General features: G+C 60.7%; 51 protein-coding genes. 29 read left to right on the top strand and 22 right to left on the bottom strand.

Annotated features, from left to right (window positions below):
• Positions 1–90: 90 nt before the first annotated feature.
• Positions 91–1602, top strand: coding sequence for a caspase family protein (locus ACYQ6M_RS29185; RefSeq protein WP_208993449.1), 1512 nt, complete (start codon positions 91–93; stop codon positions 1600–1602).
• Positions 1603–1920: 318 nt separating this feature from the next.
• Complete coding sequence (locus tag ACYQ6M_RS29180; protein WP_023000108.1) at positions 1921–2604, top strand: hypothetical protein; 684 nt, start codon at positions 1921–1923, stop codon at positions 2602–2604.
• Positions 2605–2631: 27 nt separating this feature from the next.
• On the opposite strand, the gene ACYQ6M_RS29175 is transcribed toward ACYQ6M_RS29180, so the two are convergent.
• The 11 genes from ACYQ6M_RS29175 to ACYQ6M_RS29125 form a co-directional block, all read right to left on the bottom strand.
• Positions 2632–2925 carry a hypothetical protein gene (locus ACYQ6M_RS29175; RefSeq protein ID WP_460077359.1) on the bottom strand — a complete coding sequence of 98 codons (294 nt, stop codon included), beginning with the start codon at positions 2923–2925 and terminating at the stop codon, positions 2632–2634.
• Between the two features lie 150 nt (positions 2926–3075).
• The gene (fsa, locus tag ACYQ6M_RS29170; RefSeq protein WP_460077358.1) at positions 3076–3729 is read right to left on the bottom strand and encodes a fructose-6-phosphate aldolase; all 654 of its coding nucleotides are present in this window, start codon (positions 3727–3729) and stop codon (positions 3076–3078) included.
• A gap of 32 nt (positions 3730–3761) precedes the next feature.
• Positions 3762–5378, bottom strand: coding sequence for an FGGY-family carbohydrate kinase (locus ACYQ6M_RS29165; RefSeq protein ID WP_460077356.1), 1617 nt, complete (start codon positions 5376–5378; stop codon positions 3762–3764).
• 3 nt (positions 5379–5381) lie between these two features.
• Positions 5382–6110 carry an SDR family oxidoreductase gene (locus ACYQ6M_RS29160; RefSeq protein WP_023000112.1) on the bottom strand — a complete coding sequence of 243 codons (729 nt, stop codon included), beginning with the start codon at positions 6108–6110 and terminating at the stop codon, positions 5382–5384.
• A gap of 27 nt (positions 6111–6137) precedes the next feature.
• The gene (locus tag ACYQ6M_RS29155; RefSeq protein ID WP_075283601.1) at positions 6138–7385 is read right to left on the bottom strand and encodes a sugar ABC transporter permease; all 1248 of its coding nucleotides are present in this window, start codon (positions 7383–7385) and stop codon (positions 6138–6140) included.
• Between the two features lie 14 nt (positions 7386–7399).
• Positions 7400–8206, bottom strand: coding sequence for an ATP-binding cassette domain-containing protein (locus tag ACYQ6M_RS29150; protein WP_055661540.1), 807 nt, complete (start codon positions 8204–8206; stop codon positions 7400–7402).
• Positions 8207–8301: 95 nt separating this feature from the next.
• Positions 8302–9369 carry an ABC transporter substrate-binding protein gene (locus tag ACYQ6M_RS29145; protein WP_370198791.1) on the bottom strand — a complete coding sequence of 356 codons (1068 nt, stop codon included), beginning with the start codon at positions 9367–9369 and terminating at the stop codon, positions 8302–8304.
• A 384-nt stretch (positions 9370–9753) separates the two neighbouring features.
• The gene (locus ACYQ6M_RS29140; RefSeq protein ID WP_460077353.1) at positions 9754–10851 is read right to left on the bottom strand and encodes a LacI family DNA-binding transcriptional regulator; all 1098 of its coding nucleotides are present in this window, start codon (positions 10849–10851) and stop codon (positions 9754–9756) included.
• Positions 10852–11038: 187 nt separating this feature from the next.
• Positions 11039–11836 carry a substrate-binding domain-containing protein gene (locus ACYQ6M_RS29135; RefSeq protein WP_460077351.1) on the bottom strand — a complete coding sequence of 266 codons (798 nt, stop codon included), beginning with the start codon at positions 11834–11836 and terminating at the stop codon, positions 11039–11041.
• Positions 11837–11990: 154 nt separating this feature from the next.
• Complete coding sequence (locus tag ACYQ6M_RS29130; protein ID WP_460077349.1) at positions 11991–12755, bottom strand: anti-sigma factor family protein; 765 nt, start codon at positions 12753–12755, stop codon at positions 11991–11993.
• Positions 12752–13261, bottom strand: coding sequence for an RNA polymerase sigma factor (locus ACYQ6M_RS29125; RefSeq protein WP_051990203.1), 510 nt, complete (start codon positions 13259–13261; stop codon positions 12752–12754). Before ACYQ6M_RS29125 ends, ACYQ6M_RS29130 begins: the two co-directional genes overlap by 4 nt.
• A 171-nt stretch (positions 13262–13432) precedes the next feature.
• On the opposite strand from ACYQ6M_RS29125, the gene ACYQ6M_RS29120 reads away from it, so the two are divergent.
• From ACYQ6M_RS29120 to ACYQ6M_RS29110, 3 genes are all read left to right on the top strand, one after another.
• Positions 13433–13864: a nuclear transport factor 2 family protein gene (locus ACYQ6M_RS29120; RefSeq protein ID WP_460077347.1), complete on the top strand. Its 432-nt coding sequence runs from the start codon at positions 13433–13435 to the stop codon at positions 13862–13864.
• Between the two features lie 216 nt (positions 13865–14080).
• Positions 14081–14476, top strand: coding sequence for a RidA family protein (locus tag ACYQ6M_RS29115; RefSeq protein WP_460077345.1), 396 nt, complete (start codon positions 14081–14083; stop codon positions 14474–14476).
• 65 nt (positions 14477–14541) lie between these two features.
• Positions 14542–15225 (top strand): helix-turn-helix transcriptional regulator, encoded by a 684-nt coding sequence (locus ACYQ6M_RS29110; RefSeq protein ID WP_055661546.1) that lies wholly within the window; start codon positions 14542–14544, stop codon positions 15223–15225.
• Between the two features lie 55 nt (positions 15226–15280).
• Here the strand turns inward: ACYQ6M_RS29110 and ACYQ6M_RS29105 are convergent, their stop codons facing one another.
• Positions 15281–17656: a YbcC family protein gene (locus tag ACYQ6M_RS29105; protein ID WP_460077343.1), complete on the bottom strand. Its 2376-nt coding sequence runs from the start codon at positions 17654–17656 to the stop codon at positions 15281–15283.
• 15 nt (positions 17657–17671) lie between these two features.
• Positions 17672–19234 carry a proton-conducting transporter transmembrane domain-containing protein gene (locus tag ACYQ6M_RS29100; protein WP_460077341.1) on the bottom strand — a complete coding sequence of 521 codons (1563 nt, stop codon included), beginning with the start codon at positions 19232–19234 and terminating at the stop codon, positions 17672–17674.
• A gap of 99 nt (positions 19235–19333) precedes the next feature.
• Between ACYQ6M_RS29100 and ACYQ6M_RS29095 the strand changes: the two genes are divergently transcribed.
• A complete protein-coding gene (locus ACYQ6M_RS29095) occupies positions 19334–20224 on the top strand; it encodes a LysR family transcriptional regulator (protein WP_206911216.1) in 891 nt (296 codons plus the stop codon).
• Between the two features lie 50 nt (positions 20225–20274).
• On the opposite strand, the gene ACYQ6M_RS29090 is transcribed toward ACYQ6M_RS29095, so the two are convergent.
• The 3 genes from ACYQ6M_RS29090 to ACYQ6M_RS29080 are packed head-to-tail and all read right to left on the bottom strand — an operon-like array spanning position 20275 to position 26172.
• The gene (locus tag ACYQ6M_RS29090; protein WP_460077339.1) at positions 20275–21780 is read right to left on the bottom strand and encodes an efflux transporter outer membrane subunit; all 1506 of its coding nucleotides are present in this window, start codon (positions 21778–21780) and stop codon (positions 20275–20277) included.
• A gap of 10 nt (positions 21781–21790) precedes the next feature.
• Positions 21791–24928, bottom strand: coding sequence for an efflux RND transporter permease subunit (locus ACYQ6M_RS29085; protein WP_075283609.1), 3138 nt, complete (start codon positions 24926–24928; stop codon positions 21791–21793).
• Entirely contained in the window at positions 24928–26172 is a 1245-nt protein-coding gene (locus tag ACYQ6M_RS29080; RefSeq protein ID WP_460077337.1) for an efflux RND transporter periplasmic adaptor subunit, read from the bottom strand. The genes ACYQ6M_RS29085 and ACYQ6M_RS29080 overlap by 1 nt, the downstream gene beginning before the upstream one ends.
• Before the next feature lie 157 nt (positions 26173–26329).
• Between ACYQ6M_RS29080 and ACYQ6M_RS29075 the strand changes: the two genes are divergently transcribed.
• Positions 26330–26986: a TetR/AcrR family transcriptional regulator gene (locus ACYQ6M_RS29075; protein ID WP_055661552.1), complete on the top strand. Its 657-nt coding sequence runs from the start codon at positions 26330–26332 to the stop codon at positions 26984–26986.
• Between the two features lie 18 nt (positions 26987–27004).
• Here the strand turns inward: ACYQ6M_RS29075 and ACYQ6M_RS29070 are convergent, their stop codons facing one another.
• Positions 27005–28147, bottom strand: a complete 1143-nt coding sequence (locus ACYQ6M_RS29070; RefSeq protein ID WP_460077335.1) for a patatin-like phospholipase family protein — start codon at positions 28145–28147, stop codon at positions 27005–27007.
• 390 nt (positions 28148–28537) lie between these two features.
• Between ACYQ6M_RS29070 and ACYQ6M_RS29065 the strand changes: the two genes are divergently transcribed.
• From ACYQ6M_RS29065 to ACYQ6M_RS29050, 4 genes are all read left to right on the top strand, one after another.
• Positions 28538–29902: an MBL fold metallo-hydrolase gene (locus ACYQ6M_RS29065; RefSeq protein ID WP_286202417.1), complete on the top strand. Its 1365-nt coding sequence runs from the start codon at positions 28538–28540 to the stop codon at positions 29900–29902.
• A gap of 161 nt (positions 29903–30063) precedes the next feature.
• Positions 30064–31011: an ABC transporter substrate-binding protein gene (locus tag ACYQ6M_RS29060; protein WP_460077333.1), complete on the top strand. Its 948-nt coding sequence runs from the start codon at positions 30064–30066 to the stop codon at positions 31009–31011.
• Complete coding sequence (locus tag ACYQ6M_RS29055) at positions 31008–31688, top strand: L,D-transpeptidase (protein ID WP_460077332.1); 681 nt, start codon at positions 31008–31010, stop codon at positions 31686–31688. The genes ACYQ6M_RS29060 and ACYQ6M_RS29055 overlap by 4 nt, the downstream gene beginning before the upstream one ends.
• Positions 31689–31720: 32 nt before the next feature.
• Positions 31721–32047: a hypothetical protein gene (locus ACYQ6M_RS29050; RefSeq protein ID WP_055661556.1), complete on the top strand. Its 327-nt coding sequence runs from the start codon at positions 31721–31723 to the stop codon at positions 32045–32047.
• Between the two features lie 17 nt (positions 32048–32064).
• On the opposite strand, the gene ACYQ6M_RS29045 is transcribed toward ACYQ6M_RS29050, so the two are convergent.
• Complete coding sequence (locus ACYQ6M_RS29045) at positions 32065–32724, bottom strand: GntR family transcriptional regulator (RefSeq protein WP_023000135.1); 660 nt, start codon at positions 32722–32724, stop codon at positions 32065–32067.
• 394 nt (positions 32725–33118) lie between these two features.
• Between ACYQ6M_RS29045 and ACYQ6M_RS29040 the strand changes: the two genes are divergently transcribed.
• The 11 genes from ACYQ6M_RS29040 to ACYQ6M_RS28990 all read left to right on the top strand — a co-directional run bounded on the left by ACYQ6M_RS29040 (position 33119) and on the right by ACYQ6M_RS28990 (position 44360).
• Positions 33119–33919, top strand: coding sequence for a transporter substrate-binding domain-containing protein (locus ACYQ6M_RS29040; protein WP_055661558.1), 801 nt, complete (start codon positions 33119–33121; stop codon positions 33917–33919).
• Positions 33920–34244: 325 nt separating this feature from the next.
• On the top strand, positions 34245–34907 hold the full coding sequence (locus ACYQ6M_RS29035; protein ID WP_055661559.1) for an amino acid ABC transporter permease: 663 nt from the start codon (positions 34245–34247) through the stop codon (positions 34905–34907).
• Between the two features lie 10 nt (positions 34908–34917).
• Complete coding sequence (locus ACYQ6M_RS29030) at positions 34918–35580, top strand: amino acid ABC transporter permease (RefSeq protein WP_460077329.1); 663 nt, start codon at positions 34918–34920, stop codon at positions 35578–35580.
• Positions 35577–36299 carry an amino acid ABC transporter ATP-binding protein gene (locus ACYQ6M_RS29025; RefSeq protein WP_152505441.1) on the top strand — a complete coding sequence of 241 codons (723 nt, stop codon included), beginning with the start codon at positions 35577–35579 and terminating at the stop codon, positions 36297–36299. The genes ACYQ6M_RS29030 and ACYQ6M_RS29025 overlap by 4 nt, the downstream gene beginning before the upstream one ends.
• Before the next feature lie 92 nt (positions 36300–36391).
• Complete coding sequence (locus ACYQ6M_RS29020) at positions 36392–37351, top strand: dihydrodipicolinate synthase family protein (protein WP_031269009.1); 960 nt, start codon at positions 36392–36394, stop codon at positions 37349–37351.
• Positions 37342–38274, top strand: coding sequence for a 4-hydroxyproline epimerase (locus tag ACYQ6M_RS29015; protein ID WP_168688099.1), 933 nt, complete (start codon positions 37342–37344; stop codon positions 38272–38274). The genes ACYQ6M_RS29020 and ACYQ6M_RS29015 overlap by 10 nt, the downstream gene beginning before the upstream one ends.
• A 19-nt stretch (positions 38275–38293) precedes the next feature.
• Positions 38294–39724: an aldehyde dehydrogenase family protein gene (locus ACYQ6M_RS29010; RefSeq protein WP_460077326.1), complete on the top strand. Its 1431-nt coding sequence runs from the start codon at positions 38294–38296 to the stop codon at positions 39722–39724.
• 76 nt (positions 39725–39800) lie between these two features.
• Complete coding sequence (locus ACYQ6M_RS29005) at positions 39801–41051, top strand: NAD(P)/FAD-dependent oxidoreductase (RefSeq protein ID WP_460077325.1); 1251 nt, start codon at positions 39801–39803, stop codon at positions 41049–41051.
• A gap of 22 nt (positions 41052–41073) precedes the next feature.
• Positions 41074–42177: a cis-3-hydroxy-L-proline dehydratase gene (locus tag ACYQ6M_RS29000; RefSeq protein WP_460077324.1), complete on the top strand. Its 1104-nt coding sequence runs from the start codon at positions 41074–41076 to the stop codon at positions 42175–42177.
• Between the two features lie 25 nt (positions 42178–42202).
• The gene (locus ACYQ6M_RS28995; RefSeq protein WP_460077322.1) at positions 42203–43228 is read left to right on the top strand and encodes a trans-3-hydroxy-L-proline dehydratase; all 1026 of its coding nucleotides are present in this window, start codon (positions 42203–42205) and stop codon (positions 43226–43228) included.
• Positions 43229–43499: 271 nt separating this feature from the next.
• The gene (locus ACYQ6M_RS28990; RefSeq protein WP_077291677.1) at positions 43500–44360 is read left to right on the top strand and encodes a pyrroline-5-carboxylate reductase family protein; all 861 of its coding nucleotides are present in this window, start codon (positions 43500–43502) and stop codon (positions 44358–44360) included.
• A 42-nt stretch (positions 44361–44402) separates the two neighbouring features.
• On the opposite strand, the gene ACYQ6M_RS28985 is transcribed toward ACYQ6M_RS28990, so the two are convergent.
• From ACYQ6M_RS28985 to ACYQ6M_RS28970, 4 genes are read right to left on the bottom strand one after another with little or no spacing between them, the layout of a single operon-like run.
• On the bottom strand, positions 44403–45839 hold the full coding sequence (locus ACYQ6M_RS28985) for a mannitol dehydrogenase family protein (protein WP_460077320.1): 1437 nt from the start codon (positions 45837–45839) through the stop codon (positions 44403–44405).
• On the bottom strand, positions 45836–48226 hold the full coding sequence (locus tag ACYQ6M_RS28980) for a glycoside hydrolase family 31 protein (RefSeq protein WP_460077318.1): 2391 nt from the start codon (positions 48224–48226) through the stop codon (positions 45836–45838). Before ACYQ6M_RS28980 ends, ACYQ6M_RS28985 begins: the two co-directional genes overlap by 4 nt.
• An 8-nt stretch (positions 48227–48234) precedes the next feature.
• The gene (locus ACYQ6M_RS28975) at positions 48235–49536 is read right to left on the bottom strand and encodes a TRAP transporter large permease (RefSeq protein WP_023000150.1); all 1302 of its coding nucleotides are present in this window, start codon (positions 49534–49536) and stop codon (positions 48235–48237) included.
• 25 nt (positions 49537–49561) lie between these two features.
• Entirely contained in the window at positions 49562–50086 is a 525-nt protein-coding gene (locus ACYQ6M_RS28970) for a TRAP transporter small permease (RefSeq protein ID WP_088665207.1), read from the bottom strand.
• 247 nt (positions 50087–50333) lie between these two features.
• Between ACYQ6M_RS28970 and ACYQ6M_RS28965 the strand changes: the two genes are divergently transcribed.
• From ACYQ6M_RS28965 to ACYQ6M_RS28935, 7 genes are all read left to right on the top strand, one after another.
• Positions 50334–51314: a TRAP transporter substrate-binding protein gene (locus tag ACYQ6M_RS28965; RefSeq protein WP_031269012.1), complete on the top strand. Its 981-nt coding sequence runs from the start codon at positions 50334–50336 to the stop codon at positions 51312–51314.
• 40 nt (positions 51315–51354) lie between these two features.
• Positions 51355–53175, top strand: a complete 1821-nt coding sequence (locus ACYQ6M_RS28960) for a glycoside hydrolase family 2 protein (RefSeq protein WP_460077315.1) — start codon at positions 51355–51357, stop codon at positions 53173–53175.
• Positions 53172–53912, top strand: a complete 741-nt coding sequence (locus ACYQ6M_RS28955) for an FCD domain-containing protein (protein ID WP_075283622.1) — start codon at positions 53172–53174, stop codon at positions 53910–53912. The genes ACYQ6M_RS28960 and ACYQ6M_RS28955 overlap by 4 nt, the downstream gene beginning before the upstream one ends.
• A gap of 80 nt (positions 53913–53992) precedes the next feature.
• Positions 53993–55174, top strand: coding sequence for a mannonate dehydratase (gene uxuA, locus ACYQ6M_RS28950; RefSeq protein WP_460077313.1), 1182 nt, complete (start codon positions 53993–53995; stop codon positions 55172–55174).
• Between the two features lie 117 nt (positions 55175–55291).
• On the top strand, positions 55292–55690 hold the full coding sequence (locus ACYQ6M_RS28945) for a dihydroneopterin aldolase (protein WP_055661569.1): 399 nt from the start codon (positions 55292–55294) through the stop codon (positions 55688–55690).
• 99 nt (positions 55691–55789) lie between these two features.
• Positions 55790–56674 (top strand): dihydropteroate synthase, encoded by an 885-nt coding sequence (locus ACYQ6M_RS28940; protein WP_023000157.1) that lies wholly within the window; start codon positions 55790–55792, stop codon positions 56672–56674.
• A 75-nt stretch (positions 56675–56749) separates the two neighbouring features.
• Positions 56750–57505, top strand: coding sequence for an SDR family oxidoreductase (locus ACYQ6M_RS28935; protein WP_460077310.1), 756 nt, complete (start codon positions 56750–56752; stop codon positions 57503–57505).
• Positions 57506–57671 lie beyond the last annotated feature (166 nt).

Genomic DNA, 57671 nt, shown 5'->3' with positions numbered 1-57671 from the left:
TTATGAAAGCGGTGTTTCCAGGACTTGTACCAAGCCGGAAACAGGGTTTTCATGTGATTGCGCCAAATGCGAAACCGGGTCGAACTGCTGTTGAAGACTTTTAAAATCAACGGATTGGCTGTCTGGTCTGTTGTGGTGTTTCTGGTGCTGGCAGGCCTGTCAGCTCACGCGGCGACGGACCCGTTCGCGGAACGGCGCATGGCGCTTGTGGTCGGCATTGCGGGCTATGAGAACGCTCCCGATCTGAGCAACACCACCAATGACGGCAAGCTGATTTCAGACACCTTGAACGAGCTGAATTTCGAAGTGTCCGAGCATTTCAACATCGGGCTTGCGGAGTTCCGCGAACTTCTGGACCGTTTCGCCTTCGAGGCAGAAACGGCGGATGTGGCTCTCGTCTATTTTGCCGGACACGGGATCGAAGTCGGCGGACGCAATTTCCTGGTGCCCTCCGACGCCAAGGCCGGCAGCCGGCAGCAGGTTGCCGATACCTCGATTTCTCTCGATGACATTCTGGAAGCGGTCGACAAGGCCCGGCAGCTCAGGATCGTGATCCTGGATTCCTGCCGGAACGACCCGTTTGCCGATGTGGGCGGGCAGGAAACGCTCACCGTAAATCAGGGGGCTTACGGCCGCGGGCTGGCAGCACCTTCTCCCGAACGCGGCACGCTGGTGGCCTACGCCGCCGAAGCAGGAGCCGTTGCACTGGATGGGGCAGGTGAAAACAGTCCGTTTGCATCGGCACTGGCCCAGACCTTGAAGATCAGGGATCTGGAAATAGGCCTTGCCTTCCGGCAGGTGCGCGATTCCGTGCTGAAAGCCACTGCCAACGCGCAGGAGCCGCACACTTACGGCTCACTGTCCGGCAAACCCTACTTCCTTGCGGGCGGCAGCCAGGAGGTCAACGTGCTTGCGGCGGCAGACCGTCTTAACGCCTGGGGGCGCCTTGAAGTCAGCCAGGAAGAGCAGTTGCAGGTGGCAGCAAGGGAGGGCGACAGCAGGGCGCTGAAAGGCCTTGCCTACATGCGCCTCAACCCGAGCGAGGACCGCTACGATCCCTCCCGCGCGGCAGCATTTCTGGAAACTGCATCGGAAGCGGGTGATCCTGAAGCCATGTTCGAGCTTGCCCGCATGTATGAGCGCGGCATTGGCGTCGAACAGGATGTCGAAAAGGCATTGGAACTGTTTCGCAAGTCCGCAGACGAGGGCTTTGCGGATGCCATCAACGATCTCGGGTTCCTTTATTATCAGGGCGGCCTGGGGATCGCGCGTGATCCGAAAAAGGCAATCGAGCTGTTCGGAAAGGCTGCCGATCAGCGGCACCCGGAAGCAATGTTCAATTACGCAGCCCTGATCGATGACGGCGTGGTCGATGGCAAGGAACCGGACGATGCGGCAGAATATCTTTATCGCGCCTTGAGATCCGGCAACGAGGAAGTTTTGAGCCAGCTCTCGGAAAACCCGAAGATGTTCAAGGCCACGACACGGCGCTCCCTTCAACGAAAACTTTCAGAACGCTCTTTCTATACCGGGACCATCGACGGCCAGTTCGGCCCGCAGACCCAGAGAGGTCTACGCAAAGCTTACGGGCTTTCCGAATAGGGGCCAAAGCGTTTTCCGGCTGAGATCGATTTCCGCCTTCCCAAGCCTTTGTTGCGTGTTGCATGACGCAAGGTAATTTTTGACTTGTTCTTTTATTCCAAGGGGTTAAAATTGAAAAAGAACAATCAAAAGAAACGTTTCGGGAAATATCAATCCCTGATTTTAATGTAGACAGTGCAGACGTTTTTCTAAGTCATATTGCAGATTTTTGCTGCTTTTCCGATAGCAGGTGTCGCGCCAATCGTGATTGCTGCCCGGTTCGATCAGTTGTCTCTGGTGATTTGTTCGATGTGTTTGAATAGTTGATTGGAGGAAGTCATGTTTGGAAACAGGTTTTGCGCAGGTGTGGCCGTTGCCGTGCTCGCCGGACAAGTCGTGACGGCTGCCAGTGTGCCTGCTTATGCGGTCGCCGTGCCGGGTGGCCAGTCGCTTGCGCCGGCAGATCCATTGGGTTCGGTTCTGGAGGAGCTTCTGCTTGCCCAGTACAGCTCTTCCATGAGCAGCGAGCCGTCTGGCCCTTCCTATGATGTCGATCGGCAGGAACGCGACCCGAAGCTGAGCGCATCCTATGATCTCGACGAAAGGGTCACCCGCGGTGTCATCTGGATAATCCAGAACGGCAGCAACGAGTGCCGCAATTCCATCCGGCCCGAATACCGCTTCGACTGTTTGAGGAATGTTCTGGGGCGCGCTGCCTCGACAATTGAAAACCGGCCAAACTATCGCGACGCGGCGCGGGAATTGCGGAGCCTTTCCCGCAAGCTCGATGGCATTGTCTCAAAATACCAGGACCGGAGCGCTCCGCGCGCGGCCGTGGGTCAGCGTACCTACCGGGCCGTTTCCACGGCCAATCTCGAGCAGGCTCGCCGTGAAGCATCGGAAGCCATCGACGAGAGCGTCACCAAGCTGCTGCGTTCTGCCGGAAACTCGGAAAAGCGCAAGACGCATTATTCCCAGATCGCAACCGCTGTCGGGTCCACCAAGCGTTTGCTTCGGTCTTAAGTATCATCGACCTGGCTGGCGGTCGCCTCAGTCCGCCGGCTGCTGATCCGGGATCTCCTCCGGAGTGATGACCGGCGTTTCACCGACATCGGGGGCAGGTTCGACAAGCTCGCGGTCTCCGACCGGAGCTGGCGTCAAAACACCGTCGCAGTCCGAGAGGCTGGCAGTTTCTTCAGTCTCGGTGGGAACCCTGTCTTGCGACTTTGCGCCGGGCTCAACCTTGCAGTCGTCGCTCTTGTTGTCTGCAAGAGCGGTGCCGCACACAAGGGTCAGTGCGGTGGCAAGGGCTGCAATCGTCCGGACATTTTCGTGCGGGCGCATACTATCCTCCAATGGATGTCTCTCCATTGGAAACGCCCGAACCGTCATCGGGTTCAATTCAAGCGGATTGACCGGCTCCGCCCATGGGTGGAACCGGCAAGTTGTCTGGACGTACTTCTTAGTCGATCAGTCGATCAGTCGATCAGTCGATCAGGTGATGGTCTGGCCGGTCTTTGCCCAATCCGCAAGGAACTGCTCCAGTCCCTTGTCGGTCAACGGGTGCTTGACCAGCGCCTTGATCGTTGCCGGCGGCACGGTTGCCACATCGGCGCCGATCAACGCGGCTTCCTTGACGTGATTGACCGTTCGGATGGAGGCGGCAAGAATTTCGGTGTCAAAGCCGTAATTGTCGTAGATCTGCCGGATCTCGCGGATCAGCTCCATTCCGTCCATGACCATATCGTCCAGTCGGCCAATGAACGGGGAAATGAAGGTTGCTCCGGCCTTGGCGGCCAGCAGTGCCTGATTGGCGGAAAAGCACAAGGTGACGTTGGTCTTGAACCCTTCGGCAGTCAGTGCACGGCAGGCTCTGAGACCATCCAGCGTCAGCGGCAGCTTGATGCAGATGTTGGGGGCGATCCTTGCAAGGGTCTTGCCTTCCCGCACCATTGCCTCGAACTCGGTCGCCGTGACTTCGGCCGAAACAGGACCTTCGACAATGGAGCAGATCTCGCGGGTCACTTCGGTGATGTCCCGGCCGGACTTCAGGATCAGGGACGGGTTGGTGGTAACACCATCGATAAGGCCGAGTTCTGTGAGGTCGCGGATGTCGCTGACATCCGCCGTGTCGACAAAAAACTTCATGTCTCTCTTTCCGTTTGGAATGGCGGGCAGCGTTATCCGCGGATCTTGCGGGCGGCCTGCTGGAGCAGCTCGAAAGCTTCGTACCGCTTGTTGTGGTAGGATGTGGCCTCAGCGCCGCCGGGTGCATAGGTTTCGCCGGCTGCCGACATGGCGGCCATGGCGGCCGGAATGTCCTTTTGCAGGCCACCAGCGACAGCGCCGAGCATGGCCGAGCCGAGAAGGACCGGTTCCGCGGTTTTGGGAGCGGCGATCACGAGGCCCGTGGCATCCGCCAGAAGCTGGCGCACCAAAGGGCTCTGGCCTGCACCGCCACTGACGACGATGGTGTCCGTCCGGATGCCCTTTGCGGTCTGCGCCTCGACAATCTGTCTGAGGCCGTATCCGAGACCGCAGATGCCCGCGACATAGAGCCTGACGAGAGCGGCGACGGATGTGTCCATATCGAGGCCCGCAATGACGGCCTTGGCTTCCGGATCGGCAAATGGCGCACGGTTGCCGAGAAATTCAGGGACCACATGCAGACCGTCTGCCAGCCTTGATATGTCTGTCCCCTCCGGTGCAAGCCGCTCGGCTTCAGCAGCAAGCCACTGGTTGAGGCCGAGACCTGCTTCCCTTGCCTGCTTGAGGGCGTCAGTGGAGGCCGGGTGGAAACGGACCAGATGGTCGATGGCGGCACCTGCCGCCGACTGGCCCGCCTCGTTCAGCCAGAGGCCTGGAACCATCGCGGAGAAATAAGGTCCCCAGACGCCTGGCACGAAGGCCGGTTCTGTTGTCGAGGTCATGGTGCAGGCAGAGGTGCCGAAGACATAGGCCATCCGGCTTGTCGCCGATCCCGCCTCTGTCTGATCCTGCCAGCCGACCGTGCCGACGCCGCCCGCATGAGCATCGATCAGCCCGGCAGCAACGGGTGTCCCTTCACGAAGACCAAGGTCTGCCGCCGCTTCTGCCGTCAGTCCGTTGCCCAGAGCCGTTCCCGCATCGACAATGGTGGTGCCGATGCGGTCAAAATCATTCGCGCAGAGTTCGGCAAGACCGATGGACTGGAAATAATCGGCGTCCCAGCGGCGTTCATGACCAAGGTAGGTCCATTTGCAGGTAACCGTGCAGATGGACCGTGCAAGGCTGCCGGTTGCCCGCCATGTCAGGAAATCGGTCAGGTCGAAAAAATGCTCGGCTTTGCCGAAGATCTCTGGCCGGTTCTCTTTCAGCCAGAGCAGCTTCGGAGTTTCCATTTCTGGTGAAATCTGGCTGCCGACATAGCGCAGCACGTCGTGGCCACCGGCGTTGATGCGTTCGGCCTGGTCAAGGGCGCGGTGATCCATCCAGACGATTATGTTGCGCTCCGGATGGTCCGTATCGCCTACCGGCAGCGGGCTGCCTTGCGGGCCGATGACCACCAGCGAACAGGTGGCGTCCATGCCGATCCCGGCCACATCGCCCGGATCGATCCCGGCCGTGCCAACCGCTTCGCGTACGGTGGCGGCCACGGCTTGCCAGATGTCGTTGGAAGATTGTTCGTAAAGGTTTGGCCCCCGGTGGAAGAGGGCGATGTCACGTTTTGCCGATGCAACCAGATTGCCGGACTGGTCGAACAGACCAGCCCTGGCACTGCCTGTGCCGACATCAATACCAATCAGAAATTTGCTCATGCCTCAAAGGTCCACACTTTGCGGCAGAATGACAAGGTCCCTGATGGTGACGCCGCGCGGGCGGCTGAGCATGAACAGCACGGCATCAGCGACTTCCCGGGGCTGCATCAGGCTGCCGTTGGCAAGGGCTTCATCCATCTTTGCCTTGGGCCAGTCATCGAGAAGGGCTGTAACCACAGGTCCCGGCGCGACCGCTCCGACGCGCACCCCGTGTTCGGCGACCTGGCGCCGTACCGTGTGAACGAAGGCCTGCACGGCAAATTTCGAGGCGGTATAGATCGGCTCCCAGACGACCGGCACAAGGCCGGCGATGGAACTGGTGACGATGATATCGCCGGTCTTGCGTTCCACCATATGCGGCAACACGGCGCGAATGGAGCGGAACGCGGCATTGATGTTGAGATTGAGCACCTTGTCCCACTGGTCCGGGTCGCCGTCGACGACGCTGCCGCCGACATAGGCTCCTGCATTGGCGTGGAAGATGTCGAGGTGTCCGGTCTTTTCCACGATCCGGTCCAGCATGCCATCGACAGCGGGCCCGTCCATGAGGTCGACCACCAGTGGAATGGCGTCCGGCCCGAGCTCCTGGCAGATCGCGTTCAGTCTGTCTTCGGCTCGGTCGATCAGGACCACCCGGCAGCCGGCTGCAAGCAGGCTCCTGGCGCATTCCAGGCCGATCCCGGACGCGGCACCGGTAATGGCCGCGACCTTGCCTTTGAGTTCATCGGTCATGTTCGAAATCCTTGAATTGAAATCCGGTCAGGCGCGGCCGTGAGAGACGCGGCTCTGGCGGGCGAGACTGTCGACGATGACGGCGATGGCGAGCACGCAGCCGGTGATCATGTAGCGGAGCGAGGACGACATGTTCAAAAGCGTCAGCCCGTTGGAGATTGACTGGATGACGATGATGCCGAGCAGCGCCGACCATGCCGACCCGCGTCCGCCGAACAGGCTGGTTCCACCGATAACGGCGGCTGCGATAGCGTTGAGGTTGACGTCACCGGTGCCCGCCTGCTGACTGGCGGAGGCAAGCCGTGCGGAAGACAGAACACCTCCGAGGGCCGCCAGCAGCGAGCACAGCGCAAAGGACGTGAGGTAGGTGAAGGTGACATTGATGCCGGCTCTGCGCGCAGCCTCCGCGTTGCCGCCGACTGCCTTCACGGACCGCCCCCACTGGGTGCGTGTGAAGACATAGTTCATGACAACGACGAGCAGGGCGAAGAGGCCGAACATCCAGGGCACGCCGCGACCGAGGTTCAGATAGAAGACGGCGGCTTCGAAGGCGATGGTGGTGAACAGGGCCTTGAACACTAGCCCGCCAACAGAGCCAACGGAGAGATTGGCTGCCTGGCGCTGGCGCCGGTTGCGAATTCCCATCACGAGAATGGCGACGCCAGGCAACAGTGCGACTGCGTGAGAGGCCCAGGCCGGCATCATCAGAAGCTGGCCGAAGTTCACCATCCAGGAGCCGTAGGGCAGGTTGATGGAGCCGGTGGAGCCGAGCATGTAGAGCTGCAGGCCGAGAAGCGCCAGCAGACCGGCGAGGGTCGAGACGAAGCTGGGCATGCCAAGCTGAGTGCGCAGCAATGCATAGACCGAGCCGATGACCGCGCCGGTGCTGAGCGCCGCCAGGATCGCCAGTGGCAGGGGAACACCCTGGTTGACCCAGAGTACGCCGATCAGGGCCGAGCCGACACCGCTCATGGAGCCGACGGACAGGTCGATCTCGCCGAGCATCAGCACGCAGACGATGCCGAGCGCGATGACGCCGACTGTCGAGCAGTCGAACAAGAGGTTCACAAGGTTGTTCGGCGTAACGAACAGCGGATTGAGAATGGTGAAGACCGTCCAGATGACGATGAGGCCGACGATGACGGGCAGGGAGCCGAGGTCGCCTGCCTTCACACGATCGATGAAGGCGCTGATGACGTCGGTCAGGCTGCTGGCATGCTTGACGCGCGTATCGCTGCGGTCGAGCAGCCGGGGTTCGGGAGCGGAGCCGTTCATGGTGGTTTCCTTGTTTATGCCGTGGCGCCTGCGGCCGCACGTTTGCTGGCGCGGCGGGTGACGGCATTGTCGGTTGCGCCGGTAATGGCTCCGACCAGTTCCTCGTTGGACGATTGCGGCGAGAACACACCGTTGTTGCGGCCAAGCCGCAGCACCACGATGCGGTCTGCGACCGCGCGCACGTCTTCCATGTTGTGGGAAATCATGATGACGCCGAGGCCCTTGTCGCGGACCCGCTCCACCAGGTTGAGCACTTCCGCCGTCTGGGCAACGCCAAGGGCGGCGGTTGGCTCGTCCAGCATGATGATCTTCGGGTTGAGCAGCAGGGACCGGGCAATGGCGACGGTCTGGCGCTGGCCGCCGGACAGCGAGGCGATCGGTTCGCGCACGCTTGGAATGCGGGCCGCCAGCTCGTTAAGCAGCTCCCAGGAGCGGACTTCCATGGCCACTTCATCCAGATGCCAGGGACTGCGTTCCTGGCCCAGGAAGATGTTGGCAACGACGTCGAGGTTCTCGCACAGGGCTAGATCCTGGAACACGGTTGCGATGCCAAGGTGCAGGGCGTCGCTCGGCCCGTGCATCGTCACCGGCTTGCCTTCGAAGTGAATGGTGCCGGAAGTCGGCGCGTGGACGCCGGAGAGCACCTTGATGAGGGTCGATTTTCCGGCGCCGTTGTCACCGACAAGGGCAACGACTTCACCTGGATGGACGTCCAGCTCGATATCGGTCAATGCCGACACCGCGCCGAAGTTCTTCGAAATGCCCTTGAGGCTCAGGATCGGCTGCCGATCCGTGGCGGATTGGGGAGAAGTGGCGGTCATCTTGTCCGGCTCATGGTTTTCTGGGTCCTCTGGATGGCCGCCCGGCCTTCCGGGTGTCGACCCTTGGGGTCGGGCGGCCTGCTTGGGAGGAGGAGTTATTGGATGCCGAGTTCCTTGCAGCCTTCGGCATAGCGGCCCGTGCACAGTTCCTCAGCCGTCTGGATGCCCATATCGATGATCTCTTCCTTCAGGTTCTCGCGCGTGACCACGGCCGGAACGAACAGCTCGGAAGGTGTTTCGTAGAGCGTTGTCTTGGCTTCTGGCGTTTCCCCGTTCAGGAACTGCACGGCAACCTTGGCAGCCGCCGCGGCAACGATTTCAGAAGGCTTGGAGATCGTGTTGTACTGGTCGCCGGCGATGATCAGCTGCAGGGCCGCGATGGTGGCATCGTTGCCGGTTACAGGCGGAAGCGGGTCGACGCCGGCAGCCTTCAGGGCGGCAATGGCGCCGCCGCCGGTGCCGTCATTGGCCGCTACGATGCCGACGATCTGATCGCCGAAGCGGGTGATCTGGCCGCTGGCCCATTCCTGGGCTTTGGGCGGTGCCCAGTCCGGCGTGTCGAATTCGGCCAGCGTCTCGTACTTGCCGGTGGCGATACCTGCATGAATACCGTCCTTGATCAGGCCGGCAGCGGCATCGGTGGGCGAGCCGTTGATCTGCAACAGGCCGCCTGCCTCCGGTGAGATGCCCTGTTCTTCCAGATGGCGCACCAGGGACTCGGCGATTGCCTTGCCGATGCCTTCATTGTCGAAGGAGACATAGTAGTCGGCGGTCTTGTCCGGGATCGGGCGATCGTAGGCGATCACTTTCACGCCCTGGCTCTGGGCAAGGGCGACGAGCGAGGCGGCCGCGCTGGAATCCACCGGATCAAGCACGATCACCTTGGCGCCCTGTGTCAGAACGGAGTTGAACTGCTGCTGCTGGCGCGCCACGTCTGCATCCGCGTTCTGGTAGATGACGGTGCAATCCGGGCAAAGCTTCTCCATTTCCGCCTTGAAGCCCGGGAAATCATGTTCCTCGTAGCGGGTTGATGCCTGGTCTGGCATCAGGAATGCGACGGTGCCGGATGCAGCCTGGACAGCGGTTCCCTGCAGCAGGGCGGCGGCAACGATGGCCGCGCCGGCAAGTTTCTTGTTCATCGGGTTCATTTCAGTTTCCTCCATCAATAAAACGGTCCGTCGGCCCCGTCCTCGGGTGCGCTCAAGACCGGTTGGTTTCCTGAAAGACCACTGCTAATCTTGGCCGAGCATGATCGAGTCCGCGCAGAAACCCTGACGCCTTAGCCGGTGCAACGGCACGGAGCGTCTTTACGGGTTCCGGCGGATGAGAGGATCTACCTGCCGCTTCGGTTAGTGGGTATTTCAGGACGATCTTGCCGACGCGCGGGGTTGCTCACCGCACTCCGCGCGTTTCTCGTCCGGATCAACGGGACCGATAGCGTTTGAGTGTCCGTTGATCCTGAAGTCCGATTTTCCTCCTCTTCCTCCCATGTGTCCGTGCGGTCTTTGCCGCCTGTCTGCCATCGTGCCCTGTTGTGGCGGATGGCATCAGTGGATCTTCTTTTCCTGCCCTTCCGCCGAGGCGCTGTCCCTCGGTGCCGGGGTGTGTGTTTGCGAATGCATGTCTTCGCCTGCTTCGAGATCGCGCACCGAGGCACGGACGATCAGGCTCGCGTTCAGCACTGTCGGTGTAACGGGTGCCTTGCTGTCACCCTCGATCCGCTGCAGCAGCCGGCGCCAGGCGGTTTCCGCGATTTTGTCGACCGGCTGTCGGATGGCCGTCAGTCCGGTGTTGCGGGCGGACATCCAGGCATAGTCGTCAAACGCGACGACAGACGCGCGGCTCGGGATGTCGATCCGGTGTTCGGCGAGGGCCGACAACACGCTGAGTGTCGTGACGTTGGTAAGCGCGATGATTGCTTCCGGCAGGGGATTGCGTTCCATCCAGTCCAGGAGCGTCCTGGTGCCTGCGGTGATATCGGAACCCAGATTGAGAATGGTCGGCCGTTTGCCGGTTTGCGCCTCGATGATGGCGGCAGCCCCTTCCGTTCTTTCCAGAATCGGAGGGTGATCCAGGTCGGAAACGCCGATTGCAATGTTCTGGTGGCCACGCTCCAGCAGATGCCTTGCGGCAATCTCGCCTGCCTCGCGGTTGTCGATGGTCACCGTATCGGCAATTGCCCCTTCTGCAGCAACACGGTCAACCAGAACCATCGGCAAGGTGGATCTTGCTTCCTTCAGTTCCGGCGGCATGGTGCTTGAGCAGGGCACGGCAATCAGCCCTTCCGGCCGCCATGCGAGCAACGCCTTCAGACGTGAGGATTCAACCGCGCGGTCGTTGTGTGAGCTGGCGACGATCACGTCGTAACCTTCCGCTGATGCGGCGGTTTCCAGTCTGGAGACGATGGTGGCAAAAAAGGTGTCGGTGAGGTCGGGGACGATTACCGCGATGATACGGGTTCGGCCCGAGCGCAGCTGGGAAGCGGCCCGGTCGAGCTGGTAACCGAGTTCGCGCGCAGCCGTGTGCACGCTCTCCTTCAGCTCGTCGTTGACCGGTTTGCGCCCGGAAAAGACGTTCGACACCGTCGCGATCGACACGCCCGCAAGAGCGGCGACTTCCTTGATGGACGGTTTTTTCCGGGACATCTGCCAGCGCCTCCCAACGCTGTTAAACGTTTTACAGTTAAACGTTTAACAGTGCGGTTTGAGGTTGGCAAGCGGAAAAATGGGAAAGGTAGGCTCAGCGCGTTTCGGAATGGCGTTGCGTCCCCCCTCTGCGCGCCCTGGGAGGCATGGGCGCGGAGGGGGCTTGGCAAAAGGCGAAAGCGCGGTGTTAGCGCTTCCAACCCTCGGTTTTCATCAGGACCGCGGCTTCCGGGGTCTGGAGGAAGTCCAGAAAAGCCTTGGCTTGCGGGTCGGCGTCGGGGGAAAGCACGACGTTGACATCGCGCCAGATGCGACGGTTTTCGTCCAGTTCGACAAGGGACAGAACGTCCGGGTTGTTGATAGGCCAGTTCGGCCAGGTGATCCAGGCATCGGCCTCAAGGTCCTTGAAGGTCCGGAAACTGGCACCGGAGCCTTTTTCAAACGCGACGATGTTCGATCTGAACGCCGACACGTCACCGAGATTTCCGGTCCTTCCGGCGATGTCTTCCCAGACACCTGTGCCGGATGTGTTGGCGACACCGGCACCCTCGGTCACGACGATCTTGATCCCGTCCTTGAGCAGGTCTTCAAAGCCCTCGATCTTTTTCGGATTGTCTGCGCGCACGGCGATGATGGCGGGCCGGATGTAGATCGGCTGAACCTGGGAAGAGTCAAAATTGCCATAGGTTTCCAGAAACGCCGTCATCGATTGTTCGGATGTGCCCCAGAGGATATCGGCATCCGCCTGGGCTTTTGCGGACCAGGTGGTTTCCGGGCCGGCCGTGATTTCGACCTTGTTGCCGGTTTTTTCTTCAAAGGCCTTTGCAACTTTCTGGAACGCCGTGTGCGGGCCGCCCGCACCATAAAGCCTGACAACTCCGTCGGCGGGGCGGTGTTCGATGGATGGATCGGCGAGTGTGCTTTCCTGGGCGAGTGCAGGGCCGGCGCAAACCAGCAGCGCGAGAGCACTAAGGGAGGTTTTCATATCGGAATTCCTGAATTCTGTTGGCTTGTGACGCATGCGCGCCGGAGGCGGTCTTGCACCGCCCCCGCACCTGACTACGCTGGCCGGCTGCCTGGTCTTCCCAAGAGCTGGGTCACGAAAGCGCGAGGTCTCTTTCAGAATGATCTGGCGACTTTCAGTTCGATTGTTGCGCCGGGTCGAGCTGGGTCTGGATCAGGTGGGCAAGGTTCAAAAGCTGTGAGCGCGGCATGTCGCCAGTCACCGCGTAGGTGAACCCGGTGTCGCTCCAGAAAAACGCCTGTTCAGTGCCGGATTCCGCGAACTGGAATTTCGGTTCACCGTCGACCCCGCGGCGCAGATAGACGGTCACCCGGTTGCCGTCCGCATCGTCATACATGAGCTGTGCTGCCGGATCCGCCCCGCTGGGCAGCAGGCGTCCGCCCATCAGCGTCAGTCCGGCAACCCGCAGATCGGGAATGCGGAACGGATGGTTCAGCCGATTGCCGAGCCAGGTTGCCAGATGCCGCTGGTCGCTGGCTGCCACCTCGACCGGATGGGCAACCTCAACGGTGAATGTTCGGTGAGCCGTCAGGGCATCGGTCAGGAAGGGCTGATACGCCGGCAGGCTTGCATCCGGTTTCAGGGACCAACCGGCAAAGACGCCAACCAGCAGGGCCGCAGCGATGGAGGCGGCCATGCCGGCGCGCGGCAGCCATCTGCCCCCTGAAGGCGCGGTCAGGCCGGGAGGTTCTGCAGTGACGCGGGAATAGGCTGACTTCAGGTTTGCCGAGATCCGGCGGTCCGCCTCAACCCGGGCGGCAGCTTCCGGATTGTCCCTGAGATAGGTTTCGACCTCGCGTCTGCGGTCCGCAGGCAGCTCGTCGTCGACGTATCGAACGAGGTCTTCCTCCCGGATTGGAGGCTCCGTCTGGGAAATCATGTCACGCTCCTTAGATGGGGACGCTCGGAGGCGCGGGGGTCTTCTCTCAGTCTGGCACGGGCGCGGCTGATGCGCGACATGATGGTTCCTTCGGCAACGTTCAGGATTGCGGCGGCTTCTGCATAGGTAAAGCCTTCCACGCCGACCAGGAACAGTGCTTCGCGCTGGTCTTCGGGCAAGGCCAGCATGCGGTTCAGCAGATGTTTGAGCTCGGCGCTGTCCTGCTGCGAGGCGGGCGCCTGAAGCTGGTTTTCCAGATCGTCCAGGTCGATATGGTTCGAATGGCGCCGCAAGCGCCGCCAGCGGCTGACGTGAAGATTGCGCATCATGCGGAAGAGCCACGGCCGCAGTGGTACAGACGACCGGCGAAGGCTCCATTTGCGCAAGGCCCGTTCCAGGCAGTCCTGCACAAGGTCTTCCGCTTCCGCCTGGTCGCAGGTCAGCGTTACCGCGTAGCGATGCAGCGCCGGAGTCTCCCTGAGCAGGTTTTGGGTTTTGTCGGGCAAGAGCTCTTCCTCGTGGACACTACTGACACCAACGCCTGTTCTGCGCGAATTATTCCGTCGCCGGTGAAAAAGATATTTTGGCTCCTTCGGGAAGGAAAACACCACCACCTGCGTGGACAGCACCGGATGCGGCCGATCGCATCTGGAACAGTGAACGAATGGAGATCTGAAATGAAGCCGATCAGTCAATTTGCCGCTACTGCCTTCGCAGGTACGGTTCTGTTTGCATCCGCAGCCCTGGCCGGGCCGGGTGAAGACCTGGCACGTACCCATTTCAACAACATCGCAACCGGCAAGGTCGATGCCCTCAAGGCGTCCTATTCCGACAAGGCCGTGCTGGAATGGGTCGGTGGCCCGTTGGATGGAGCCTATACCGGTGCTGCAGACATAGGCACGGTCTGGACCAAGTTCACAGGCGCGCAGGGCAAGCTGAAGGTCGATGTCTCGAATGTTCAGGAAAACGCAAATCCAGCTGGCGTGACGGTGACCGCCAATGTGCGCTTTTCCGGCAAGAACACGATCCCGGTCCGCTACGTCCTGACCTATCGGAGCGGCAAACTGGCAAGCGAAGTCTGGCAGATCGACCCCAAGCTCGCGAAGTAAGCCGGCATTTCCCTGCCTGCTGTTCCCGCTTGCATGGCAGGGGAAACCGGCGCGCAAGCATCCTGCGTTTGCAAGAACGCAGGATGTCTTTTTGCGCAGGGCAAGGCCAAGGTTCTGCAAAATCTGGCCTAGGTACGATCACTCCTCTCACCACGGTGACAGGAGGCCTGTGATTGATAGGCGTTCTCTTGTTTTGGAAGATCGAAAGGACGCCCCATGAACAGAACACCCGTCAATCCCTGGCTTTGGTCGCTCAGGCTTGGCTACAATCAGGCCGAAATTGTTGAAGGCATGGGCAGGCAGTTGATCTGCGCCGGACAGACCGCTGTCGACGGGGAGGGAAATCCTCAGCATGCCGCGGATATGCGCGGTCAGATCGAGCTTTCGCTGAACAACCTGGAAGCCGTACTGGCCGAAGCGCGGATGACCCTGGCCAACGTCATTCAGGTCAAGGTCTACACAACGGATGTGGACGAGGCCCTGATGAATTTCGACGTCCTGGGAGCGCGGTTCGGCCGTCTTGACGCTGCGCCGCCAATGACACTACTTGGCGTGAGCCGGCTTGCGCTTCCTCCGCTCATGTTCGAGATCGAAGCGACCGCTGCCGACTGAGGCCCGACACCTGAAAGCAGCTTCGAAGCGGCTGCATCCGGTTTTCTGGAGCGTGAGGAAACGGAATGCGACGCGCGGAAAGACTGTTTCGGATCATCAACGAGATGCGGACCCGCGACGTAATCCGGGGCGCAGAACTTGCCGAACGGTTCGAAGTCAGCCTCAGCACGATTTACCGTGACATCGCCCACCTTCAGGCGTCCGGCCTTCCCATCGAAGGGGAGGCCGGTATCGGCTATCTGCTGCGTCCGGGCTTCGATCTGCCCAACATGACGTTTACCCATGATCAGGTCGATGCGCTGGCGATCGGCCTTTCCTTTGTGGAACGCACCGGCGACCCGGCGCTGGCATCGGCGGCACATGAAGTGCGTGCCATGATCCAGGCCGGCATGCCGGATCCCGATAAACGCAAGCTGGCCGACGCGCCGTATTTCAGCCTGCAGATCAAGAACAGCGCCCCACCGACCGTCAGTCTGATCCGCGAGGCCATCCGGATGCAGCTCGTTGTCGATATTTGTTACGAGGATGCCGATGGAAAACCCACGGAGCGCAGCGTCCGCCCGCTTGTCATCTGGAACATGACAGACGGGTGGATGTTCAGTGCGTGGTGTGAAATGCGGCAGGCCTTCCGCACCTTCCGTTTCGACCGTGTCGTAAAACTGAGTGTCACAAGCACGGTTTTCGAGGACGACGAGACAAGAGGACTGCGTGCTTTCCTGGCAACCGAGCCTTGCGAGGAAGAGGGATAGCCGGAGCTCCGTACCGGTCCAGCGACCACCGGCCACTGGACCTGCCTTTTCAGGTTCAGGCTGCCAGGCTGGTCATCTCTTCCTCTGCCCAGGAACCGTTCGGCTGGTAGCGCGCGGCCATACGTCCGTTCCGAAGCGTGAACAGATGCAGCCAGCCGTTTTCGAAAAGGTTCCGAACATCCGGGTGCGCATCCAGAATGGCAGATATTGCCTCTTCGGGGGCTTCGATCAGAACCGACAACCGGAGAGGGGTATGCATCCCTTTCTCGCCATCATGCAGTGCCTGTGCAGGTAGGCCGGGCCGCAGGCGCCCGCCGTTGCCTTCCACGACGCCAATGCCGCCAACCACGTTGTGGATGAGTTTGTTGCCGCCACCGAAGACATCCGGCGCGACTGAAGAGCCATAGTATTGAAGGCTGATCCAGCTCGCCACGACCACCGGGGCGGTGAGGATGAGTTCAAGCGTCTTGAAGTCCTCGTCCGTCTGCCAGTCGTAGCTGTGAAGGAAGGCCCGGCCTTCCAGATTGGCCTTCGATGTCAGATGCCTGGGGGCAGCGATGAACGCGGCACAGTCTGCAAGTCCCCACTCCGGCCTGATTTCGGCCCAGTTGAATGCTCTGGCAGCAATGGAGGCAGCCGTGCCCGGCAAGCGCAAGGCGCGCTCGGCCCGTGCCTCGGCTCCCGCCCGTTTCAACCATTTTTGCAGAAGTTCGAATTCATCCACCGGGCCGGATTGGTCCTTGTCGAACAGGGTGATCTCGTCCGTTGTCGTGTCGTGGAGCGCCGCGACAAACCGGGTGTCGTCAGGAAGGTCGATACCGTGAGCGGCAAGGCCGGAGCGGGTTTCGGCATCGTTCAGCAAGCTTGCAAGCAACCGCGCTGAAACCTCACCTGAATGACCACCGCATGCGCCGCAATGATAAGCGCTTTCATGCGGATTGTTTTTCACATTGGCTCCGTGGCCAACAAGCAGAACCACCTGCGCATGATTGTTCGTGAGGCTCATGGCCTTCAGGATCGCAGCGGCGGTCGCTGATTTCGTCTCGGCATCAAGCGCCGGGTCGAGCCTGGGGGTGGCACTCGTCGAGACCTTTCTTGTGGGGCGGCCGAGAGAATCCTTCACCAGCTTGGTCACATACAGTGGGCCGGCAGCTTCCACATAGGCGAAGGACGAGACAGCGGCCTGGCGAAACCTGTCCAGTGCCCGTATGGCCCGCGCACCGATGCGTGCCGTCTTTTCCTCACCGGGAGAACCGTGGCAAGTTGAGGTCATGGACGGTTTCAGCAAGACCGGCAGGTGATTTTCTTCAACATCGGAGCCGTGGTCCCTGTGAGCAGCGGGAAGACCGAAGAAACCGGCAAACCCGAGTGTTTCGATCGATGGGCTCTGGTTTTCCAGCGCCCGCCGGAAGATTTCCGAGCGCACGTCGATGCAAAACGCCGCCTGAAGGGCAGGGCGCTCGCCGGTGTATTTTGTCGGTGCCTTCAGCTGTTGGCCGAGAGACCGCTGGTATGCCCGCTCTGCCGCGTCCTGCAAAATGGCATCGATAACCTGGTCCCGATCCGGAACAAGAGGTGCGGCATGAAGCTGAAGCGTGGCCTGCCATTGGTCGGCGACAGCCGGGAAGCGGTTGAAAAGCGCCTCTTCCCAGATCAACCGGACGGCCAGCAGGTCGCCGAGCGTGCCGTCCGTCGTGCCGTCCTGTTCTGCACGCCACAGCAGCCAGCGTGCATGTTGCGCCCAGCCTCCCAGGTCCATCAGCAGCCGGTGAAACAGGGTTTCGGCAGCCGGAACGCTGATGCCCAGCCGGTCGGTTACCCGCAGGATTGCCTGTTCGGAAGTGTCCGGAGACGTGGTTACATGGGAGCAGAAGCCCGTCAGTCCGGCAATTTCGGGTGTCAGGTCACGGCTCGCCCAGGACCGCCAGGCAGCATAAGCGCCGTCGCCCGGGGCTGGAGACCAAAGCGCCTGGCCGCGGTCGAAGTAACCGGCGGCCCACAGACCAACGGTTTTTTCGATAACCGACGGCCAGTCAATGCCGGATACAGAAGCTGCGAGTTCGGCAATGGTTGGTACGGCTGCCGGTGCCGGTCCATCCATTTGGGCGAATGCCTTGAGCTGCGCGACATCCGCCGGCTTGTTGCCGGCGTTGCTTGCCTCAAGGGCGGCCGTCAGGTCTTCATCCAAGATGCGGCCACAGGCGATCTCGGCGCCGTAGCTGCTTCTGGGCCGGGTCAAGCTGATGCCGCTCGTTCTGGCAAGGCGCGCGGATGCTTCCGCGAGGCCTTCTCCAACCTGGCCGAGGAAGGGATTGACGGCAACTGTTGCATCCAGCGGAAAGGCGGGCGGGATGGCCCGTATGGCTGACGTGCCTGCTTCGAGGATGCCCGAAACCCGGAGCGAGCTGAATTGGGTGTGCTTGATAAACATCTGAAATGCCTCGTCTTACTTGGAGTTCGCAACCCGGTATCCGCCGATGAAACGGTCGAGGAGGGCGTTGAGGTAAAGGCCGTTGGCGATGTGAACGCGCAAGCCGGCGGTCGACGGGTGGTGTGACCAGAGCGGGAAAAGCGTCTGCGCAACGGCAACGATGCCGAAGGAAAGCACCGCCAGGACGATCAGCGCCCATTCGAGGGGGCCGGCGACAGGTGCCTGCGGCAGAGCTGCGCCCCACAGAAGGTTGGCAAGCTGCTGGAAGCCGAAATAGGCAAAGGCAACGATGACTGCGGCCAGCGAGGTGCGATACGTCAGTTCAGCGGGGGCCGCATCTGCAAGGCCTTGCGCCACCAGATAGGCCACACCGAAGATGAGCATTGCTCCGATGGCAAGCGCCTGAGGGGTTTTCGGGCCTGCGATCATCGAGAAGGCGAAGGAGACTATCGCGTAGAGAAACAAGGCGATCGCGAAGGACCGGAGCACGTTGGCAACGCTGGGGATTGCGATCGGGCCGGGTCGCCGCAGCTTGGCCACGGCCAGTACGGCTCCACCCGAGGACAGGAAGGCATGGGCCTTGTAGAGGGAGTGCGCGACCACATGGAGCAGCGCGAGTGGCCAAAGACCGAGGCCACACTGCAACAGCATGAAACCCATCTGGGAAATCGTTGACCAGGCAAGGGCTGTCTTCACCGCGCTTTGGGTCAGCATGACCACTGCCCCGAAGAGAGCGGTCAGGCCACCGAGAGCCACGAGCGTGCCCATGGCGCCAGGACTGGCCTGAACCAGGTCTGCCGTCCTGATCAGAAGAAACCCGCCGGCGTTGATGATGCCTGCATGAAGCAGGGCGGAAACCGGGGTCGGCGCCTCCATGACTTCCGTCAGCCAGCCGTGCAGGGGGAAGGCGGCCGTTTTCAGCACGGCTGCCAGCACCAGGAACACCACAGCCAGATGTTCGACGAAGGAGAGATCAGGCCCGACCGTTTCAGAAAGCTGTCCAAGCTGTGCGGTACCGGCGCTTGCCATGAACAGCCCGGCGGCCAGCAGCAGCGAGATGTCACCTGCATGCCAGACAAGCGCGAATTTGGTAGCGGCTCGTTGGGCGGCGGCGCGCTGCGGGTAAAACAGCAAAAGCCTGCGCAGGCAGAGGCCGATCCCGGCAAAGCCGAGGACAAGCAGGAACAGGCTGCCCGACTGGACGACCACCAGTACGGCCGCAAGTGCCGTGAGCATCAAGCCGTGGAAGGCCCCTTCTCTCGCTTCACCGTCGAGGTAGGTCCGGGAGTAACGCATCACCACCCAGCCGATGAAGGCGACCAACAGGGTCATCGTCACGCTGATGGGGTCGAGCCGCACCACAAGCGTAAACGGACCTTCGAACAAGGTTGCTTCCGTTCCTCCCAAGACCAGAAGCTGCACCAGACCGGCAAGGGCAAGCACAAGGGCGATAAATGCACTTGCTTCCGAAGCCTTGGGATAGAGCCCTGGGCGGCGGCCCGGACACATTGTTGAAACGGCCGCTGAAGCCAGCAACAGCACCGGCGCAAGAAGGGGCAGGGGGAACAGGTACGGCATGGGAACCTCACGAACGCTGAAAGACGCCGTGGATATACCGTCTCGTTTTCTTGCAAAAAATTACATATTATAATCGAAATCGTTCTATTATTTGGAAGTATCCTCGTGCTGAACCTTCATCATCTGCGGCTTTTCCGGGCAGTTGCGCGGGATGGAACACTGACGGGGGCTGCCAGGGTGCTAAACCTGTCGCAGTCGGCGCTATCCTCGCAGATCAAGACGCTGGAAGCCTCCCTTGGACACGATCTGTTTGAACGACGCGGACGTGGGCTGGTGCTGACGGAGGCCGGACGGATCGCTCTTGATCACGCGGAAGCAATCTTTCGGACGGCGGAGGACCTGACGGCGACCCTGCGCAACACGGGCACCGAGCGCAAGGCTTTGCGGGTGGGAGCACTCGCAACGCTTTCGCGAAATTTCCAGATCGGCTTCCTGGAACCCCTGATCGGACGATCGGACGTCGAAGTGGTGCTGCGCTCCGGAGCGCAGGCAGACCTTCTGAGGGCCCTGGAAGCATTGGCGATCGATGTGGTCCTGACGAACCTTGTGCCAGCCCGGGATGCCTCCAGTCCCTATCTCGTACATGGACTTTCCGAACAGCCGGTCAGCCTGATCGGACCCGCAACCGCAGCCGATCTGGCGGGGCTGCCCTTGCCGGAGCTTCTGTCTTCGCAGCCGCTGATCCTGCCAACGCCGGAATCGGCCTTGAGGGCATCTTTCGACGCGATGGTCGAGCAACTGGGTGTCGTCACCAAAGTCGCCGCGGAAGCCGACGACATGGCGATGATCCGTCTGCTTGCGCGTGCGCACGCAGGGCTTGCCGTCATTCCGCCGATCGTCGTGAGAGACGAGCTTGCTTCGGGACGGCTGATCGAGCTGGGCAGGCTGGAAGGGCTCAAGGAGGAGTTCTTCGCCGTCACGCTGCACCGGCGCTTCCCGAACCCGCTGGTCGCCGACTTGCTTCAGGCTTTCAAAAACAAGACGGACTGAGCAAGGGTTTCAAGCCTTTGCCCAGTCCGAAACGTGGTGCCGAGGTCGCGTCAGTACGCAACCGACAAATGCGGGCCGGTGTTCTTGTCGACCACTTCCGGCTTGTCGGTTTCAACCTTGCCGGTCCAGCCCCCGCCAAGCGCCTTTTGCAGGGCGATGTAATAGGTGGTCAGGCGGACACGGCTCTGGATGAGCGTGTCTTCGGCGGAGTAGGTCGAGCGTTCAGCATCGAGGGCATCGAGGAAGCTGGCGGCGCCGGTCTGGTAGAGCGATCTGGAAAGCTCGGCGGCCGACTTGTAGCTTTCCGCCGAACGCCGCTGACTGGCGACACGCTTGCGTTCCTGGGTGAAGCCGACAAGAGCGTTCTCGACATCTTCCAGTGCCGTCAGCACCGACGCCTGGTAGGCGAGGAAATACTGATCGCGCTGGGCTTCGGCAATCTCGACGCCTGCCGCCAGTTTGCCTGCATTGAAGATCGGCACGGACAGCGACGGGCCGAAGGCCCAGCTGATCGAGGAATTCTTGCCGAGATCGCCAATGTCGGCTGCGGCGGTGCCGATGGAACCTGTCAGGCTGACGGAGGGATAACGCGCTGCCGTTGCCTGACCGATTTTCGCGGTTGCCTCGGCAAGCTGGCGTTCAGCCAGGCGAACGTCCGGGCGGGTCAGCAGGATGCTTGCCGGAATGCCGACAGGGATCGGCAGTTTCGGTGTCGGAATTCGGCTGCTTGCCAGCAACCGGTCGGTAAGGGCAGTCGGCTGTTGACCGGTCAAAACGCTCAGCCGGTGCATGGAAGCGGCGAGAGCTGTCTTCAGGGCCGGAATATTGGCCTCTGTCGACGCCGCCTGACCTTCCGCGTTGGCAACGTCGAGACCGGAGGAAGAGCCGGCCTGGAACCGCTTGCGGATGAGATCGGCCGAGGACTGCTGCGATTTCGCGGTGTCCTGCGCCAGTTTCAGCCGCTGCTGAAAGCCGCGCGCTTCGACATAGTTGGTGGCAAGATCGCCAATCAGGGTCAGCAAGCTTGCCCGCAGCTCTTCCTCGGCAGCATCAAGACCGTATTTGGCTGCTTCCTTTGCTCGGCGGTTGGCGCCGAAGATGTCGATCTCCCAGGCGGCATCGAAACCACCGTTCCAGAGCGTGCCGACGCTGTCGGAACCACTCGATTTGGAGCGGGTCACGCCGGCCGCACCGTCAAGGCTCGGAAAGAGCGATGAGGAGGCCTGTTTGTAACTGGCCCGGGCTTCACGCACCTTGGCCTTGGCGGTGCGGACATCCAGGTTGTTCTGAACCGCGAGCGAGATCAGGCTGTTGAGCTGGGCATCGCCCAGCTGCGTCCACCAGTTGGCAAGTTGCGGCACGGAGGCAGGCGTTTCGCCTGTCGTGTTGCGCCACTTGCCGGGCACGGAGACATCCGGACGCAGGTAGTCGGGGCCGACGGAACAGGCACCCAGCAGGGTCGCCGCCATCAGGCCCGCACCCAGCCGCAACCAGGTCTTGCGGCGTTGAGAGGGGACGGCGCAGGCAGAGCCGGTCTCAGGTTTGAAAAGGGTCATCGAAACTCTCTCAATGGGCTTTGCTGCCTGAAGTGTCGGGGGCTGCTTCGTTCGTCTGCTTGCGGCTGAAGATGCGCCGCACGGTGACGAACAGAAGCGGCACGAAGAAGATGCCGAGCACGGTGGAGGCGATCATGCCGCCCATGACGCCGATGCCGATGGAGTTCTGCGCACCCGAACCTGCCCCGGTGGCAATCGCCAGTGGCGTCACACCCAGGATGAAGGCGAAGGACGTCATCAGGATCGGCCGGAGCCGCTGGCGAGCGGCGTCCAGTGTCGCCTGCAGCAGGTCCTTGCCCTGGCGTTGTTGTTCGATGGCGAACTCCACGATCAGGATGGCATTCTTCGCCGCCAGGCCGATGGTCGTCAGCAGGCCGACCTTGAAGTAGACGTCGTTGGTTTGCCCGAAAATCAGGGCCGCCGCCAGGGCGCCGAAGACGCCGATTGGGACCGACAGCATCACCGCGAAGGGTATCGACCAGCTTTCATAAAGGGCGGCAAGGCACAGGAACACGATCAGGATCGAGATCGCATAAAGCGATGCGGCCTGATCGCCCGAAAGCCGTTCCTGATAGGAAAGGCCGGTCCATTCATGAACGAAGCCTGCCGGAAGCTGGGCCACGAGCGCATCGATTTCCGCCATCGCGTCACCCGAGCTGATGCCGGGAGCCGCCTGGCCCTGCAGTTCCACAGCCGACGCGCCGTTGAAGCGCTCGAGCCGCGGGGAACCATAGGTCCAGCGCGATGAGGCGAAAGCGCTGAAGGGCACCATGTCGCCATTGGAATTGCGCACGTGCCACAAGTCCAGATCGGACGGCTGCATGCGGAACGGGGCATCGGCCTGCACATAGACCGGCTTGATGCGGCCACGGTCCATGAAGTCGTTGACGTAGTCGGACCCCCAGGCAATCGACAGGGTGTCGTTGATGTCCGGAATGCCGAGGTCGAGCAGCCGCGCTTTCTGCGTGTCGATGTCGACCTTGAACTGTGGCTGGTCTTCCTGGCCGTTGGGCCGTGTCGCCGCCAGTTTGCCGGATTGTGCCGCCATGCCCAGCAACTGGTTGCGGACTTCCATAAGCCGGTCATGACCGGCGCCATTGATGTCCTGCAGATAGAACGAAAAGCCGTTGGTGTTGCCCATGCCCTGAATGGCAGGCGGGGCAAGGGCGAACACACGGGCGTCCTTGAACTGCGAGAAGGCTCCCATGGCACGGCCGGCAACTGCCTGGGCGGCAAGCCGCGGGTCTTCGCGCTCGGTGAAGTCCTTCATGCGGATGAAGGCGAGGCCGACATTCTGTCCCTGACCGCCGAAACCGAAGCCGGCGACGGTGAAGACACTGTCGACCGCATCCGGCTCGTTCTCCATGAAGTGGGTGCGTACCTTGTCGAGCACGGTCAGTGTCCGGCCCTGGGTCGCGCCAACGGGCAGGTTGACCATGGCAATCAGAATGCCCTGGTCTTCCTGCGGCAGGAAAGAGCTTGGCAGGCGATTGAACATCCAGCCCATGGCAACGCCGATTGCGATGAACAGCACAAGGAAGCGCTTGCCGCGCTTCAGGATGCCGCCATTTGCCGCCCGGTAGCCGTTTGCGCTTGCGTCGAAACCCTTGTTGAACCAGGCGAAGGGACCACGCTTGTGGCCGTGGTCACCCTGCTTCAGCATGGTGGCGCACAGCGCAGGCGTCAGGATGAGCGCAACGAATACCGACAGCACCATGGCCGAAACGATGGTGATCGAGAACTGGCGGTAAATGATCCCGACGGAGCCGCCGAAAAACGCCATCGGCACGAAGACGGCGGATAGCACCACCGCGATGCCGATCAAGGCGCCGGTGATCTCGTTCATGGATTTGCGGGTCGCCTCGCGTGGCGGCAAACCTTCCTCCGCCATCACGCGTTCGACGTTTTCCACCACGACGATGGCGTCATCCACCAATAGCCCGATGGCGAGCACCATGGCGAACATCGTTAGCGTGTTGATCGAATAGCCGAACAGCGCAAGCACCCCGAAGGTGCCGAGCAGAACCACGGGCACGGCAAGTGTCGGAATGATGGTCGCGCGCAGGTTCTGCAGGAAGAGATACATCACCAGGAACACCAGCACGACTGCTTCCAGCAGTGTGTGGACCACCTTCTCGATGGAGAGCTTCACGAAGGGGGTGGTGTCATAGGGATAGACCACATCGACCCCGGCAGGCAGCGTCGAGGAGAGCCGGTCGATGGTGTCGCGTACCCGTTGGGCGGTGTCGATGGCGTTTGCACCGGTCGCAAGCGAGACCGCAAGGCCGGACGCCGGCATGCCGTTATAGAAGGCAGAGGTGCTGTAGCTTTCGTTGGCAACTTCTACCCGGGCGACATCGTTGAGGCGAACGACAGAGCCGTCTTCGGAGCTCTTCAGAATGATGTCGCGGAACTGCTGTGCAGTCTGCAGGCGGCTGGAGGCGGTGATGGTCGCGTTGAGCTGCTGACCCTCGGCCTGCGGCAGACCGCCAAGCTGGCCGGCGGAAACCTGGGTGTTCTGGGCCTGGATTGCGGAACTGACATCGCTCGGCATCAGGTTGTATTTCAGCAGTTTCGTCGGGTCGAGCCAGATGCGCATGGCATAGCCGGAGCCGAACAGCCGGGTTTCACCGACGCCCTCGACGCGTTTCAGCGTGTCGTTGAGCGTGTTGTCGACATAGTCGGCAATGTCGGTGGAAGTCAGGCGTCCGTCCGTCGAAACGAAGCCGAGCACCATCAGAAAGCCGGAAGTCGACTTGGTGACGGTGATGCCCGTGTTCTGGACGATCTGCGGCAGCTGGCTGGAGACGAGCTGCAGCTTGTTCTGCACCTGCATCTGGGCAACGTCCGGATCCGCCTTGGAGGAGAACGTCAGCGAAATCTGGGCTGAACCGGAGTTCGAAGACGTCGCGGTCATGTAGTCCAGGTAATCGATCCCCGACATGCCCTGTTCGATCACCTTGGTAATCGAGTTTTCGACCGTCGCCGCATCGGCGCCCGGATAATTGGCGCTGATGTTGACGGTGGTCGGTGCAATTTGCGGATATTGCGAAACGGAAAGGGTCGTGATGGCCAGTGCGCCTGCCAGCATCGTGACAATGGCAATGACCCAGGCAAAGATCGGCCTGTCGATGAAGAAAGCTGACATCAGTCGGAGGTCTCACTTGTGTTCGACACCGCCTCACCGCGGCTTTCCACCTCCCCCGTCGCTTCGTCAATGGTCACCAGAGTGCCTGTTGCCTCCTGACCGGCCCGCACGAACAGCGAGCCTTCAACGATGACCCGGTCTCCCTCCGAGATGCCTTCGTTGACCAGCCAGTTGTTGCCGATGTCGCCTTCGACCCTCAGGACGCGCTCTTCCACCTTGCCGTCCTGGTCGAGGAACAATGCCGTCGGTTCGCCTCTGGCGTTGCGCGATACGGCGCGCTGCGGCACGAGGAACGAGTTCTGCGCAATGCCTTCCTCGACGATGGCCTGGACGTACATGCCCGGCAGGAGCAAACGATCGGGGTTCGGGAATTCGGCGCGCAGCGTGTAGGTGCCGGTTGTCGGGTCAACGTGGGCTTCCGAAAATTCCAGCTTGCCGGTTTCGGAGTATTCTTCCCCTGTTTCCAGCAGCAGGCGCACCTGCACGTTATCGCCGGACAACTTGATCCGGCCTTCGCGTACGGCCTTTCGCAGCTTCAGCAGGTTGGTGCTCGACTGGGTGACGTCGACATTGATCGGGTCAAGCTGACGGATGATGGTCAGCGGGGCCGACTGGCTGGCGGTCACCAATGCGCCGACGTTCAGCGTCGAGGCTTCGATGCGGCCCGAAATCGGTGCCTTGATGACGGTGTTGTCGAGATTGATCCTTGCAGTCTGCACGCTGGCCTTTGCGGAGGCGATGTCCGCCTTTGCCTGGGCGAGCGCCGCCTTGGCGTCGTCCAGCTCCTGCTTGGCCACGGCGTTCTGCGTGATCAGTTCCTCGTAGCGCTCAACCTTGGTCTGGGCGCTCGGCAGGGCGGCTTCGGCTTTCTGGAGAGCTGCCTGGGCGCTGTCGTGTGCTGCCTTGTAGAGATCGTCCTCGATCCGGTAGAGCACGTCTCCGGCGGTGACCTCCGTGCCTTCCTTGAACAGGCGTTCCTTGATGATGCCGCCGACCTCGGGCCGGACTTCCGCATCCAGGGACGCTGCGATCCTGCCCGAAAGCTTGGCCGTGATCGCGACCGACTCGGGCTCAAGTTCGACAACGCCGACTTCCGGTTTGGGCGCGGCGCCTCGCATCTGCTGGGCCTGAGCAATGCCGGACCCCAGGCTGATGGAAATCAGGAAAGCGATGAGAAAAGCACGGAACGGCTTCTTCGTAGAGCACAGGTACGCAGTGCTCGAACCGAGAGGGGTACACGTCATTTCCGGGAGGAACCTCTTTGGAAGCGAATGCTGTGGAGTATTAGAAAACTCTCGGGTACCATTATTCGCTTCAAGGTTCCCTCGTCAATCGAATTTCGGTATCAGTTCGTAACGGGGAGGAGACAAAATGAGCTCTTCAAGAACAAAAATTGTGCAAATGGGTTCCTGTCCAGGCGGACTTGATGACTGTAACGAGCAGCGGCAACGCGGACGGCAGAAGGTCCATGACGAGGCGACGCTGAAGGCGCGCGTTGTCGAGGTCGCCTTCGGCACGTTCCAGAAGCATTCCTACAACGGCACGACCATGGCACTGGTCGCCAAGAATGCCGGGATTTCCAAGCGGACGCTTTACGAGTTGTTTCCGTCGAAAATCGAGCTCTTCGCGGAACTCGCGATACGCCACCGTGCCAATCTTCTTGATGTGCCGGCAGGCCGAAAGGCCGAAACCCTTGAAGAAGCCCTGAGGGCGGTCTTCAAGGTTGATCAGAGCGATGAAAAACACAATCAGCAGGCTGCCGAAATGCGTCTGTTCTATGTGGAGGCCGTCGCGAACGAAGAGCTGGGCATGCTTTTGAGGAAACACTGCGGCAGCGAACTGCATGATGTGGTGACTGCCTGGGTGGAGGACGAGGTCGAAAAAGGCCGGATCGTGGTCCAGTCTTCGCGCGACACGGCAAAGTATCTTCTGGATGTCCTCATTGCGGCTCGGCTGTTCCGCCCGAAGACACCCGACATGATCACGGGCCTGTCGGATATTCGCACCTACCTCAATCACACGATCCAGCTCATCCTGAACGGCCTGCTGCCACGCTGACCGTTCAGGAGGGATGCATCAGGATGCCTTGGCCTTGCGAAGAGGGGCGGGATCGGCTCTTTGCAGCCAGTGGCCGAGATCCAGGGTCGACCGCTGACCAAGTTCTGCACGGTTCTTTTCAAGAAACTCATCGGCAGCAGTGCGGCCTTCCTCGCGCAGTTCCTCCAGGAACGGCCAGGTGGAGTTGAGTTTGGATTGACCGCTGCGGCCATTCATGCCCGCACCTGCAATCCGGTGGATCCGCAGGTTGGCGACCGGATTGGAAACCGGGCTGGCGGCACGATTGGCGTTGAGGCCTGTCAGGCTCGGCAGGAAACCTTGCCGGGGCGACTGTGTGCCAGCGCCAGCTTGATGTTGCAATTCCGCCAGCAACCGCAGTTCCTTGATCAAAGGCGCATTGAAGGAAATCTCCTTTTCGCGCGCGGCGATCTGCTGCGCATCCTGCGGCAGGGCAGCTCGTTCGGTGGGGCTCGTCTGGACAAGCAACAGATCCGCATCACCTGGCTCCAGAACCAGAGGCATCAGGCTGGGGTTGCCGGTATAGCCGCCGTCCCAGTAATGCTCGCCGTCGATTTCGACCGCGTGAAAGAGGGACGGGAGACAGGCGGATGCCAGAAGCACATCGGTGCTGACGGCGCTGTTGGAAAAGATGCGCGCTTCACCCGAACCGACATGGGTCGCAGTCACATGCAGCGGTATGGCCGAGCGGGCAATGGCGTCGATGTCGATCGTTTCGTCTATGATTTCCCGTAAAGGGTTGAAGCCTGCCGGGTTGAGATCGTAGGGCGACAAGAAGTTCATTCCCGCGCCGAAAAGAAACGGCAGGCTTTCGAAATCTATTCCCAATCCCCCGAGCACAGCTCTCGATGTCGTCATGTTGAAGGGGGTAAACCGGCTTCGTTTGGAAACCGTTTTCCAGAAGGCCTCCAGTGACGTGCGCGCTTCTTCGCGCCCGCCTTTCATAAGGCCGGTCAGCAGAGCCGCCGCATTCATCGCGCCGGCGGATGTGCCCGAAAGGGCGTTGATCTCGAGTGTCTCTTCCTCCAGGAGACGGTCCAATACGCCCCAGGTGAAGGCGCCATGGGCACCGCCACCCTGGAGCGCCAGGTTCACACGTGTCCTGCGCGCTCCTTTGGCGCTATGTGAAACAGTATGTTTCAAGGTCCGGGTTCCTTTCCACGAAGTAGTGTCCAGCCCCGAAACGTTTCCTCGTGATATTTTTTGCTTGAGTTTCGTGCCCGGCCGCTGGTGAGCGGATTTCGGCGGTAAACCATTTTACGGCCTGCCGGTGCATCGGAAGACTAAGATATGCTGCAATGCAACATCTTTCAATGCGTGCACGCGTTTCGACAGGCTTTTACGGTGAGAAACGGCAGCCTTCCGCGGGGAAAATACTGCTGCGATGCAATGTTTCGAAGTCTGCGCGACAAAAGGGAGACTTGCGCAAGTTCCTGATTCCATGTCTGAATTCAGATACCTTCCCGGAATGTGCGGGCAGGTGATGTCGTTTTGGCTGAAACTTTGTGCAGACGATCGGGAGGATGCAGCGCAATGAGCGTGAAACTGACTTTTCTCGGAGGCGTCGGCACTGTTACAGGTTCGAAATATCTGCTGGAGAAAGACGGCACGCGTGTGCTGGTCGATTGCGGCCTGTTCCAGGGTTACAAGCAATTGCGGCTCAAGAACTGGGCGCCTTTGCCTGTCGATCCGAAAACAATCGACGCGGTCATCCTGACACACGCCCATCTGGATCACTCCGGCTATCTGCCCCTCCTGGTTCGCAACGGCTTCAAGGGGCCGGTTGTCTGCACAAGGGCGACGCGGGATCTGTGCGCGATCCTCCTGCCGGACAGTGGGTTCTTGCAGGAAAAGGACGCGGAATTCGCCAACCGTCACGGGTTCTCGAAGCACCGTCCGGCCCTGCCGCTCTACACGAAAAAGGATGCGGAAGTGTCGCTGGACCGGTTCCGGCCAGTGGACTTCGATGACGTGCATGAAATGCTGGGCGCTTTCAGCGTTACCTTCCGCAAGGCCGGGCATATCCTGGGGGCGGCGATTGTGGAGCTGACCTGGGGTGGCACAAGGATCGTCTTTTCCGGAGACCTCGGGCGCTACGGTGATGCGACGATGTTCGATCCGTCGCCGATCCGCGAGGCGGATTACCTGCTGGTCGAATCCACCTATGGCAACCGCCGGCACGAAAACCTTGATGCCGAGGACATCCTGGCCGAAGCCATTACCAAGACCGCACGGCGCGGTGGCACCGTTGTCATCCCCTCCTTTGCGGTCGGCCGGGCGCAATCACTGCTGTTCCATATACAGAGCCTGAAGGAAGAAGGCCGAATTCCCGACCTGCCGATCTTTCTCGACAGTCCCATGGCCGTCAGCGCCTCCAACATCTATGGCAAACACCCGGACGACCACCGGTTGACGGCGGAAGAATGCGACTGGTCCAACGGGGCGGCGCATTATGTGGCCGATGTGGAAGAATCCAAGGATCTCGATCGCAATCGCATGCCCAAGGTCATCGTTTCGGCTAGCGGCATGGCGACCGGCGGCCGGGTGCTGCATCACCTGAAACACTATGCGCCCGACCATCGCAACATGATCCTGTTCGCGGGCTTTCAGGCGGGGGGGACGAGAGGCGCGGCGATCACGTCCGGTGTGGCAAGTGTCCGGATCCATGGCTCCGACGTGCCGATCCGGGCTGAGGTCGGCAACCTGCACATGCTGTCAGCGCATGCGGATGCGGACGAAATCATGCGGTGGCTGGGAAACTTCGAGCGGCCGCCAAAGATGACCTACATCACGCATGGCGAACCGGATGCCGCCGACGCCCTGCGCTACAGGATCGAGAGCGAGCTGGATTGGCCGTGCTGGCTGCCGGACTACCGGGAAGACGTTGAACTGGAATAACGATCGCCAAGCGCTCCTTCTCCCAGCTTCCGTACAGCAGAAATGAATGCCGGTATCGAAACCTGCAAGGCACTGGAAATAATTGTTTCTGCTATTTGCCGTTGCGTCAGAATTGTCGCAGTGTTTAAGGTAGGGGGCAAGGTGTGTAGGGAGTACTGGCTGTGTGGCGTTCTGTTCTCATGTCCTCGATCATGGCGGTCGCCGCCGTCACGTCTGCCAAGGCCGATGCCGTTGTGATCGGCGTGCCCGCCTGGCCCTCGGCTCAGGTCACCGCCTACATCATCGATGATATTCTCAAAGACCGCCTCGGTGTAGAGACGGAACTGCGTGATCGAGGCACCCTGACGATTCTCTCCGATATAGGCCGGGGCGAGGTCCAGGTACATCCGGAAGTCTGGTTCCCCAACCTGTCTGCAATGGCAGGGCGGTTGAGCGAGGAAAAGCATGTTCTGTCGCTCAGCCCCAAGAGCGTCGCCGCGACGCAGAATATCTGCGCGACACGCGCAACGGTTGAACAAACCGGCATCAAGGCGGTCGCCGACCTCGTGAAGCCCGAGATGGCCGCGCAATTCGACAGTGACGGCGATGGCAAGGGCGAGATCTGGATTGGCGCCCCGAGCTGGTCGTCAACGGAGATCGAAAAGATCAGGGCGCATTCCTACGGCTACGACCAGACAATGACGCTGCTGGAAATGCCGGAAGATGTCGCCATGGCCGCCGTTGATGCGGCCGTGTCCTTCGGCAAGCCCGTGGTCTTCTATTGCTACGGGCCGCACCATGTTTTTGAGCTTCATGACATCGTGAAGCTGGAAGAGCCAGCGTACGACCCGGCGCGCTGGACAATCGTCACCCGCGCCCAGGACAACGACTGGCTGGAAAAGTCACACGCTGACACTGCCTGGGACGCTTCCAGTTTCAAGATTGCGTTTGCGACTTCCCTTGAAAGCGGCATGCCCGAAGTGGCTTCGTTCCTGTCAGCCATGGAACTGACACCGGCTGATGTGACCGGGATGAGCTATGCCGTCGTTGTCGAGGGCAAACCGGCAGAAGATGTTGCAAGGGACTGGATTGCCGCGAATGCGGACAGGATCGGGGAGTGGACCAAATGATCAGGCTGCCGAGCGCATTTCGCACTGTCTTGAACTGGGTGCCGGCCATTGCGGTGCTGGCCTTTGCCGGCGTGGCGCTGGCACAATCCTTCCAGACGCAGATCTACGATCCGACGATACGCAAATGGGTGGACTACACCCCGCGCGCGGCGGCGAAATTCTATAACCGGCATGGCCAGTCGCCTGAAGAATTCCGGCGGCAGGTGGTTCCGTTCCGCACGGCTGAAAAGCCCGGTACCATCATCATCGATGGAGACAGGCACTTCCTTTACCTGGTTCAGCCCAACTTTCAGGCGATCCGATACGGTATTGGCGTGGGCCGCGACGGCTTCGGCTGGGCCGGCATCGTCAAGATCGGCCGCATGCAGGAATGGCCGACCTGGACACCCCCACCGGAAATGATTGCCCGTGATCCTGAATCCGCCCAGTGGGCGGGCGGCATGCCAGGCGGGCCCGACAATCCGCTCGGCGCCCGTGCGATGTATCTTTATATCGGCAACAAGGATTCCATCTACCGCATCCATGGCACCAACCAGCCCTGGACGATCGGTCTCAATATCTCATCGGGCTGTATTCGCCTGAACAACGAGGATGTCGCGGATCTTTACAGCCGCGTGGAAGTTGGCGCGAAGGTGATTGTGCTGATGCAGGGGGCTGCCCTTTACAAGGGCGTCTGAGAGCTGTCGGTGAAGGGTGGGAGAAACTTGAAATGAACATCAGGGTATCGAACAGGGTTGCTGCGGGACTGGCTGCCGGGCTTTGTCTTTCCGTCGTCGCGGGCTGCAACACCAGCTCCAACCAGACACCGACCGCCGGTGCCGTGCGTTCGTCAGGCGAAACCGCACCAACCGACCTGCAACTGCTTTGTGCCTCGAAGGCCGCCGAAGAGCTGCAGGTTACCGGCGGCAATGTTCTGCCCGTCAGCTCCATGCCTTCGGGCGAAAACGCCTATCAGGTCAACCTGACCTTCGATGGCGGGCAAGCGGTTTGCGTCATTGACGAAGCCGGCACCGTTCAGTCGATCAATCGCGTTTAAGGAAGAGCCGGGCGGCTTCAAGCCTCCGGCAGATGCTTCAAGAGTGAAGCCTTGGCCCCGTGGATGTGTTCCCGGGTGAGGTTGGAGGCGAGGTCCGCGTCGCCTTTTTCGCAGGCTTCCAGAATGGCGAAATGTTCGCGTCCCGCCCGTTCCATGCCGTTGGACATGACCAGCTGGGCCCGGATCTGCCGTTCCACCCGGTCGATGGCGTTGTCGGCAATCTCCTGAAAAAACTTCAGATCGCTGGCGCTGTAGAGCGTTTCGTGAAAATCGCGGTTGAGGTCGCCATAGGCCATCGGATCGGTAGCCGAGGAGAACGCCGCGCATTTTTGCCTTGCGTCTGCCAGCAGCTCCTTCGACATCAGCGGAACGGCATTGCGGATGATTTCCGGTTCGACCAGCGCACGCAGGTCAAAGATTTCCGCCGTTTCCCTTGGTGACAGACCGGCGACGACAGCCCCCTTGTAGCGCTGCGTCTTGACGAGGCCCTGTTCCTCCAGGCGGGAGATCGCTTCGCGCACCGGAATGCGGCTGGTGTTGAACAGGCGGGCGATTTCGTCCTGGCGGAGAGGTTCGCCTTCTTCAAGCTGGCCCTCGATAATGGCTTTCCGCAGCGCGTCGAACACAATCGACGATGCCGAAGCAGTCGCGGAAATATCCATCGTTTTCAGTTTCATAGGACCAATTCTCCCTGAAGCCACCTTTTACGGGATCGCCCTTGATTGGTGAAGCGAAAATGATTTCGAATATTTTATATTGAATATTGGATCCAATCTGGTTTATCAATCTCGGGCCCAGGGGAACGCAGCAGGCAGCAGTTGCTGGAACAGCTGGAGTTGCGAGATCCGGGTGCGGTGCACCGAAGGCTGGAAGGCCCGGCGCACAATGAGCGAAGACCGACGGGAGGCGCATCTGCCGTCCGGCGGCTGAGCCGGAATACCCCGACAGCTCGGGAGGCTGTCGGGCAAAGACCTGGTCCGGATCGAGCGGGAAACCCGCCGGCCGGGCAAGAAAAAACCCGGAGCGTGCAAGCGCCGGGGCCAGAATGCTTCAGAAGGAAGAGGGGAACTCATGATCAGGAAATTTGTGGCTGCCGCAGCCCTTTCATTCGCCGCCGCGCTGCCGGTCAAAGCCGACACGCTGGACGATGTTGTCGATCGCGGTCAGTTGAAATGCGGCGTCGTGCTGGACTTTCCGCCGATCGGCTATCGGGACGAGAACAACGAGCCGGCCGGTTTCGACGTGGAATATTGCAATGACCTCGCCGCAGCGCTTGAAGTCGAGCCGATCATCTATCCGGTAACCTGGGCCGAGCGCCTGCCGGTGATCGTGACCGGCCGCGCGGATGTGGTGTTCGGCGCAACTTCCGACAGTCTCGCCCGTGCCCGTACCGTTGGTTTCACCATTCCTTACGCGATCTATTACGCGCAGGGCGTCGTCAACACGGAAAGCGGGATCAGCGCATTCGAAGATATTCGCGGCAAGCGTGTCGCTGCTGCCATCGGCACCGTGCCGGAGCAGGAGTGGCTCAAGATCGCGGCCGAATGGGGCGAAGAGCATCTCTACCAGGGCTATCAGTCCGAAAACGAAGTGTTTCTTGCTGTTGCCCAAGGCAAGGCCGATATCGGCCTGACCACCAACACCGCCGTCAAGCCGGTCACCGACCAGTATGAAACGCTGGAGCCCGGCCCGCGCATGCCTTGGACCACGGATTACACTTCCGTTGTCGCCAAGCGCGAAGACGTGACCTGGCTGAACTTCCTCAACCTCTTCGTTACCCATCAGGTTCGCTCCGGCCGCTATGCCGAGCTGTGGGGCAAATATGTCGGTGGCGAAGCTCCGGAACTGCGTATCCCGGGCGTGATGTACTGAGGGTGAAGCCTTGACGGGTGATCCTATCCTCCTCGGATGAGCGCGGGGTTACCTGCAATTAGCGACAAATACAGTGCCACCCCGGGCGACCGAAGGGAGACCCGGGGCTCACTCACCCCCGGAAAGTTTGAAGCGTGTGCTGATCCTCGGCGAAGAGATCCGCGGCTTCAGCAAGTTTCACCAAGAGTAGCCCTCGGACCTGCGCCGCGCTTGTCCGGGGTGACACCCGGAATACCAACCTCGGCAGTGCTCTTGTCTGACGGGATCTCACGAATGCGTATGCCTTGCCCCGATAAGGCGGGATAGCCGGAGCAATTCGTAACAAATGTTCGACTATAATTTCCATTGGCGGCCGGTGCTGAAAAGCCTGCCCGATCTGCTGGAGGCCGGGTTGCTGACGCTTGAAGTCGCGACCCTGTCGATGGTGATCGGCATCGTGGTCGGTCTTGCGCTGGCGCTGATCCGGCTGAAGCTGAAGGGGCCGCTCTACTGGCTTGCGACAACGTGGGTGGAACTGGCGCGCAATACGCCTGCGCTGTTCCAGCTGTTCTTCTTCGGCTTCGGGCTCGGCGCCTTCGGCATTCACCTGACGCCGTTTTTCATCGTGCTTGCCGGGCTCAGCTTCAACTGTGCCGGCTATCTGGCGGAGAATTTTCGCGGCGGCTTTCAGGCTGTGCCCGAGACGCAGCTGCGGGCGGCACGGTCGTTGGGAATGACCTCCTGGCAGGCCTATACCCGCATCGTCATCCCGCAGGTTTTTCGCATCGTCTATCACCCGGTCACCAACCAGATGGTCTGGGCGGTGTTGATGTCTTCACTCGGCATGCTGGTCGGGTTCCGCGAATTGTCAGGCGAGACCCAGTTCTTCGCCAGCCGCACCTTCCGCATCTTCGAATATTTCGCAGTCACGGCCGTCATCTACTACGTGATCGTCAAATTCATCCTGGCGGCGTCCCGGCTCCTTGCCATGCGCCTGTTCCGGTACTGAGGGGGCTGACATGAATGAATCCATCAGCTTCTTTTCAGGCTTCAACATTCACGATTTCTGGTTCCTCGGTGAAGCTGCACTCCGGACCCTCTGGATCTCGGCTGTTTCGATTACCATCGGGACCGTGCTCGGCGGTCTGTTCGGCTGGATGCTTTACGAGGGCCGGCTGGCGGCGACGTTGCTGCTGGGGCCGGTGCTGGATGTGTTCCGCTCCGTGCCGCTGATTATCCAGCTTGTGCTGTTCTACAATTTTGCGCCCATCGTCGGTCTGGATTTCGATCCGTTTGCGTCGGGCGTGGTGATCCTGACCGCCTACACCGCTTCTCTGGTAGCCAACGTTGCCCGCGGCGGCATCGAGGCTGTCGGCAAGCCGATGCGCCGGGCGGCGCGTTCGCTGGGGCTCAGCTACTGGCAGGACATGCGCTACGTGGTGTTGCCCATCGGCGGGCGGGCCGTCTTTCCGGCCTGGGTCGGTGTTGCGCTCGGCGTCATGAAGGATTCCGCGCTGGTGTCCGTGCTCGGCTATGTCGAGCTGCTCAAGGCCAGCCAGATCCTGATCACGCGGACACAGGAACCCTTCCTGATCCTCTCCCTCGCCGGCGCGTTCTACTTCGCGCTGTCCTTCCCGATCTCGCGCTATGCCGCAAAACTGGAAAAAAGGTGGGCCCAATGATCGAGATACGCGGCCTTGAGAAATATTTCGGCACTCTTCAGGTGCTCAAGGGCATCGACCTTGATGTCGAAAAGGGCGAAGTGCTTTCCGTCATCGGCGCGTCCGGGTCGGGCAAGTCGACACTGCTTTATTGCATCAACGGTCTGGAGCCGATCCAGAAGGGATCGGTGGTGGTCGACGGCACCGACGTTCACGCCAAGGCGACGGACATCAACAAGCTGCGCCAGAAGCTCGGCATGGTGTTCCAGCAATGGAACAGCTTTCCGCATCTGACCGCGTTGGAAAATGTTGCGCTGGCGCCGAGGATCGTGAAAGGCAAATCGAAAGCGGAAGCCGAGGCGATTGCGGAAAAGCAGCTTCGCCATGTCGGCCTTGCGGACAAGCTGAAAGTGTATCCGAACAATCTGTCGGGCGGGCAGCAGCAGCGTCTCGCGATTGCGCGGGCACTGGCCATGGAGCCGACCTACATGCTCTTCGACGAGGCGACATCCGCTCTCGATCCGGAGCTGGTCGGCGAAGTGCTGGACACGATGCGCCTGCTGGCCGAGGAAGGCATGACGATGATCTGCGTTACCCACGAAATGGGCTTTGCCCGGGACGTCTCCGACCGGGTCGCCTTCTTCCACAAGGGCGTAATGGAGGAGATCGGCCCGCCGGCCCAGATCTTCGGTCAGCCTGAATCCGAGAACACCCGAAAATTTCTTGCTAACGTGCGCTGACCCGGCGCAACTAGACCTTACCGTCAGGCCTCAAGGCCCGTGCTTCGCACGTGGGAGCCAACCGACAGGCCTGACCCATCCAGGAGTGAATGATGACGTCCAATATCTTTTCCGGCTGCATGCCTGCCCTGATGACCCCGTGCAAGGCCGACCGTTCGCCCGATTTCGATGCCCTCGTGAAGAAGGGCAAGGAACTGATCGAAGCCGGCATGTCCGCCGTCGTCTATTGCGGCTCCATGGGCGACTGGCCTCTCCTGACGGACGAGCAGCGCATGGAAGGCGTCGAGCGTCTGGTGAAGGCAGGTGTACCGGTGGTCGTTGGAACCGGTGCGGTCAACACCAAATCCGCTGTTGCCCATGCCGCTCATGCGGCAAAGGTTGGCGCGCATGGTCTCATGGTCATCCCGCGCGTTCTGTCTCGCGGCATCTCCGTGTCGGCGCAGCGCAACCATTTCAGCGATATCCTGAAGGCGGCTCCGAACCTGCCGGCGGTGATCTACAACAGCCCCTACTACGGTTTCGCCACCCGCGCCGACCTGTTCTTCGACCTGCGCCGGGAATTCCCGAACCTGATCGGCTTCAAGGAATTCGGCGGCCTTGCAGACCTGCGCTATGCGGCTGAAAACATCACTTCGCAGGACGACCAGGTGACGCTGATGGTCGGTGTCGACACCGCTGTCTATCACGGCTTCATCAACTGTGGTGCGACCGGTGCGATCACAGGTATCGGCAATGCCATTCCCAAGGAAGTCCTGCATCTGGTGGCGCTTTGCAAGAAGGCCGCAGAAGGTCATGCGGAAGCGCGACTGCGGGCAAAGGAACTGGAAGAGGCGCTGGCTGTTCTGTCCAGTTTCGATGAAGGCCCGGACCTGGTGCTCTACTACAAGCACCTGATGGTGTTGAACGGCGACACCGAATACACACTGCACTTCAACGAGACCGATGCCCTCAACGATGCGCAGCGCAACTATGTCGAAGCGCAGTACAAGCTGTTCAAGACCTGGTACGCCGACTGGAGCACGCAAGGTGGCGTGATCGCCGAATGCGCGTAATCGACAGCCATACCGCGGGTGAACCGACCCGCGTCGTGCTTGATGGTGGCCCCGATCTCGGATCGGGGACACTGGCGGAACGCGCCGCCCGGCTGGAAGCCGAGCATCTCGATTTCTGCGCTTCGGTCGTTCTGGAACCGCGCGGTCACGATGCCATTATCGGTGCGCTGCTGGTGCCGCCGTCCAATCCGGATTGTGTTGCCGGTGTGATCTACTTCAACAACCTGCAGAACCTTGGCATGTGCGGCCATGCCACCATCGGCCTTGGTGTCACCCTGGCGCACCTCGGCCGGATCGGGCCGGGGCGGCACAAGTTTGAAACGCCGGTGGGCGTGGTCGAGATCGATCTGATCGACGCCAACACGGTGTCGGTGGTCAACATCGAGAGCTACCGGCTGGCGAAGGATGTCACGGTCGAGGTCGAAGGCATTGGTCCGGTCACCGGTGATGTCGCCTGGGGCGGCAACTGGTTCTTCCTGGTCAAGAACAGCCCGGTTGCCCTGACGGGTGCCAATATCCGCCCGCTGACCGACCTCACGCTGAAGATCCGCGATGCGCTGGAAAAGGCCGGTGTTACCGGTAAGGACGGTGCCTGGATTGACCATATCGAGCTGTTCGGGCCGGCCGAAGACCCGTCCGCTCAAAGCCGCAACTTCGTGCTGTGCCCGGGTGGTGCGTATGACCGCTCGCCCTGCGGAACAGGCTGTTCGGCCAAGCTGGCCTGCCTTGCCGCCGATGGTGCGCTGGCACCGGGTGAGCACTATCTGCAGGAAAGCGTCATCGGCAGCACCTACAAGATCAGCTACCAGCCCGGCCCGGGCGGCGGCGTTATTCCGACCATCACCGGACAGGCCTTCGTCACGTCCGATGCCAACCTGATTTTCAATCCGGCGGACCCCTACCGTGCAGGGATACGCCTTTAAGCCCCGGATAAGCCAAGTTATGGATTACAGGAATTTTGTCGGCGGGCAGTGGCTCGAAACAACCGACAGCACGCCCAACGTCAACCCGTCCGATATCAGCGATATCCTCGGCTACGCGGCGAAGGCCGGTGTCGATCAGCTGGACCAGGCCATCGATGCAGCGCATCAGGCGGCACCCGGCTGGGCGGCGTCGACGCCGCAACAGCGTTTTGATGTGCTGGATTTCGTCGGGACGGAACTTCTGGCTCGCAAGGCCGAATTAGGCCGCCTGCTGTCGCGTGAGGAAGGCAAGACACTGCCGGAAGGTATTGGCGAGGTGGCGCGCGCCGGGCAGATTTTCAAATTCTTTGCCGGCGAAGCATTGCGCCTCGCTGGCGACAGACTGGCATCCGTCAGGCCCGGTATCGAAGTTGACGTCACCCGGTTTCCGATCGGGGTTGTCGGGCTGATCACACCTTGGAACTTCCCGATTGCGATCCCTGCCTGGAAGATTGCTCCGGCACTTTGCTACGGCAATGCAGTCATCTTGAAACCAGCTGAACTGGTGCCGGGTTGCGCGCATGCGCTCATCGAGATCCTGTCCCGGTCCGGCTTGCCGGAAGGCGTGGTCAACCTCGTGATGGGACGTGGCTCGCAGATTGGTCCGCGCCTGGTGGAAAGTGCGAAGGTGAAGGCGATTTCCTTTACCGGCTCGGTGCCGACGGGGCGGGGAATCGCTGCGGCCTGTGGTCAGCACCTGAAGAAGGTGCAGCTGGAAATGGGCGGCAAGAACCCGATGGTGGTTCTGGACGATGCCGACCTTGCCATCGCCGTCGAAGCTTCGCTCAACGGTGCCTTCTTCTCGACCGGTCAGCGCTGCACGGCAAGCTCGCGGCTGGTCGTGACCGAGGGCATTCACGACCGGTTCGTCGAAGCCCTTGCCGAGCGCATGCAGGCGCTGAAGGTCGGCAACGCCCTGGAAGATGGCGTGCAGATGGGGCCGGTGGTCGATGAGCGGCAACTGCAGCAGAACCTTTCCTATGTCGATATCGCGGCAAAGCAAGGCGGCAAGGTGCAGGGTGGGGAACGGCTTATCCGCGACACGGAAGGTTTCTACATGGCGCCGGCCCTGGTCAGCGAAACCGACAACGCGATGCGGATCAATACCGAAGAGGTCTTCGGCCCGGTCGCATCCGTTATTCGCGTGAAGGATTACGAGGAAGCGCTGGCTGTCGCCAACGATACGGAATTCGGTTTGAGCGCTGGTATCTGTACCACGTCGCTGAAGCACGCCAGCCACTTCAAGGCCAATGCCGAGGCCGGCATGGTGATGGTCAATCTGCCGACGGCAGGTGTCGATTATCACGTGCCTTTTGGCGGCACCAAAGGGTCCAGCTTCGGCTCGCGCGAGCAAGGCCGTTACGCCGCTGAATTCTACACATCGGTCAAGACTGCCTACACGCTCCCCTAAAGTGTGGCCAACGGGCAGCAAACTGCCTGCGGGGCACTTCGCCCTGCCTCGCAGGCCTTTTTGAAAGACTTTGAAAATGGCGGACGAGACCGTCCAGGATATCATCGTGATCGGCGCCGGCATCATCGGCATCAGTTCCGCGCTTGCCCTGCAGGCAAGGGGGCGGCAGGTGCTTGTGCTGGATCGGCAGGCGGAAACGGCACGCGCATCGGAGATGAACGCCGGCGCCTTCGCCTTTACCGATATCGTCCCGCTGGCAACGCCGGGCATCATGCGCAAGGCACCGAAATGGTTGCTCGATCCGCTGGGTCCGCTCTCCGTTCCGCCCGCCCATGCCCTCAAGATCGCGCCCTGGATGTTGCGGTTCTGGCGGGCAAGCTGGCCGGATCGCTACCAGGCGTCGATGTCGGCACAGGCCGCCTTGATGAAGCTGGCGCAGGAGGCGCTTGCCCGGCAGGTTGCGGACACCGGAGCAGCCTCCCTGATCCAGGCCGAAGGGCAGCTGCAGCTTTATGAAGGTGAAGCGGAATTTTGCGCCAGCCTGCCCGGCTGGGAGCTGCGCAAGCAACATGGCATCCGCTTCGAACTGCTTGAGAGCCCGGAAGCTATCGCCGCCATTCAGCCGGGTCTTGACCGTCGCTTCACTCATGCCGCCTTCACGCCGGACTGGACCAACACTTGTGATCCAGCCCGCTGGCTGGCGCATCTGACGTCTGTCTTCCTGCAGCGGGGCGGACGGATCGAAAGCGCTGACGTATCAGGTCTGAAGCCGAGTGAAGACAGTGTTCAGATCGACGCTTCCGATAAGGCTTGGATGGCGAAACAGGTCGTCGTGGCCGCAGGTGCCTGGTCGCACCGCCTTGCAAAGACGATCGGCGACCGCATCCCTCTTGAGACCGAACGCGGCTACAACACGACGCTGCCGGAAGGCTCCTTTGACCTGAAAACCCACCTGACCTTTTCCGGTCACGGCTTCGTCGTTACCAAGATCAATGGCGGCGTCCGTGTCGGAGGGGCCGTCGAACTGGGTGGGCTGACGCTTCCACCGAATTTCAAGCGCGCCGACATCCTGCTGGACAAGGCCCGGCGGTTCCTGCCTGCCCTGAAAACGGACGGCGGCAAGAAATGGATGGGCTTCAGGCCCTCAATGCCCGACAGCCTGCCCGTCATCGACCGTTCACCCGGTGACCGCCGGGTCGTCTATGCCTTCGGGCATGGTCACCTCGGCCTGACGCAGTCCGCGGGGACGGCGGAACTGGTCGCCAACCTCGTATCCGATACACAAAACCCCGGCGATATGGCCGCCTTTTCCGCGCGGCGCTTCTAAACTCTTTTGGAGGAGGAACTTCATGAAAATTACGGCCATCAACGTCTTTCAGGTCGACCTTCCCCTGAAAGAAGGGCGTTACAGCTGGTCCAACGGCAATTTTGTGGAAGTCTTCGACAGCACCGTTGTCGAGATCGAGACTGATGAAGGCCTCAAGGGCTATGCCGAATGCTGCCCGCTCGGGTCTGCCTATCTGCCGAGTTATGCCCTTGGGGTGCGGTCAGGGCTTCAGGAACTGGCGCCCCACCTGATCGGGAAGGATCCGCTCAATATCGGTGCAATCAACCGGGTGATGGATGCTGCGCTGCGCGGTCATCCCTATGCCAAGGCGCCGATCGACATCGCCTGCTGGGACCTGCTGGGCAAGGCGACGGGCCAGCCGCTTTATACGTTGCTTGGCGGTGCAGCCCAGGACGACGTGGTGCTTTACCGGGCGATCAGCCAGGAAGCGCCGGAGATCATGGCAAAGAAGATCGAAGGTTATGCCGCCGAAGGCTATACCAAGTTCCAGCTGAAGGTCGGCGGCGATGCCAATGACGATATCGACCGCATCCACGCCACCCGCGAAGTTTTGAAGAAATCGGATCTGCTGGTGGCCGACGCCAACACCGGCTGGACCCGGCATGAAGCCGCGCGCGTCGTCGGGGCAGTGTCCTCGCTTGATGTCTATATCGAGCAGCCCTGCCTCACATATGAGGAAAGCGTCTCCATTCGCCGCCGGACGGCGCTGCCCTTCGTTCTGGACGAGGTGATCGACGGGCCGAACACGCTGGTGCGCGGCATTTCCGAAGACGCGATGGATTGCATCAACCTGAAGATCTCGAAGGTCGGTGGCCTGACCAAGGCCAAGCTGATGCGTGATCTCTGCATTGCCCACGGTATTCCGATGACGATCGAAGACACCTGGGGTGGGGACATCGTTACGGCGGCGATCGCCCATCTGGCGCGCTCGACCCCATCGGATTTCACTTTCTCGGCAACGGACTTCAACAGCTACGGCACGATTGATATCGCGGAAGGCGCACCCAAGCGTGTCAATGGCCGCATGACGGCTTCCGAGCTGCCGGGCCTCGGCATCACGCCGATCTTTGATGCTTTGGGCGAACCTGTCGCTCGCTATTCCTGAACCGGCTGACCTCAAGGGCAGAGACATGCGCAGCAGCAAGACCATCCATGTGATTTCCTGCCACGCGGAAGGCGAGGTCGGCGACGTGATCGTCGGCGGCGTCGCCCCTCCGCCGGGCGAAACGCTCTGGGAACAGAGAAGCTTCATCGCGAAGGACCAGACGCTGCGCAATTTCGTGCTGAACGAACCGCGCGGCGGTGTGTTCCGTCATGTGAACCTGCTTGTCCCGCCCAAACATCCGGACGCGGATGCCGCCTTCATCATCATGGAGCCGGAAGACACGCCGCCGATGTCAGGATCCAACTCCATCTGCGTCTCCACGGTGCTGCTTGACGGCGGTATTGTTCCGATGGTCGAACCGGTCACGGAGATGGTTCTGGAAGCGCCCGGTGGACTGGTGCGGGTGAAGGCCGAATGCCGGAATGGCAAGGCGGAGCGCATCTTCGTCCAGAACGTCACCAGCTTTGCCGACAAGCTTTCGGTGCCGCTGGAAGTGGAAGGCATCGGCACGCTGACGGTCGACACCGCCTATGGTGGCGACAGTTTCGTGGTCGTCGACGCCGAGGCGCTCGGGTTCGTGATCGTCGAAGACGAGGCCAAGGACATTGCCCGCCTGGGTGTCCGGATCACCAATGCAGCCAACGAACAGCTCGGCTTTTCCCATCCGGAAAATGCCGACTGGAACCACATCTCCTTCTGCGCCTTCTGCGGCCCGCTGTCGAAGACGCCGACGGGCCTCTCCGGACGGTCCGCTGTTGCCATCCAGCCGGGCAAGGTCGACCGCTCCCCAACGGGTACGGCCGTTTCTGCCCGGATGGCGCTGATGGCGGCGAAGGGGCAAATGAACGTCGGCGACACCTTCGAAGCCGTTTCCATCATCGGGTCCACCTTCACCGGCCGGATCGTTTCACAACAGATGGCGGGCGACCGGGCCGGGATTGTTCCGGAAATTTCCGGGCGTGGCTGGGTCACCGGCATTCACCAACACATGCTCGACCCAAGCGACCCCTGGCCGGGCGGCTACAAGCTCAGCGACACCTGGGGTGCGTGATTGTCGGGCTGAGGTGACGTAGAGAATGACTGGTGTTGTTGGGGTATTTCCCTAGCGGGACTTGTCATAAATATCGATATGGCTCTACTGGCAAGCTTCCTTACGTCATTCGTCTATAAGGAAAAACGTCAAGTAAACTGAATTCCTCAACTCCATTCCTCTAAAGCGAATTTTGGAGGAAAGGAAAAATTATCAGTATCGGCCGGTTAAGACTTGTGAGTGGTGCAGGAAAGCATTTTAGTAGCGCCAAGACCTGAATATTTGCGAACGCATGATTATGGACAAATTGGCGAAAAGAGGCGTTTGCCTCATTGGTTGCGGTTTCATGGGCAAGGCTCTGGTGGAAGCCTGGCTGGCAAAGGGAATGCCTGCCGGTTCCATCTACGTGCGCGATCCCCGACCGTCCGGCTGGCTGCAAAGCCAGGCGGGCGTCAACATCAACGAGCCTTTCCCGGCGTCTCCGGCCGCGATTGTCATCGCCACTCGTCCGCAGATCGTGGAGAAGGTTCTGGCGCCGCTCGGCTCCTTTGGTGGTGGCGAAACGGTGATCCTGTCGATTGCGGCCAGTAAACCGATTTCGGTGCTGGAAAAGCAATTCCCGGATGGAACGCCAATCATTCGCGCGATGCCCAACCTGCCGGCAACGGTCGGCTCTGCTGTCTCGACCTTTGTTGCCAACGAGGCGCTGACTGCCAGCCAGAAGGTGGAAGCCCTCAAGCTGATTGCCGCCTTCGGCTCGGTTGTCGAATTGCCGGACGAAGGCCTGCTGCCGGTGGTTACTGCCTTGTCCGGTGCAGGGCCTGCCTATGTGTTTGCCATGGCCGAGGCCTTTGCCGCGGCAGGGGCACGCCTTGGTCTGCCGGAGGACCTTGCTCATGAGTTGGCCGTGCGCACAGTGGCTGGCGCCGGGCGCATGCTTGCGCAGCCGGACGCGGATGCGACCGGGTTCCGCGTCGCCGTGACGTCCAAAGGCGGCACGACCGAAGCAGGCATGCTGGAGTTCATGGCTGACGAGAACGGCATTCAGGATCTTGCCCGCCGCACGGTTGAAGCCGCTGCCGAGCGCTGCAAGGAACTGTCCGGACTGAAACCTGCCGAGCAGCCCAGAACCCTGCGGCTCGTCAGGGACTAGCGGCGGTTTCCAGCAGAAGCCACCCGGCTCTTCCGCAGGTCTCTAGGCCTTCAGAACGGAGGCTATACCCGAGGTTTGCAGCCGTTGGTAAGCGGATCTGATTGTGCTGCCAAAGGCCGCTGATCCTGGCAGGTCGTCGCCGAAAACCTCCGAGAGCGACAGCATCCTGTCGACATACGAATTGCCGTCCGTTTCCTGCACAATGGTGCCAATCCTTGCGGACAGGGGGTCGTTCAACGGCAGCGAGGCGCCCGTTCTCGAAACACCGCGGCAATAGAGCATCCATGCGGCAACGGCGAGTGCCGATAGCGGCCAGGGGCTGTTGTCCTTCAGATGTTGCCGGATCGGGGCCAGTAGCCGTTGCGGCAGTTTCTGGCTGCCGTCAGAAGCGATCTGGGTGGTCTTGTGATGAAGCGCGGTGTTTTCAAACCGGGCAATCAGGGCTTCGGCATAGGCCTTGATATCGACACCGTCCGGCACGGACAGCGTCGGGGCCTGTTCACTCAGCATCAGGGTGAGGGCTGCCTGCCGGAAGGCCGGATCGGCCATGCAGTCGGCAATCGTTTCCTTGTCTGCCAGCGCCCCAAGATAGGCCAGAAACGAATGGCTACCGTTCAGCATCCGAAGTTTCATGTCTTCAAACGGCGCCACATCTTCAACGAATTCAGCACCTGCCAGATGCCAGTCCGGACGTGGGCCGGCAAACCCGTCTTCGATTACCCACTGGCGGAAGGTCTCGCACAGGATACCGTTCCGGTCGGCGTGACCTAGTGCGTCCTCAAGCGTTGCGAACGAACTGTCGGTCATTGCCGGTGTGATGCGATCGACCATGGAGCAGGGGAAAGTGCAATTGCCTTCGATCCATTCTGCCAGAGCCGGGTTGAGCCGCGCGGCGAAATCCAGAACCGCACGACGGCACAGCTCGCCGTTGGCGGGAAGATTGTCGCACGACAGGATCGTCAAACCGGCGAGACCGGCTGCATGTCGCCGCCGCAGACCTTCCACCAGCACGCCGATGGCCGTGGAAGGGGCATCTGGCGTTGCAAGGTCCTGCTGGATGCCGGGATTGTCTTCATCCAGCCTGCCGTCCTTCAGGCAATACCCTTTCTCGGTGATTGTCAGTGTGATCACGGCGAGATCCGGATCGGCGATCCGGTTCGGCAAGGCATCGACGCCATCACGCTTGGGGTGTACCGTCGCACAGATAGCGCCGACCTGGCGCAAGAAGAGATCGTCACCGGACATCTCGCCGACAGTGAAAAGTCCGTCCGCCTCGTCAAGGCCGGTGAGTTCGTCCGCACCGGAGTTGAGCCGGGCAACCACGACGCCCCAGTCGCTTGCCGTTCGGCGTAGCATCTCGTCGTGAAACACCAGAACATGCGCCTTGGCAAAGGCACCAAAACCGATGTGCAGCAGTCGGATGCGCAGCTTTGTCCGGTCGTAGTCGACCGTTTCAACCAAGTGACTGACGCTGCTCATGACTGGCTCACCGTGAAGTCGATTGTTTCGCCCGTTTTCCGCTCGGTCCCGTTGACGGCCAAGGTGCCGGCACCGGCCAGCCAAAGGGTGACCTTGTCGAAGGCGGGTTGCCAGTTGCCGGATCTTTGCCAATCCAGATGGACTGAGACCCCTGTTCGGGAGAGGCAAAGCCGGGTCAAACAGCTCTCGCCAGCCAGTGCGTCCACCGTGTCACCGTCATCGTCATAAAACTGCGAGTGCCTGTCCGGTGTTCCTTCCGGCTGTGGGTAGATACGCCACGTGCGCAAGGTGTCGGAAGACGGTGTCGACCTCAGGTTTTCGGCTGCCATCGGCAGCACTGTACCGCCTCGAACGAACAGCGGAATGGTATCGAGAGCCACCGGAACGTCGATCATCTGGCCGCCTTCATACCAGTTGCTGCCGTCAAAGGCCCACCAGCCTTCTTCGTTGGCAGGCAGCGTGACGCGCCGCGACGTTGCGCCTTCCTCGACCACTGTCGCGACCAGAAGATCCCTGCCCAGCAGGAAGTCGAATTCAGCCTCCCGGCAGGCAGGGTCGTTCGGATAATCCAGGAACAGAGGCCGCAGCATCGGCTCGCCTTCGGTCACGGCACGGTGCAGTAGGCCGTAAAGATAAGGGATCAGCTGCGCCCGAAACTTCAGCGCGTTGCGTACGAGCGGCGTTATTTCCGGATACATCCAGGCTTCGTTGGCGGTGCCGTCGTCGTTCCAGGAATGGATCGTGAAACGCGGATGGAAAATGCCGTTCTGTACCCAGCGCAGGAACAGCTCCGGCTCCGGCCGCGGGCCGGCAAAGCCGCCGACATCGTGGCCGATGTTGTAGAAGCCGGAGAGGCTGAGGCCGAGGCCCATCGGAATGTTCCAGCGCAGCGTGTCCCAGCTGGTGAAATTGTCGCCCGTCCAGGTCTGGGCATAGCGTTGCGTGCCGGGGCAGGCGCAGCGGGAAATCAGATAGGGCCGCTTTTTCGGCTGGTGGGCAACCTGGGCCTCAAACGAGGCCCGTGTCATCAGCTGGCTGTGCAGCGGACGGATCAGATTGACCGGGATCGGTTTTCCGAAACCGGCGCAGACGGCCTCGTCGTCCCACACCTCATATTCGTTATTGTCGTTCCAGGTGCAGGGTATGCCTCTGGAAAAGAGCTTGTCCTTCAGGTTTTGTTGCCACCAGCGGACGGTGTCCTCGTTGGTGAAGTCAAGGTGTGAACCATAGCCGTCCCAGAAAGGTGACTGCTCGGGTGTGCCGGTTTCACTGTCGCGAATGAAGAGCCCGGCCTCGGCTGCTTCCTTGAACACCGGGTGGTCGTCCAGAAGCACCGGCTTGATATTGGCGATGAGGTTGATGCCGGCGTCGGCATAGGCCCGGGTCATGGTCTCGACATCAGGGAAGCGGTCGGTGTTCCAATGGAACACGTAGCGCTTGCCCTTGATGGCTGTATAGCCCGACGACATCTGGAAACTGTCGCAGGGCATGTCTTCTTCCGACAGCTTGCCAAGGAACTCCATCAGCCGTTCCTGTGCATTTTCGGAATCGGTATAGGCCATGGTCGAGCCGGAGTACCCAAGCCCCCACCGCGGCATGAAGGCGGTGACGCCCGTCAGCCGGTGATGCTGCTTGACGATATCCAGAACGCTCGGTGCCCAGCTGAAGTAATAGTCAAGGTCACCATCGGCGGCGCGGAAGGCGCGGAAAGGCAGGTGGTAGTTGTCTTTCTCGTTGCCGAGGTCGAACCAGCAGGGAGCCAGCGTGTCGTAGTAGAGCCCGACTGCGCCGAGCCGGCCCTTGTCGGTGATGGTGAAGGGAATGTGCTTGTAGAGCGGGTCGGTGGTTTGCGCGTCGTAGCCCATGGCATCGAGATTGCGCATCTCGAAGCGCCTGCCGGTGCGCTCCAGGCCACCGGCCTTTTCGCCGAGACCGTAGTATCGCTCGTCCGGGTTTCGCCGCATGAAATGATGATTGCGATGGTCGCGGCGCCCGATCATGTAGGCGTCCTGGGGCCGGTCGCGGGCGATTTCCTGCCAGGGTTCGCCGGCAGCAGGCCGGCTTTCCCAAACGAAGGCAAGCGGGGTATTGATGGTCAGGCGCAGGTTTTCCGTTTCCAGGACAAGCCTGCCGTCCTGCTCTTCCAGCATGAAGTCGGGGCAGGAAAAGCCTGCGAGGTCGTCCCGCGTACGGCCGTCGAACGGCACGTCGCCTTCCGGTGCGATGGCCCAGGTCCGGTCCAGACGATAGGTCCCGTCCTTCAGCAGAACAACGCGGATGAGCGCATTTTCGAGAACCTTGACCACCAGGCGGTGCCGGTTCTCGACTTCAAGTGCGATCCCGGCGCTGGAGCGGCCCAGGTAACGCCAGTTTTTGAGGGCTTTCATGACAGATCCTAGTAGCCGAGGAGAACGCGCGGCAGGAACAGGCTGAGGGCAGGTACGTAAGTGACCAGCAGCAGGAGAGCGACCAGCACCGCGTAGAAGCCGAGCATGGGTCTGAGTACCTGGCCGATCTTCACCCCGCCAACCGAGCAGCCGACAAAGAGTGCCGACCCCACCGGCGGTGTACAGATGCCGATACACAGGTTGAAGGTCATGACGACGCCGAAATGCACCGGGTCCATGCCGAGATCTTCCACCACCGGCAGGAAGATGGGGGTGAAGATCAGCAATGCGGGCGTCATGTCCATGAAGGTGCCAACCACAAGCAGCGCCAGGTTGATGATCAGCAGCAGGACGAGCGGATTTTCAGAAAGGCTCAGCAGCGTGTCGGAGATCGAATAGGGGATATCCGCAAAGGCCATCGCTTTCGACATGGCGATGGAACAGCCGATCATCAGCAGCACGATGGATGTTGTCACCGCGCTTTCCAGGATGATGCCCGGAAGTTCGCGCGGCGAGATTTCCCTGTACCAGATCACGCCCAGGAAGAGCGTATAGACAACTGCAACGGCTGAAGCTTCGGTTGCGGTGAAGATGCCGCCGATGATGCCGCCCATGACGATCACGATCAGGCCAAGTGGCAGCATGGCGTCCAGCGTCTTGGCGATAACTTCCTGGCCACTGGGCCGTTCGGCAACCGGGTATCCCCTGCGCTTGGCAATGATGCCGGCGACGACCATCAGGCTGAGCCCCATCAGGATGCCCGGAATGTATCCGGCAACGAACAGGGCCGCGATGGAGGTGCCGTTGGTAATCAGCGAATAGACGATGAAGGTTGCGCTCGGCGGGATCAAAAGGCCTGTCGGGCAGGAGGCGATGTTGACCGCCGCGCTGAACGCCGGATCGTAGCCTTCCTTCTTCTGAAGCGGAGACATCACGCCGCCGACAGCGGCGGCCGAGGCAACGGCGGAGCCCGAGATGGAGCCGAACATCATGTTGGCGATGACGTTGCAGTGGGCAAGCGCGCCGGGCAGGCGGCCGGCCAGAACCTTGGCGAACTCGATCAGGCGCATGGCGATGCCGCCCCGGTTCATGATGTTGCCCGCCAGAATGAAGAACGGAATGGCCAGCAGGGTGAAGCTGTCGAGACCGGAGGCGACCTGCTGCGCGACGATATAGACCGACTGGTCGAACGACATGAACAGCAGGAAGGTGGCGAAAGCTGCAAGACCGATGGCGAAGGCGATCGGTACGCCCAGGATCATCAGAAAGGCGAATGTCCCGAAAAGGACGAGGACAGATTGGATATCCATGAAGTTACTCGTTCCCGGTCAGGTTTCAGTCCAGAGGGCCGCCGACGCTGGCGGTGCCTTCCTGCTCGTTCGGGCCGCGGCCAGTGCGAAAGAGGTCGGCCAGAAATGTCAGGCAGTAGTAGAGAATGCAGAGCCCGGAGAACGGGATCGCGATATAGACGAGGCCCATGGGGAGGCGCAGTGCCGGGGATACCTGCTGGGTTTCCAGTGTCCGGCTGACCAGGTCGAGCCCGCCGTAGACCATCACGACCCCTGCAAAGAGTGCGATGGCGGCAATGATGCCGACATTGACAAGAAGGCGCAGGATGCCGGTGGTGATGACGGGCAGCAGGTCGATGGCAAGGTGTCGTCGCTGGCCGAAGGTGTAAGCCCCGCCCAGCAGAGCAACCCAGATGAACAGGAAACGGGCCATTTCATCTGTCACCGTGCTCGGGCTTTGCAGCACGTAGCGCGAGACGACCTGCCAGACGACACAGGCAACCAGGACGGCGAAGGCGATGGTGATGACGAGACGCAGGACCATGTCCACGCCTCTGGTGATGACTGTCACGATATTCCTCCCGCGCAGGCCTCGTTCTTGCCGCGGCAACAGGCGCGGCGTGGGCTCCGACACTTTAAGACATGCGTCAGGAAATTAAATTGGTCAACCAATTTTCCAAAAAAGGTTGACTGATTTTGAAAATTGGACGAACAATTCCTCATCCGCGGCGGTCTGGCCTTGCAAGTCCCGCGGCCAACCGATCCGTTCCGGCACGGAACGCAAGTCCTGCGGCCAAGGCTGCAATTGGGAGGAAATCATGTCGAAATTCGTTAAGCTGGCGGCTGTTCTTGCCGCGGGCGTCGTCGCTCTGGGTTCTGCCGCCAGCGCCAAGACGCTGCGCCTCAACCACAACAACCCGGAAGACCATCCGCTGCACAAGTCGATGCAGTTCATGGCCGAGCGCGTTGAAGAGCTGACAGACGGCGATCTGAAAATCCGCATCTATGCCAACGCCCAGCTTGGTACCCAGCGTGAATCCATGGAGCTGATGCAGAACGGTTCCCTGGACATGGCCCGTTCCAACGCATCCGAGCTGGAGGCCTTCGAGGAATCCTACGGTGCGCTCAACCTGCCCTACATCTTCGTCAGTGCCGACCACTACTACGATGTTCTGACCAATGACATCGGTGCGGATATTCTTGCCTCGTCCGAGGACAAGGGCTTCATCGGCCTTGCCTATTACATCGAGGGCGCACGTTCCTTCTACGCCAACAAGGCGATCCATTCCCCGGCCGACCTGAAAGGCATGAAGATCCGCGTTCAGCCGAGCCCGTCCGCCATTCGCATGGTTGAGCTGCTCGGTGCCAACCCGACCCCGATTGCCTGGGGCGAGCTTTACAGCGCCCTGCAGCAGGGTGTTGTCGATGGCGCTGAAAACAACCCGATCGCGCTTACTTCCGCCCGTCACGGCGAGGTTTCCAAGTTCTATTCCGACGACGGCCACACCATGATCCCGTCCGTCGTGATGATTTCCACCAGCTCCTGGAACGATCTGACCGACGAGCAGAAGGAAGCCATGCGCACGGCCGCACGTGAATCCATGGATTTCCACCGCGAGCAGTGGGATGCCATGAGTGCGGAAGCGGTCGAGACCGCGAAGAGCGAACTCGGCGTGGAATTCGTCGAAGTGGAAAAGGGCCCGTTCATCGAAGCGGTCCTGCCGATGCATGAGGAAGCAGCGGCCAAGTCTCCGGTCGTTGCCGACCTGATCAAGCGCATCAAGGCAGCTGCGCAATAACATCTGAAAACACCTGAAAGTCCCGCCGGAGACCTGACCGATGCTCGAACGCTCCCATCTCGCCGACAACGCCTTGCAGGCGCTGCATGACGAAGACTATGACGTGCCCTTCAACACGCAGTCCTTGTGTCATGACGGCCTGATCTTCATGGGTGGGCGGGCATCGGAAAGCCTTGATGGCGACTGGACTTTCTGTGTCGATCTGCTCGACACCGGCCTCCGGCAGAAATGGTTTGCCATGCTGCCGGAGGCACCGGAAAACCGCACTGAACCCTGGGACTATGATCCCTACATGGGGGAAACGGTGCCGGTTCCATCCAACTGGGCGACGATGAAGGAGAAGTGGTATTTCTTCGAAGGCAGCGCCTGGTACACACGGGCTCTCGACATCAAGACGGTGGACAGTTCCAAGCGCCAGTTTCTGAGGTTCGGTGCCGCGAGCTACGACTGCAAGATCTTCCTGAACGGCGAGTTCCTTGGCAACCACTACGGTGCCTCGACACCTTTCTGCGTCGAGCTGACGGGCAAATTGAAGACCGGCCGCAACTGGATCATGGCCTGCGTCAACAACACCCGGACACGCGACCGGGTGCCGATGCGCAATACCGACTGGTTCAACTACGGTGGTCTCTATCGGGAAGTGTCATTCTTCGAAACACCGAAGACCCTTATCAAGGACTTCTTTCTCTACCTTGTGCCGGACGGCACATATTCCACGCTGCGGGCCGAAGTCACCGTCGACGGTGTGCCGGCTGGTCCTGTGACGCTTTCCATTCCCGGGCTTGGCATCGAAAAAGATATTTTGCTGGATGCGGACGGCAAGGGAACGCTCGACATTTCAGCCCGGCCGCAATTATGGAGCCCGGAAGCGCCCGTCCTTTATGATGTCAGCGTCACCTGCGGCGAAGACCGTGTGTGCGACCGGATCGGTTTTCGCCAGATCGAGCGCCGCGGCACGGATATTCTGCTGAACGGGGCGCCTCTGTTCCTTCGCGGGATTTCCGTCCACGAGGACGATGCACTCCTCGGCAAGGTGACAAATGAGGATGATTTGCGCCGCCGCTTTGCCCATGCGCGCGAACTGGGCTGCAACTATCTGCGACTTGCACATTATCCGCATCACGAACGGGCGGCTCAGATTGCTGATGAACTCGGCTTTTTGCTGTGGGAGGAAATCCCGGTTTACTGGGCCATCGATTTTGCCAATTCGGCGACCTATCGCGATGCTGAAAACCAGTTGTCGGAACTGATCAAGCGGGATCGCAACCGGGCAAGTGTCGTTATCTGGTCCGTGGGAAACGAGAATCCTGACACGGATGCCCGGCTTACCTTCATGAAAGGCCTTGCCGACACCTGCAAACGTCTCGACCCGACCCGGCTGACTTCCGCAGCCTGCCTGGTGAACCACGCCCGGAACCGGATCGAGGACAGGCTCGCGGCGCATATCGATATCATCGGCCTCAACGAATATTACGGCTGGTATGAAGAGAATTTCGATGACCTTGCCGCGATCGGGGAGAATTCGGACCCGGACCGTCCAGTGGTGATTTCGGAAACGGGCGCTGACGGCGTTATCGGTGAGAAAGGTCCGAAGTCTGGCCTCTTCAGCGAAGATTACATGGCCGAAGTCTATATCAGGCAGATCGCAACTCTGCGCGAACTTGGATATATCAAAGGCATGTCGCCGTGGATACTTTACGATTTTCGTGTTGAACGGCGCCAAAATATTTTCCAGAACGGCTATAACCACAAGGGGCTGATTGCCGCCGACAAGAAAACCAAGAAAAAAGCATTCCATATCCTGGCCGACTATTATCGCGAGATTGCAGCTGCCGGGGAGGGTGCAAGGAAGGCCTCATGACCAGCGATGCTGCAAAGCGCCGGTACCAGGAAATCGCCGAACTTCTCGCAAGGCGTATCGAGGAGGAGGGCTACAGGCCCGGCGACAAGTTTCCGACCGAGCGGCAGATTTCCGTGGAACTCGGCATCAGCCGGTCCCTGGTGCGCGAAGCTTTCATCGTTCTTGAAATCGAGGGCTATCTTGATGTGCGCAAGGGGTCCGGCAGCTATGTGGCCGCCGGCGAGAAGATTTCGCTTCATATTCCGAAAGCAGACTACGGACCCTTCGAATTGCTGCAGGCCCGCCAACTCCTGGAAAGCAGCATTGCCGGCTTTGCCGCCACCACGATCACCAAAAGCGACATCATTCATCTGCGGGAGACGCTTGATCTGGAGCGCAGGGCGATCGAACACGGTGAGGAAGATTACACCGCCGACCGGCAGTTCCACCGGCAGATCGCCGAAGCAACCCAGAACAGTGTTCTGGTGGACCAGGTGGAAGACCTCTGGAACAAGCGTGAAAACAGTTCCATGTGGGCTCGGCTGCATGACCGCATCTTCGATCTCAGCTACCGGGCCAAATGGCTGGATGATCACGCCGAAATTCTGGAGGCATTGCGCCACCGTAACTCCGAGAAGGCGCGCCTTGCCATGTGGCAGCACCTGGAAAACGTTCGCCTGACCCTGCTTGAGCTTTCCGACGTCGGCGACCCTGATTTCGACGGTTACCTTTATACCCCGGCACAGGCCGCGCCCTGAGCGCCGGGCATCATGTGCGCCAGACGCAAGACCTCAAACACAAAACGCTGCAGCGATAACAACAAGAAAGACTTCAGGCGATGATCGAAAGCTGGCGCTGGTTCGGACCGCAGGACCCCATCTCCCTGAGGGATATCCGCCAGACAGGTGCACGCGGCATCGTCACCGCCCTGCATGACATTCCCAACGGCATCTTCTGGCCGGAAGAGGAAATCGCGTCCCGCCGCCGCATGATCGAGGCAGCCGGCCTGGAATGGGTCGTCACCGAGAGCATCCCGGTGCATGAAGACATCAAGACCGGGGCGCCCGGATGGGAAAAGTGGGCGGTAAACTGGGCGGAGACGGTTCGCGCCCTCGCGCGCCAGGGCATCAGGACGATCTGCTACAATTTCATGCCCGTGCTGGACTGGACCAGGACGGATCTCGACTACGAACTGGAAGACGGTGCAACCGCCCTGCGGTTCGAGTTCGCGGCCTATGCCGCGTTCGATCTGTTCATCCTGCAGCGGGAAGGCGCTGAGGCGGACTATGATGCTGCCGATATTGCGCTTGCCGAGGAACGCTTTGCCCGGATGTCCATCGAGGAGCGGGACAGGCTGACCGCCAATATCATTGCAGGACTGCCCGGTTCGGAAGAAAGCTACACGCTGGAGACATTCCGGGACCGCCTCGCGTCTTATCGCGGTATCGGCCGGGAAGAGCTTTTCCGGAACCTTCAGAACTTCCTTGAAATCGTCGTGCCGGCCGCCGAGGAGGAGGGTGCCGTACTGGCCATCCACCCGGATGACCCACCGAGGTCTCTCTTCGGTTTGCCGCGAATTGTCGGGTCGCTCGGTGATCTGCAGCGAATTGCCGGCATGAACCTGTCAATGGCAAACGGCTTTACCGTCTGCTCCGGGTCGCTTGGTGTCAGCGCCGGCAACAATATTCCCGAAATCGTCGATGCATTGGGTGAGCGGATCCATTTCGCCCATCTGAGGGCAACCAGGCGCGAGCAGGATCCCCGCAGTTTCCGCGAAGATGCGCATCTTGAGGGCGACGTCGATATGGTCGCCATCATTCGTGCACTGCGGCGCATGGAACGACAAACGGGTAAGTGGATCCCGATGCGGCCGGATCATGGGCATCGTATATTGAACGATCTCAGCGGAACCTCGACACCCGGGTATCCGGCGATCGGCCGGTTGCGGGGACTGGCGGAGCTGCGCGGTGTGACCCGGGCGGTTGATATTCTGGACACAGTCGAAGCGGCGGCTGAATAGGTTATTCGGGCAAGGCAACAACCTTGACCGGGCGCGGTATCCGATTACATCCATCTGCTGAGAAACTTCACGGCAATGGCGATGGCACCGGTCATGCCCGAGATCCCGGAGACCTGAATGGAAAAGAATGTCGATACCCTTGTAGAGGACGGGCGCGATGTCATCCTCATCGAAGGACTGAAAGTCGCGACGCAGATCGGCATTCTGGACAGCGAGAAAAACCGGACACAAACCGTCTGCTTCGATATCGAAATGCAGACCGTTACCGGCTATCGCCGGATCGTGCGCGAAACGGGTGCGTTTGTTTCCTATGCCGACGCGGTCGAATTCATTCTGCAGAAGGCAGCCTCCGGCGGTCATATCGACCTGGTCGAGGATTGGGCTGAAGCCGTTGCGGATTTCGTTTTGACGAATGAGCTGGTTGAAGGCGTCAGCGTGAAGGTCACCAAGCCGGACATCTTTGAGGAAGCTGCGGGCGTCGGCATTCGCATCAAGCGCCGCCGGCCGTCCCGTTGACCTTGCCCTCTCACCGCATTTTCCTATCTGCACTGAAACCTGCCTGATCCCGCCCGGCTTTTCCGGGCAAGAGGTTCGACACCGGGAGCCCCGCCTCACATGATTTCCGCCGACCGCCTGCTTCCTCTCTGGCTCAAATATCGCGATGCTCTCGAAGCACCGATCCGAACCTTCGAATTTGAAAAGTTTGGCCGGCGGTTCGAGGACCGCACCTATCAGATGGGCGTCCTGAACCTGTCACCGGACAGCACCTATCGCGAAACGGTCTGCCATACCTTCGAAGCGGCGCTTTATCGTGGTCGGCGCATGACGCTGGAGGGGGCGGCGATGGTCGACATCGGCGCGGAGTCGACCGGCGAGACTGCGGACATCGTCGCGGCCGAGCGGCAGATCGACCGCATGCGCCCGGTCGTAAAGGCTCTTGCCGACGAAGGCATTCTTGTTTCCGTTGAAACCTATCATCCGGAAGTGGGCGTCGCCCTGCTGGAGGCCGGAGCAGGAGTGGTCAATCTGACGGGACGCGTTGACGACCCGGCCTTCTACGAGGCGATTGCGAAGCATCAGGCCGGTATCGTCCTGTGTTACACGCCGGGCAAGAATGCCCGTTCCGACGATTACCTGCCGCCGGCTGAAGATATCTTCGATCACCAGCTCACATTCTTCCGCGAGAGGGTTCATCTGGCCACGGAAGCCGGGATCGAGCGGCTGTGGGTTGATCCCGGCTTCGGCTTTGCGCTGCACTTGCCGGACGGGCCGGACCGGATTCGGTATCAGACCGACAGTATTCTCCAGTCGTTCCGCCTGCGGGAACTCGGCTGGCCGGTGACCGTGCAGTTGACCGGGGCAGTGTATCTGTTCCGTGATGAAGTTCGGGTGGCGCAGACCAGTGCGGCAACTCTGGCCGTCATGTCGAGAGCAAACCTGGTGCGCAGCCATGAAGTGCCACGCGTGCAGCCGGTCCTGAACCTGCAGGATTTCGCCTGAAGAGTTGGCCGCTTCCTAGAGTCTGTTTCTTGAGGGGCAAGCCGAGACAAACCCGAGCCAACCGGAGGAGTGCATATGGCAACCGACAGGATCGCACTGGTGACAGGGGCCGGCAAACGGCTCGGCAAGGCCATCGCCAGGGGGCTGGCGAATGAGGGTTATGCCATGGGCCTGCATTACAACTCTTCTGCCGAGGGGGCGCAGGAGCTTCATGACGAGATTATCGCCGAGGGCGGCAAGGCCGCACTCTTGCAGAAAGACCTGAGCCGGCCGGAGACGGCCGGTGGCCTGATCGAGGACGCGGCCGCTGCACTGGGTGGACCTGTCGAGGTGCTGGTGAATTCCGCATCCGCATTCAACACAGACAGCTTGTCTGACCTGACGATCGATACCTGGCAGTTCCTGATGAACGTCAATGCGGCCGCGCCGGTATTCCTGATGCAGGCATTCGCCAACCAGGATCCCTTGCCGGAAGGCGGCACGATCGTGAACATGCTCGACACCCAGATGCTGTCGGCGTCCCCGGAACGGTTCAGCTATTTTTGCGGAAAGTTCGCGCTCGACGGGGCGACCCGTTTGGCTGCCTACGATCTGGGACCCAGAGGCATTCGCGTGAATGCGGTTGCTCCGGGCCTGATCCTGCCGAGCGACCAGACCCAGGAAAACTTTGACGCTAGGCAGAAGCTGACGCCAATGGGGCCGGGCCTCGGGCCAGATGATGTGGTTGATGCAGTGATCTATCTGGTTGGGGCCAAACAGGTGACCGGACATACGCTGGTAGTGGATGCCGGGCAGCGGCTGATGGGCTTCGGAAACGCGCCGATCGGATGAAATTGAGGAAATCCTTGGGATTTCATGGTTAGCGAATGGTTAATATCCACTGCCTCGAAAGAGGGGCGAATTTTCTTTCAAAAAAAATCAAAACCGGTGTTGACGGGTTGGGTTGGTCTGCGTATAACCCGGTTCATCGACGGCGGCAACGTCGCTGGCGACAGGG

Source organism: Roseibium sp. ROS1 (assembly GCF_054658215.1).
The sequence above is the reverse complement of the archived record's forward strand: the minus strand, read 5'-3'. Positions and strand labels throughout refer to the sequence as shown.

Coding starts and splice junctions, on each gene's coding strand:
- ACYQ6M_RS29180 (WP_023000108.1), top strand. CDS start 1,921: ATGTTTGGAAACAGGTTTTGCGCAGGTGTGGCCGTTGCCGTGCTCGCC.
- ACYQ6M_RS29175 (WP_460077359.1), bottom strand. CDS start 2,925: ATGCGCCCGCACGAAAATGTCCGGACGATTGCAGCCCTTGCCACCGCA.
- fsa (WP_460077358.1), bottom strand. CDS start 3,729: ATGAAGTTTTTTGTCGACACGGCGGATGTCAGCGACATCCGCGACCTC.
- ACYQ6M_RS29165 (WP_460077356.1), bottom strand. CDS start 5,378: ATGAGCAAATTTCTGATTGGTATTGATGTCGGCACAGGCAGTGCCAGG.
- ACYQ6M_RS29160 (WP_023000112.1), bottom strand. CDS start 6,110: ATGACCGATGAACTCAAAGGCAAGGTCGCGGCCATTACCGGTGCCGCG.
- ACYQ6M_RS29155 (WP_075283601.1), bottom strand. CDS start 7,385: ATGAACGGCTCCGCTCCCGAACCCCGGCTGCTCGACCGCAGCGATACG.
- ACYQ6M_RS29150 (WP_055661540.1), bottom strand. CDS start 8,206: ATGACCGCCACTTCTCCCCAATCCGCCACGGATCGGCAGCCGATCCTG.
- ACYQ6M_RS29145 (WP_370198791.1), bottom strand. CDS start 9,369: ATGGAGGAAACTGAAATGAACCCGATGAACAAGAAACTTGCCGGCGCG.
- ACYQ6M_RS29140 (WP_460077353.1), bottom strand. CDS start 10,851: ATGTCCCGGAAAAAACCGTCCATCAAGGAAGTCGCCGCTCTTGCGGGC.
- ACYQ6M_RS29135 (WP_460077351.1), bottom strand. CDS start 11,836: ATGAAAACCTCCCTTAGTGCTCTCGCGCTGCTGGTTTGCGCCGGCCCT.
- ACYQ6M_RS29130 (WP_460077349.1), bottom strand. CDS start 12,755: ATGATTTCCCAGACGGAGCCTCCAATCCGGGAGGAAGACCTCGTTCGA.
- ACYQ6M_RS29120 (WP_460077347.1), top strand. CDS start 13,433: ATGAAGCCGATCAGTCAATTTGCCGCTACTGCCTTCGCAGGTACGGTT.
- ACYQ6M_RS29115 (WP_460077345.1), top strand. CDS start 14,081: ATGAACAGAACACCCGTCAATCCCTGGCTTTGGTCGCTCAGGCTTGGC.
- ACYQ6M_RS29110 (WP_055661546.1), top strand. CDS start 14,542: ATGCGACGCGCGGAAAGACTGTTTCGGATCATCAACGAGATGCGGACC.
- ACYQ6M_RS29105 (WP_460077343.1), bottom strand. CDS start 17,656: ATGTTTATCAAGCACACCCAATTCAGCTCGCTCCGGGTTTCGGGCATC.
- ACYQ6M_RS29100 (WP_460077341.1), bottom strand. CDS start 19,234: ATGCCGTACCTGTTCCCCCTGCCCCTTCTTGCGCCGGTGCTGTTGCTG.
- ACYQ6M_RS29090 (WP_460077339.1), bottom strand. CDS start 21,780: ATGACCCTTTTCAAACCTGAGACCGGCTCTGCCTGCGCCGTCCCCTCT.
- ACYQ6M_RS29085 (WP_075283609.1), bottom strand. CDS start 24,928: ATGTCAGCTTTCTTCATCGACAGGCCGATCTTTGCCTGGGTCATTGCC.
- ACYQ6M_RS29080 (WP_460077337.1), bottom strand. CDS start 26,172: ATGACGTGTACCCCTCTCGGTTCGAGCACTGCGTACCTGTGCTCTACG.
- ACYQ6M_RS29075 (WP_055661552.1), top strand. CDS start 26,330: ATGGGTTCCTGTCCAGGCGGACTTGATGACTGTAACGAGCAGCGGCAA.
- ACYQ6M_RS29065 (WP_286202417.1), top strand. CDS start 28,538: ATGAGCGTGAAACTGACTTTTCTCGGAGGCGTCGGCACTGTTACAGGT.
- ACYQ6M_RS29055 (WP_460077332.1), top strand. CDS start 31,008: ATGATCAGGCTGCCGAGCGCATTTCGCACTGTCTTGAACTGGGTGCCG.
- ACYQ6M_RS29050 (WP_055661556.1), top strand. CDS start 31,721: ATGAACATCAGGGTATCGAACAGGGTTGCTGCGGGACTGGCTGCCGGG.
- ACYQ6M_RS29045 (WP_023000135.1), bottom strand. CDS start 32,724: ATGAAACTGAAAACGATGGATATTTCCGCGACTGCTTCGGCATCGTCG.
- ACYQ6M_RS29040 (WP_055661558.1), top strand. CDS start 33,119: ATGATCAGGAAATTTGTGGCTGCCGCAGCCCTTTCATTCGCCGCCGCG.
- ACYQ6M_RS29035 (WP_055661559.1), top strand. CDS start 34,245: ATGTTCGACTATAATTTCCATTGGCGGCCGGTGCTGAAAAGCCTGCCC.
- ACYQ6M_RS29030 (WP_460077329.1), top strand. CDS start 34,918: ATGAATGAATCCATCAGCTTCTTTTCAGGCTTCAACATTCACGATTTC.
- ACYQ6M_RS29025 (WP_152505441.1), top strand. CDS start 35,577: ATGATCGAGATACGCGGCCTTGAGAAATATTTCGGCACTCTTCAGGTG.
- ACYQ6M_RS29020 (WP_031269009.1), top strand. CDS start 36,392: ATGACGTCCAATATCTTTTCCGGCTGCATGCCTGCCCTGATGACCCCG.
- ACYQ6M_RS29015 (WP_168688099.1), top strand. CDS start 37,342: ATGCGCGTAATCGACAGCCATACCGCGGGTGAACCGACCCGCGTCGTG.
- ACYQ6M_RS29010 (WP_460077326.1), top strand. CDS start 38,294: ATGGATTACAGGAATTTTGTCGGCGGGCAGTGGCTCGAAACAACCGAC.
- ACYQ6M_RS29005 (WP_460077325.1), top strand. CDS start 39,801: ATGGCGGACGAGACCGTCCAGGATATCATCGTGATCGGCGCCGGCATC.
- ACYQ6M_RS29000 (WP_460077324.1), top strand. CDS start 41,074: ATGAAAATTACGGCCATCAACGTCTTTCAGGTCGACCTTCCCCTGAAA.
- ACYQ6M_RS28995 (WP_460077322.1), top strand. CDS start 42,203: ATGCGCAGCAGCAAGACCATCCATGTGATTTCCTGCCACGCGGAAGGC.
- ACYQ6M_RS28990 (WP_077291677.1), top strand. CDS start 43,500: ATGATTATGGACAAATTGGCGAAAAGAGGCGTTTGCCTCATTGGTTGC.
- ACYQ6M_RS28985 (WP_460077320.1), bottom strand. CDS start 45,839: ATGAGCAGCGTCAGTCACTTGGTTGAAACGGTCGACTACGACCGGACA.
- ACYQ6M_RS28980 (WP_460077318.1), bottom strand. CDS start 48,226: ATGAAAGCCCTCAAAAACTGGCGTTACCTGGGCCGCTCCAGCGCCGGG.
- ACYQ6M_RS28975 (WP_023000150.1), bottom strand. CDS start 49,536: ATGGATATCCAATCTGTCCTCGTCCTTTTCGGGACATTCGCCTTTCTG.
- ACYQ6M_RS28965 (WP_031269012.1), top strand. CDS start 50,334: ATGTCGAAATTCGTTAAGCTGGCGGCTGTTCTTGCCGCGGGCGTCGTC.
- ACYQ6M_RS28960 (WP_460077315.1), top strand. CDS start 51,355: ATGCTCGAACGCTCCCATCTCGCCGACAACGCCTTGCAGGCGCTGCAT.
- ACYQ6M_RS28955 (WP_075283622.1), top strand. CDS start 53,172: ATGACCAGCGATGCTGCAAAGCGCCGGTACCAGGAAATCGCCGAACTT.
- uxuA (WP_460077313.1), top strand. CDS start 53,993: ATGATCGAAAGCTGGCGCTGGTTCGGACCGCAGGACCCCATCTCCCTG.
- ACYQ6M_RS28945 (WP_055661569.1), top strand. CDS start 55,292: ATGGAAAAGAATGTCGATACCCTTGTAGAGGACGGGCGCGATGTCATC.
- ACYQ6M_RS28940 (WP_023000157.1), top strand. CDS start 55,790: ATGATTTCCGCCGACCGCCTGCTTCCTCTCTGGCTCAAATATCGCGAT.
- ACYQ6M_RS28935 (WP_460077310.1), top strand. CDS start 56,750: ATGGCAACCGACAGGATCGCACTGGTGACAGGGGCCGGCAAACGGCTC.